The following is a 47,032-nucleotide window of genomic DNA, read 5'->3' as shown; positions in this document are numbered from 1 at the left end:
AATAAAACGTTTCCATTCTGCGGCTTGCATGAGGTGCTCCCATCTGGCTGGTCCACTCGGTTAGACCTCAGCCATACGGTGAGTTCCCCTACTTGTCGAGGACAGAGCCTTTTTTTACCGCCGGTCGCGCCATTGCCCGCGCTTTCCGGCCGGGAGGAATATAATGATAATCATTCTCATTATTATCAGACAACACCATGCGCACCTTCCACCTCGTCCCCACTCCGTTCGCCCTGGCCGCCTTCCTGCTGGCCAGCGCCGCCGCCCATGCCCAGACCACCGCTGCCGCCGACGCGCCAACCATGCCGACCGTGGTCGTGAGCGCCTCGGCCGACGCCTCGGCGGAAGGCTTGTCGAAAGCGTATGCGGGCGGCCAGGTGGCGCGCGGCGGACGCATGGGCATCCTCGGTGCCGTGGACATGATGGCCTCGCCATTCGGCAGCACCAGTTATACGCAGCAATTCATTGCCGACCAGCAAGCGCGCAGCGTGGGCGACCTGCTGCAAAGCGACGCGGCCGTGCGCATGTCGCGCGGCTACGGCAATTTCCAGGAAGTGTATGTGATCCGCGGCTTCGCCCTCGATTCCGACGACGTGGCGTATAACGGCCTGTACGGCGTGCTGCCGCGCCAGTACGTCTCGCCGGAACTGCTCGAGCGCGTGGAAGTGTTCCGCGGCGCGAGCGCCTTCCTGAACGGTGCCGCGCCGGGCGGCAGCGGCATCGGCGGCGCCATCAACCTGATGCCCAAGCGGGCCGGCAACGCGCCCCTGACGGAACTGACGGTGGGCCTGGAATCGGGCGGCCACGCCTACGCGGCCATCGACGTGGCGCGCCGCTTCGGCGAAAACAAGGAGTTCGGCGTGCGCGTGAATGCCGCCAAGCGCCAGGGCGAGACGAGCATCGGGCGCGAAGACCACGACGTGGGCATGTTCTCCGTCGGCCTCGACTATCGCGGCCGCAACGTCCGCCTGTCGGCCGACGCCGGCTACCAGAACTTCGACCTGACGGCGCCGCGCCCGTCCGTCAACATCGGCCGCGTGACCACCCTGCCCGGCGCGCCGGACGCCTCGAAGAATTTCGCCCAGCCCTGGAGCTACTCGAAGGAACACGATGTCTTCGGCACGGCGCGCGCTGAGGTCGACCTGGCCAGGGACGTGGTGGCCTGGGCCGCATTCGGCAGCCGCTCGACGAAGGAATCGAACAGCCTGGCCGAACCGGCCTTGACCTCCGTCAATGGCGACGCCAGCGTGTACCGCTTCGACAATGCGCGCAAACAGGAAATCCGCACGGGCGAACTGGGCCTGCGCGGCAAGGCCCGGACGGGCGCCGTGCAGCATACGCTGGTGGCCAGCTGGTCCGGCCACTGGAACGAGGCGAAGAATGCCTACGCCATCAGCGACTATGCGGGCTTGCCGACGAATATCTACCGTCCCGTGGACGTGGCCATGCCGCCCACCCTGGCGGCGAACTCGGGCGGCGTGATGAGCGATCCCCGCCTCACGCAGCGCACCATCCTCAGCAGCTTTGCCGTGGCCGACACCCTGGCCTTCCTCGACGACAGCGTGCTGCTGACGGTGGGCGCGCGCCACCAGCAGATCAAGGATACGGGCTATGCCTACGGCACGGCCGTGCAGTCCGGCCCCACCTACGACAAGAGGGCCACCACGCCCGTGGCCGGCATCGTCTACAAGGCCAACAAGCAGCTTTCGCTGTACGCCAACTACATCGAGGCGCTGGTGAAAGGCCCCGTGGCCAGCGGCACCTATTTCGACGGCACGACGGACCAGCTGGTGAGCAACCATGGCGAAGTGTTTGCGCCCTATAAATCCAGGCAAAAGGAAATCGGCATCAAGTATGACGGCGGCCGGCTGGGCATGAGCGCGGCCCTGTTCTCCACGGCCAAGCCCCTGCCGGCCATCGTCGGCACGCGCGCCACCCTGTCGGGCGAGCAGCGCAACCAAGGCCTGGAACTGTCCGTCTTTGGCGCGCCCGTGGCGGGCGTGCGCCTGCTGGGCGGCCTGACGTGGCTGGACACGGAGCAGCGCGACACGGACAAGTCGCTCAACAACGGCAAGAACGCCATCGGCGCGCCGAAGATGCAGGCCAGCGTGGGCGGCGAATGGGACGTGCCCGGCGCGCCCGGCCTGAGCCTGAACGCCCGCGCCGTCTACACGGCGACGCAGTACGGGGACCTGGCCAACACCAAGCAGCTGCCCTCGTGGACGCGCCTGGACCTCGGCGCGCGCTACCTGACGCAGCTGGCGGGCCACGACGTGACCTTGCGCGCGCGCATCGACAACGTGGCCGACCGCAGCTACTGGGCTTCCGCCGTGTCTTCCTTCGATGCAGGCAGCCTCGTGCTGGCCGCGCCGCGCACGGTCGTCGTCTCGGGCAGCATCGCCTTCTAAGCGCCCGCCGCAGGCTGCCCTTTCCCGGGCAGCTTTTTTTCGCGTGCGCACCTGTGCCGCAGGGCGCGCCTGGGCGACAATGCCCGCATGAGACTCCCTGCCCTGTTGTTCCTTCTCGCCCTTGCCCCACCGGCAGCTGCCCAGCAGCAAGCCGCCTGCCCCTACGCCGCCTGGAAAAGCGGCTTCAAGGGCGATGCGCGGGCGCAAGCCGCGTGTTTGTTGCGCCCGGTCAAGCTGTATGCGCGCCTGGGCGCCAGCGCTCCCCTGCCTGACTTTCTCGACAGCCACGTGGGCCGGCGCACGGACATCGCCCCGGCCACGCTGCGGGCCTGGCTGGCGCGGCAAGGCATCGCCGAGGCGGACGCGGGCGGCGCCGTCGACGCCCCCCTGTCGCGCGCCACGGGCCGGCTGGCGGCGCCTGCGGCCCGCTATTTCGTCATCCACGACACGAGCTACCCGAATTTCCTGCTAGACCCCATTCCCGCCCACATCAACGACGCCGGCTGGGAATTCAACGACTTCAGCGTGCGCAATCCCGCGCGGGGCGGCGGGCCGAAAGGCCACGTCTACGTCAACCGCCTGGGCGACTCCGTGCAGGTGCGCGACTTCGGCACGCCCGGCTACGCCAGCAAGCTGGAAAAGGACAAGCCCTCGCTGACGGGCCTGTTCCTGCACGTGGAGCTGGTACAGCCGCGCAACTCCGTGCCCGGCGGCGGCAAGGGCAACGACGGCCTGGCGCCCGAGCCGGGTTTTACCTCCGCGCAATATGACCGCCTGGCCCTGCTGTATGTGGCCGCCAGCGTGCGCAAGGGCACGTGGCTGATCCCCGCCTTCCACGCCGTGCTCGACACGGGCTACGCAAATGGCCATGACGACCCGCAGAACTTTTCCCTGAGCGAGTGGTCAGCCTCGCTTTTCCGCCTGCATGCGGCCTTGCGGCAGGCCGATACTGGGCAATAAGGCGTTTCCCTGGCCGCTGATTTGGCGCATACTATTAAAAGCATAGCCATTCCTGTCAGGGAGTTCCGGTGAATATTGCCACTGATCATCACACTGGCCGCCAGACGCACGCGCGCCATCCGCTGCAGCGCGCACAGCGCATCTTTGCCATGCGCGACGCCGTCCTCACTGAATGGGAACAGCGCGTGCGCGCCAGCGTGCGGGGCGCGGACCAGCTGCTGACGCCCATACTCATCAATACCTTGCCAGCCTTTTTCGACAACCTGGTCGAAGCCCTCACGCCGGGCCACCCGCGCGAAAACGCCGCCAGCAACAGCAACGTGCCTGCCGTGCATGGCAATGAGCGGGCGCGCATGACCAATTACGGGCCGGAACAGGTGATCCAGGAATACCAGATCTTCCGCGACTGCTTTGCCGCCGTCGCGCATGAGTCCGGCATTACCCTGCGCAGCAAGGACTGGCAGGTGATCAACGCATCGATCGACTCGGGCATCCGGGAATCGATACGCGAATTCACCAGCATGCACGAAGGCTTCCGGCGCCGCATCGCGGCCGGCCTGTCGCACGATATGCGCAACCCGCTGGCCGTCATCAGCACCAGCGCCCAGTTGCTGCTGCGGCCGGCGGAACCGGAACGGGTGGTGGCGCTCGCGCACAAGATTGCCGAACACAGCAAACGGCTCGACAGCATGATCGAGGAATTGCTCGATAGCCTCAGCTACCACCAGGGCCAGCGGCTGCCGCTGGCCCTGAGCCAGTTCGACGTGCTGCCCCTGGTGCAGGCCGTGGCTGGCCAGGTCAACCTGCAGCGGCCCGACAAATGCCAGGTCAGCGGGCAATCCGTCACCGGCTGGTGGTGCGAGAACTCGCTGCGGCGCGCGCTGGAGAACCTGCTGGGCAATGCCATCAAGTACGGCGACGACGCGCCCGTCAGCGTGCACGTGGAAGCGGTGCACGAACGCCTGATCATCACCGTCCACAATGGCGGCCACGCCATCGCGCCGGAACAGGCCGAACGCATCTTCGACTACCTGCGCCGCGAGAACGACAGCGCCACGCCGGGCTGGGGCATCGGCCTGCCCTTCGTGCAGAGCGTGGCCGAAAGCCACGGCGGCAGCATCGCCGTCGACAGCGCGCCCGAGACGGGCACCAGCTTCATCTTCGACGTGCCCGTCGACTGCCGGCCCTTCGTCCCGCCCGCTGGCGTCCCCAAGAGCGACAGTTAGCGCACCAGATCGGTGCAAAAGACGGTGCGACGCCACAAAAGTGGTCATATTTACACCGGTTCGTGCCTGGCCTGTTGGCACGCTTCCTGCTGAGCTATACCCAGACACGGCTCAAGGGAAATCACAACATGGCAAATTTTTTCAATGAAATGACTGCGGATGAAGTGGGTACGGACAGCAAGGTACGTGAACACTATCGTGAATTCAGCAGCTGGCTGGCACAGCAATCCCCCGAGACCATCGCCCGCAAGCGGGCCGAAGCCGACCTGACGTTCCGCCGCGTCGGCATTACCTTTGCCGTGTATGGCGACGATGCCGGCACTGAACGCCTGATTCCCTTCGACACCATCCCCCGCATCATCCCCGCCGCGGAATGGGCGCAGATGCAGACGGGCCTGGTGCAGCGCGTGCAAGCCTTGAACATGTTCATCCATGATATTTATCATGAGCAAAACATCATCAAGGCGGGCATCATTCCCGCCGAGCAAATCTACAAGAATGCCCAGTACCGCCCGGAAATGCAGGGCATCGCCGTCGCCTCCGACATCTATGCGCACATCGCCGGCGTCGACATCGTGCGCGCGGGCCAGGGCGAATTCTATGTACTGGAAGACAATCTGCGGGTGCCGTCCGGCGTGTCCTATATGCTGGAAGACCGCAAGATGATGATGCGGCTGTTCCCGGAACTGTTCGCCCGCAACCGCATCGCTCCCGTCGACCATTATCCGGACATGCTGCTGGATAACTTGCGCTCCGTCGCGCCCATGGGCGTCGATGACCCCACGGTCGTCGTCATGACGCCGGGCATGTACAACTCCGCCTACTTCGAACACGCCTTCCTGGCCCAGCAGATGGGCGTGGAACTGGTGGAAGGCAAGGATCTGTTCGTCAACGACAACTCCGTGTACATGCGCACCACGCGGGGACCGAAGCGCGTGGACGTCATCTACCGCAGGGTGGACGACGATTTCCTCGACCCGCTGGCCTTCCGCTCGGACTCGTCCCTGGGCGTGCCGGGCCTGCTGTCCGTCTACCGCGCCGGGCGGGTAACGTTGGCGAACGCCATCGGCACGGGCGTGGCCGACGACAAGTCCATTTACCCTTTCGTGCCCGACATGATCAAGTTCTACCTGTCGCAGGAGCCGATCCTCAACAATGTGCCGACGTACCAGTGCCGCAAGGCGGCCGACCTGTCCTACGTGCTGGCGAACTTGCCGAAACTGGTCGTGAAAGAAGTGCACGGCGCGGGCGGCTACGGCATGCTGGTGGGGCCGGCGTCCAGCCTCGCGCAGATCGAGGATTTCCGCCAGCGCCTGCTGGCCAATCCGGGCGGCTACATCGCCCAGCCGACCCTGGCCCTGTCCGCCTGCCCCACGTATGTCGAGGCCGGCATCGCGCCCCGTCACATCGATCTGCGTCCGTTCGTGCTTTCCGGCAAGACGATTTCCATGGTACCGGGCGGCCTGACCCGCGTGGCCCTGGGCGAAGGCTCGCTGGTGGTCAATTCTTCGCAGGGGGGCGGCACCAAGGACACGTGGGTGCTGGAACCCGCATCATCGGAAGAAGGAGAAAAAACATGCTGAGCCGTACCGCCGATCATTTGTTCTGGATGGCCCGCTACACGGAGCGGGCGGAAAACACGGCGCGCATGCTCGACGTCAACATGCAGACGTCCATGCTGCCCCAGTCCGAGCAGGACGCGGAGCAAGGCTGGCGCGCCACCCTGGGTATTTCCGAGCTGCAAAGCGCGTACGACCACCAATATGGCCGCTTCCATACGCGCGACGTGCTCGACTTCATGGTGCGCGACCCGAACAACCCGTCGTCCATCCTCGCCTGCCTGACGGGCGCCCGTGAAAACGCCCGCGCCGTGCGGGGCACCCTGACGACGGAAGTGTGGGAAATCCAGAACGCCACCTGGCTCGACATGCAGAAGCGCCTGAAGAGCAATCTGCTGGAATCGGACCCCAGCGCCTTCTTCGAATGGGTCAAGTACCGCTCGCACCTGTCGCGCGGCGTGACCCTGGGCACCATGCTGAAGGACGAAGCGATTCACTTCATTCGCCTCGGCACCTTCCTGGAGCGGGCCGACAACACGGCGCGCATCCTCGACGTGAAGTTCCACGGCGCGCGCGACACCTCCAAGGACATCACCCAGCGCGACTTTTACTACTGGGCGGCCCTGCTGCGCTCGGTGTCCGGCTTCGAGATCTACCGCAAGGTGTACCGCGACGTGATCACCCCGGAACGGGTGGCGCAATTGCTGATGCTGCGCGGCGATATGCCGCGTTCCCTGCTGGCCTGCATGGATGACGTGGTGGAAAATTTGAAACATATCCGCAACGATGTATCGGCCGATACGGAGCGCTTCGCCGGCAAACTGCATGCCGAGTTAAAATTCGGCCATATCGACGACATCATGAAGGCCGGTTTGCACCATACCTTGACGGAGTTTCTGGAAAACATCTATGAGCTGGGCAACCGCGTCAGCCGCGACTTCCTCGTTCCCCTGGCGGCCTGATGCAGCTCACCATCCGCCACGAAACCCATTACGCCTATAGCGCGCCGCTGGCCTACACGATACAGCAGCTGCACCTGACGCCGCGCATCGAGCCGCAGCAGCGCGCCCTGTCCTGGCACATCAGCACGCCGGGCCAGTGCCACGCCTATACGGATGCCTACGGCAACCTGTCGCACATGCTGACCATCAACGGCAGCCATCAGTCGCTGAGCCTGGTAGCGCATGGCGTGGTGGAAACCATCTACCCGCACAAGGGACGGCTGAACCTGGTCGACACCTTGTCGCCGCTGTTGTTTACCATGCCGACGCCCCTGACGCAGGCGAACCCCGCCATCGTGGAACTGACGGCCGCCAGCCTGCCGGACCGCCGCGTGACGGCGGGCACGGGGCATCTGCTGCGCCTGGCCGAGCACATCGTCGGCAAGGTGGCCTATGAAAGCGGCGCCACCATGGTCACGACCACGGCCGGCGACGCCCTGGCCCTGGGCCGGGGCGTGTGCCAGGACCACGCCCACCTGTTCCTCGCCTGCTGCCACGCCTGGGGCATCCCGGCCCGCTACGTGTCCGGCTACATCGATCCGGGCACGACGGGCCACGCGGCCAGCCACGCCTGGGTCGACGCGTGGACGGAAGACACGGATTTCGCGGGCTGGGTCAGCATCGACGTCACGCATGCGCGGCTGATGACGGATGCGTATTGCCGCCTGGCCATCGGGCGCGACTACGATTCGGCCGCGCCCGTGCGGGGCGTGCGCCAGGGCGGCGGCACGGAAACCCTGCACGTGGACGTGCAGATCGTGCCCGTGTAAACACGCCAGGAACGAGGCTGGCCGGGCCTTGCGGCGCGATGAGCAGGCCCGGCTGGTGTAGAATGCTTCCCCTTTTGACTGAATTTGCTACGATGACTTATTGCATAGGCGTGCGCCTCAACGAAGGCCTGGTCTTCCTGTCCGACTCCCGCACCAACGCCGGCGTGGACCAGGTGGGCACCTTCCGCAAGATGAGCGTATTCGAGAACCCGGGCGACCGCATGCTGGTATTGATGACAGCAGGAAACTTATCGATCTCGCAAGCCATTCGCCAGCTCGTCTCCGAACACGTGGATGCGGACGGGCGCAGCATCTGGAACGTGGCCAGCATGTACGACGCGGCCCGCATCGTGGGCGAAGCCGTGCGCACCGTGCACCAGCGCGAAGCGAAGGCCCTGGCCGAGTGCGGCATCGACTTTAATGTGAGCATCATCCTGGGCGGCCAGATAGGCGCCGAGCGCTGCCGCTTGTTCCAGGTGTATGCGGCCGGCAACTTCATCGAATCGCACGATGAAAACACGTATTTCCAGATCGGCGAAGCGAAATACGGCAAGCCCATCATCGACCGCGTCATCAATCCGTACACGCGCCTGGACGAGGCGGCCAAGTGCGCGCTCATTTCCATGGATTCCACCCTGCGCTCGAACATTTCCGTCGGCTTGCCGCTGGACTTGCTCGTCTACGAGACGGGCAGCCTGGCCGTCACGCGCTTCGTCACCATCGATGAAAAGAACCAGTATTTCCGCATGATCCGCGACACCTGGGGCGAGCAATTGAAACATGTGTTCGAAGGCATCGCCGATCCCGTGTGGAACGCGGCGCCGGAGACCACGACGAACGTGCTGTCATCGACGAATATGCACAGCAAGCCCGTGCGCGTGGCCATCCCCGAGCACGCGAGCCGCGGCGGCCTGACGGTGGCGCCCCTGCAATCCTTGGCGCAGCAGTTCTACGGCGACAAGCAACATTGATCTGCCCCGCACCGCCTGCGCGCGGTGCTGGACAAGTCGCTTTTGGCGTGCTTTTATGGCAATATGGGTTGACAAGCTATCCATATTGAACGGAAAGGCAGGTGGCACATGGACTTGATCACTTCCGCCGTCGTCGCGGCCATCGAACATGGCGCGCCCGGCCATGCGCCCGAGGCCATCGCCGCCCACTACCGGCAGATCAGGACTGCCATCGCCAAGTTCGATGGCGCCGCCGCCATCCTGGCAGCCATCGACGCTCTGGAAACGGACCCCGCGTCCGTGCCGCTGCAGCTGGCCCTGTCGGCGGCCCTGGCCACGGCGAAGGTGCCGGACGACATGGAAACCCTGTTCGCCGCGCAAGGCTTGCTCGATGCGCTGCAGCGGCAGCCTTCACCGTTGCCAGAGGTGGAAACCGCGCCCGCCCCGGCCGACAAGAATGCCATCGTCTCCAATTACGCCGTCGTCAAAGTGTATTTCGCCACGGACCGCCAGCGCGACGTGGGCAAGCCGCCGGCCCAGCGCTTCAGCGGCCAGCGCAGCACGGGCATGAGCAGCGGCAATGGCGGCGACGACGGGCCGCTCAGCTATGGCAGCTGCGACATCAGCATCCCGCGCGACCACCGCATGGGCCAGCTGGAATCGCCATCGCTGTGGCGCCTGGAATTTCGCGAAGATCCGGCCAAGCACGTGGTGCTGCTGGCCGCCGACGTGCAGGACCGCGAGAATTTCTTTGCCGCCTTGAAGACGCAGGTGCGCGCCTCGGCCGGCAAGAGCGCCTTCGTGTTTGTGCACGGCTTCAACGTGAGTTTCGAGGATGCGGCGCGGCGCACGGGGCAGATGGCCTACGACCTGGGCTTCGATGGCGCGCCCGTCTTCTACAGCTGGCCGTCGCAGGGCGACATCGCCGGCTACACCATCGATGAAAACAATATCGAGTGGAGCACGCCCCACATCACGGTCTTCCTGGCCGACTTTCTCGCCAGCACGGACGCGGCGCAAGTGTACCTGGTGGGCCACAGCATGGGCAGCCGCGGGCTGACGCGGGCCGTGGCCGACCTGCTGGCCGCGCAGCCGCTGCTGGCGCAAAAGATCACGGAAATCATCCTGTCCGCGCCCGACATCGACGCGGCCATCTTCAAGCACGATATCGCGCCGAAACTGGCGGGCGGGCGCAATCCCGTCACCTTGTACGCCTCGTCGCAGGACCTGGCCCTGGCCGCCTCGAAGGCCGTGCACGGCTATCCGCGCGCGGGCGACAGCGGCGCCGGCATGCTCATCGTGGCCGGCGTGGAAACCATCGACGCCACCGGGGTGGACACGAGCTTCATGAAGCACTCCTACTTTGCGGAAAAGCGCTCGGCCCTGTCCGACATGTTTTATCTGATACGCAACAATGCGCGCGCCGACCAGCGCTTTCTCGACCCCGTCGACACGCCGGCGGGCCGCTACTGGACGTTCAAACCATGACGCGGGTTCATGCTTCGGAGCACGCATGCTAAGATACGGCCATGAGGGTGCCGAAGGCACGGCGATCACGCCGCCAGCCCGTCCATCCGTAAGCAGGCCATATTATGTTGACATCTTCTTCTACACCGCACGCCGAATCGCTGATCCGCAACACCAACGCCCGCGTTACCAAGACGCGCGTGAAGGTGCTCGACTTTTTGATGGCGCAAAGCCGCTCGCTGACCCACCATGAAATCCAGCAGGCGCTGTCGCAGGACAGCGATATCGATTCCGTCACCCTGTACCGGGTGCTGGAATGGCTGACGGAAAATGAACTGGTGCACCGCATCGCCGGTGCCGACCAGGTGTGGCGCTTCAGCGCGGGCGCCGGCCACCAGGCGCACGAACATGCGCATTTCCAGTGCACCAAGTGCGCCAACGTCACCTGCTTCAACGAAGTCAAGCTGCCCACGCCCGTGGCCCTGCCGGAAGGCTTCAGCGGCGACGAAGTCGATTACCTGATCAAGGGCCTGTGCCCGCGCTGCAAGTAAGTCTCCCTGACATCACCTGAGCAGCAGTGCCAGGTGATGCTCGTCATAGAACAGCTCGCCCACGCGCATGGAGCGCGGCTCCGTGCCGTAGCGGATAAAACCCAGCGATTCATATAGTTGTCGCGCAGAATTGTTTTCCGCGTTCACGCTCAAATGCACTTGCAGGATGGCCGGGTCGCGCTCGGCCTGTTCGATGCAGGCATTGACGAGCCGCCGCGCCACGCCCCTGCCCCGCTGCTGCACGTCGACGAAGACGCCCCACAACACGGCCTTGTGCGACAGCTGGCGCAGCGCTTCGCGGCGCAAGCCCGCAAAGCCCACGAGGCGTTCGCCGTCGAAGGCGCCGAAGGCCCGCTGCTGCGGGCCGCCCGCGATACGCTGGGCGTGCTCCTCCGGCGTGCGGGCCAGCTCATCCTCGCGCGAGGACGAAAACGAGCTGGGCGAATCAAGGATGGCGCGCAGGCGCAGCGCGCAAAAGGCGGCGGCGTCGGCTGGCGTCAGCAGGCGGATGGCGATGTCGGTGGCGGGCATGGCGGGACTCGGGAGTTTTTTTCCATTATACCCACGCCCTTGCCTCAGGCACGCGTGCCGCGCAAGCCGTACAGGGTCCAGCCGTACAGGGCCGCCATCAGCAGCACCATGGCCGCGCCCAGGGCCGCCGTCCAGCTTTCCGGCAAGCGCCACGCCGCATCCAGCTTGCCCGCCGCCATGCAGGCGGCCATGGCCACGCAGAGGGCGACGATGGGCCAGCCCAGGCGGCGCCGGAAGGCGCGCACGAGGTCAATCTTGCCGGTGCGCATGACTTTTGCCGTGACCCAGCCGTCGAAGCTGTCCATCACGCCCATGCCCGCGGCAAATGCCACTGCCGTCACCAGGGCAGGCCCCATGCCGCCCAGCGCCACGGCCGCATAGCCCCAGGCGGACGCCTGCAGGGCCGTGTCGAAGACGAGGGCGAACAGCATGCCGACGAGGACGGCGCCCAGCGGGCCGGACGCGCGGCCCAGCCAGCCCGGCAGCAAATGGCCGCGCACGCTGGCCAGCTGCCCGCCGGCGAGCAGGCTGCGCGCATTCAGCGCGGCGATCAGCAGCAGCAAGGCGACGGGCAGCCATTCCAGCCAGCCGAACACGGCTTCCGACGGTGTAAATTGCCGGGACGCCACGGCCGCGACGGCGACGATGGCCAGCACGCTGAGGCCATGCCCCAGCGCGAACAGCGCGCCCATCCACGGCGCCCAGCGCGGGTGCGCGGGCAGGCTGCGCAGGGTCAGGCCATCGACGGCGGCCAGGTGGTCCGGCTCCAGGCCATGCCGCATGCCAAGGAGAAAGATCAGCGCCAGGGCGGGCAAGCCCGCTTCCACGCTCATGCCGCGACCCCGGCCACCGCCACGGCCATCACGTCGGCCAGCACGCTGGCGGGACTGGCCGCCCCGGCCACGCAGCGGTCCAGCCCCCGGATCAGCATGTCTTGCGGCAAGTCACGGCCGATGAAGATCATGGTGCTGGCGCGCGTTTCGCCCTCGCGCCACGGCGCGCCCAGTTCCGAACCCATCAGCATGTGCACGCCCTGGAAGACGGCGCGGCAGGGGACGCCGGCCACGTGCAATATGCCCTTGTAGCGCATCAGCTGGCTGCCGAACAGCTGCACCACGGCATCGAGGAAGTTTTCCACCTGCAGCAAATCGAGGGCTTGCGCCTGGTGATACACGAACGATTGCACGCCATCGCCATGGCGGTGCCCCAGTTCGCCGAGGAAATCGGGCTCCAGCTCGACGATGGCGTCCAGGTTGAACCCGCGGATATTCAGGATCTCGCGCAGGGGCACGTTGCCAAAACTGAGCTTCTGCATGCGGGCGCGGCCGTTGATGGCGGCCAGGCGCTGGCGCAGCGCCGCCAGTTCGTCCTTGCTGACGAGGTCCGTCTTCGACAGCAGGAGGCGGTCGGCGAAGCCCACCTGCTCCTGCGCTTCCTTGTGCAGGGTCAATTGCTGCTGCGCGTGGCGCGCATCGACCACCGTCAGGATGGCGTCAAGCAGGTAGAACTCGCTGACGGACGGCTCCGCAAAGAAGGTCTGCGCCACGGGACCGGGCGCGGCCAGGCCCGTCGTTTCGATGACCACGTGGTCGAAAGCGATGCTGCCCGCGGCGCGTTTCGCGTGCAACTCGCCCAGGATGCGGATCAGGTCGCCCCGCACGCTGCAGCAGATGCAGCCATTGTTCATTTCCACGATCTGCTCGCCGCTGTCCTGCACCAGCAAGCCATGGTCGATGCTTTCGGCGGCGAATTCATTCTCGATCACGGCGATGCGCAAGCCGTGGTCGCCCTGCAATATGCGCTTGAGCAAGGTGGTCTTCCCGCTGCCGAGAAAACCCGTGATGATGGTGACGGGGATCAGTTCTGTCATATTGCCTTCCTGTCGATGGTTAGTCTTCGAGTTCTTCCATGCGCTGCCACTGGGGAAACGGGTCCGGCAAGCTGCGCCAGGCAGCCATGCCCCGGCGCATTTCCGTGTCGCTCAGCTGGCATTTCCTCAGGTCCGCCTCGATGGCGGCCTGGTCCATGTCCTGGCCGATGAAGACGAGTTCCTGGTAGCGGTCGCCATATGGCTCGCTCCAGCCCGCCCTGACTTCCGCCAGTGACGCCGCATCCGTCGGCCAGCGCTCCTGCGGCACGGACGCCCACCACAGGCCCACAGGTTCGATATTCACCAGCTTGCCCGCGCCGGACAGGCTGGCCACCCATTCGGGACGGCTGGCCAGCCAGAAATACCCCTTGCTGCGCACCACGCCGGGTATCGGCCGGGCGATGTAATCGTGCAGGCGCTGCGCGTGGAACGGCGCCCTGGCCCGGTAGACGAAGCTGGCGATGCCATACGTGTCCGTTTCCGGCGTGTGCACGCCCGCCAGTTCCTGGGCCCAGCCCGGCATGCTGGCCGCCTGCTCCAGGTCGAACAGCTGCGTGCCGAGGATGGTGTCCAGCGGCACGATGGAGTGGTTGGTTTCGAGGATGCGGGCGCCGGGATTCAAGGCCTTGATAATGGCCAGCACGCGCAGGCGCTCGTCGGCCGCCACCATGTCCACCTTGTTGAGGACGATGACATTGGCAAACTCGATCTGTTCCGTCAGCAGGTTGGCCAGTTGGCGGTCGTCGCCCTCGCCCGCCGTCTCGCCGCGCTGCTCCAGGCTGTCCTCGCTGTGAAAGTCGTTGAGCAGGTTGGCGCAGTCGACGACGGTGACCATGCAGTCGATGCGCGCCACGTCATTCAGGCTGTCACCGTGCTCATCCTCAAAGTCGAAGGTGGCGGCCACGGGCATCGGCTCGCCCACGCCCGTCGATTCGATCAGCAGATAGTCGAAGCGGTCTTCCAAGGCCAGGCGCCGCACTTCCTGCAGTAAATCGTCGCGCAAGGTGCAGCAGATGCAGCCGTTGGACATTTCCACGAGTTTTTCTTCCGTGCGCGACAAGGCCGCGCCAGCCGCGGCGGCACCGTCCTTCACCAGCGCCGCGTCGATATTGACTTCGCTCATGTCATTGACGATGACGGCCACGCGCTTGCCTTCGCGGTTGCGCAGTATGTGGTTGAGCAAGGTGGTCTTGCCGGCGCCGAGAAAGCCGGACAGGACGGTGACGGGGAGCTTGCGCGGGATATTGGACGTGGGGGACATGGGGCTTCCTTCGGATGGGGTCGATTGCGTTTTAAATTATAATGCAGCTCACTTGCATTTGTGCGCGATTTTTATGCCACCCTGCTCCGCTGCCAGAAAGACCACCCATGCTCCACCTCGCTTCGCTGACGTATGCCTATGGCCCTGCCCGCCCCGTGCTGGACATCGCCGCCTTCGATGTGCCCGCCGGGCGCCACGCCCTGTTGCTGGGGCCATCCGGCTCCGGTAAATCCACCCTGCTGCATTTGCTGGCGGGCATCCTGGCGCCGCAAGGCGGCCGCCTCGAAGTGGCGGGCACGTCCCTGCCCGGCCTGACGCCGCGCCAGCGCGACAGCTGGCGCGGCCGCGCCGTGGGCTTGCTGCCCCGGCAATTGGCCCTCGTGGCCAACCTGAACGCGCTCACCGTCGCCTGGCGCGCCCTGCGCCACGCGCCGCTGGCGTCGCGCTTGAACCTGCTGCTCGTCGCCGCCGGCATCGCCATGAAGACCGTCACCTCGGCGTAGCGCGTCAACTGGAGGAACGCGCGGGGCGCGATGCCCGGGGCATCGACCTGGTGGTGGGCGCCAAGGGCTCGCCGCTGCAGCTCATCGGCATCGCCATCGACGCTCCGCAGCCGGCACGGGCATTCCTGCGGCAGCACCCCGCCGCCTATCCGCACGCCCAGGCAAGACCCGGGCTGTTCAGCACATTCGGCAATCAAATCAGGGCCTTGCCATACACAGTGATTGTGAATTCTCAACATCAGGCCTGCACCAGGCGCCTGGGCGCCGTGGACGCGGCCTGGCTGGAAGCAGCCGTCGCCGCCTGCCGCTGAGCACGCATCCATGCGCCCTGCACGGCTGTCATCGCCGCGTCATATGGCAGCGTTACAGTCGCGTCCTTTGAATCTTTCCGAGGGCGGTAATGAAAACAAATTGGGTCATGCTGGCAGCGCTGGCAAGTGCGGGTCTCGTCGGTTGCAACGGCAGTTCGAACACGGCGCCAGCCATTCCTGAAGGCACGACGGTGAGCGTGGCGCTGCTGGAAACGACGGACATCCACTCGAATGTCTTGAGCTACAACTATTACGCACTGGCGGAAGACACGAGCCTGGGCCTGGAACGCACGTCCACCCTGATCCAGGCGGCGCGGGCGGAAAATCCGAACAACGTCCTGCTCGACGACGGCGACGTCATCCAGGGCACCCTGCTGGCCGACCTGCAGGCCGTGGCCGCACCCGTCCCCTGCACGGGTACCCTGGCCGTGCACAAGACCATGAACGCGCTGAAATACGACGCGGGCGGCATGGGCAACCACGAATTCAACTATGGCCTCGCTTACCTGAGCCAGATCACCAACACGGATTTCGGCATTCCCGGCGTGACCAAGCCGACGGGCACCTGCGGCGCGCCCGCCTATCCTTCCGTGCTGAGCAATGTCGTCGGCGTGTCCAGCGGCAAGCCCATCTTCCAGCCCTACACCCTGCTGCCCCGCGATTTCGCTGCCACGGCGCCGGACGGCAGCAAGCTGACCGTCAAAATCAATGTGGGCGTGCTGAGCTTTGTGCCGCCGCAAATCCTCGAATGGGACCAGAAAGTGCTGGCCGGCAAGGTCAGCGTGACGGGCGTGCAGGAAGCGGCGAAACAGTACGTGCCGGAACTGCGCAGCAAGGGCGCCGACCTCGTCGTGGCCCTGTCGCATGGCGGCCTGGATACGAGCCCCTACAGCCCGAAGATGGAAAATGGCAGCTACCACCTGACCAGCACGGGCATCGACGCGCTGATGATCGGCCATTCGCACTTGATCTTCCCGAAAGGCAAGGAAACGGGCGCGGCCGCGCTGGATGCCTCGTTCGCTGCCTTCCCCGCCAGCGCGAAGATCGATGCGGAAAACGGTTTCGTCAACGGCGTGCCTACCGTCATGGCGCAAAGCTGGGGCCGCCGTCTGGGCATCATCAAGCTGACCATGGTGTACCAGGGCGGCAAATGGGTGGTGCAGCCGGCCAAGACGACGGTGGAATCGCGCGGCTTCAAGTACACGGATGGCACGACCCTCGTGAAAGCCGACCCGGCCATCGCGCCGCTCGTCGCCACCGAACACGCGGCCACCATCGCCTATGCCAAGCAGCCGCTGGGCATCAGCACGGATTTCGAGATGTCCGCCTATTTCGCCCTGGTGGGCGACGTCAGCGCCATCCAGCTCGTCAACCAGGCGCAGCTGGACTACGTGAAGAACTTCATCGCCACCAGCACGGACGCTACCTTGTCGAGCTACAAGAACATCCCCGTCATCTCGTGCAGCGCGCCATTCAAGGCGGGCCGCAACGGGCCCTCGGATTTCACGGACGTGGCGGCAGGCGCCTCGCCGGCCGCGCCAATCGGCTTGCAGGTGCGCAATCCGGGCGATCTGTATTTATATAGCAACAACAACCTGCAAGCCGTGAAGATCAAGGGATCGGACTTGAAGGCGTGGCTGGAAACGTCGGCCAGGCAATTCAACCAGATCGATCCGGCCAGCAGCGCCGAGCAGGACCTGGTGCCGTCGTATGGCACGATCTACAACTATGACGTGTTCTACGCGGAAAACAATGCGCTGACGTACCAGATCGACGTGACGAAAAAACCGGGCAGCCGCATCGTCAACCTCACGTACAAGGGCGCGCCCGTGGCCGATGGCGACGATTTCATCGTGGCGACGAACGACTACCGCGCCGGCGGCGGCGGCGCCGTGCCCGGCATCGACGGCAGCAAGACCATCATCAAGTCGCCCGATGCGAACCAGGCCGTGGTCAGCAATTACCTGGCATCGTTGGCCAGCAAGGGCGGCAAGGTGACCCTGGCGGCCAACGGCAGTTCGCGCAGCTGGAGCTTCGTCAAGACAGCCACGGCCGGTCCCGTGATCCTGCGCTCGGCGCCGGGCCACCTGGCGCTGGCGCAAGGCAGCGGCATCGCCAACGTGGCGGCCGAAGGCGGCCTCGACGCCAGCGGCTTTGCCAAGTACCGCATCGACCTGAGCAAATAAGGCCCATGGGCCGGAACTGCGAGTGTTCCGGCCCGTCCTGAGGAAAGCTGATCCCAATGAAACACGCACTCTCCCTCCCCGCCGTCGTGCTGGCCACGGTCCTGGCCGCCTGCCAGTCCTCGCCGCCGCCCACGGCGGCCGAGATCGAAGCCGTCGCCATGCTGGCGCGCCAGGCGGGCGACCACCAGGCCGAACGCAAGGTACGCAGCTGGGCCGGCAAGGACATGCCCGTGGCCGAGCGCGAACTGGCGCTGATTTACCAGGCCCGTCCCGAACGCCGCGCCGATGCGGTGAAATTATTTGAACAGGCCGCCCGCGCGGGCGATACGGAAGCCGCGTTCGAGCTGGGCCAGATGCTGCGCGCGGCCACGCCTGAGCAGGCCTGGCCATGGTACCGGCAGGCCGCGCAGCAGGGCCATGCGAAGGCGGCCCTGATGCTGGGCCTGCTGGCGGCGAATGGCGAAGGCGTGCCGAAGGACCAGAATGAAGCCGCGCGCTGGCTGGACAAGTCCAGCGAGCTGGGCAATGCCCATGCCATGTTCCTGCTGTACAACGCCTACCGCGAAGGCCGCGGCGTGCCGCGCGACCCGGCCAGGGGCCGCGAACTGCTGGAAGAAGCGGCCCACCACGAGTATCCGCCCGCCATCCAGGAACTGGCCATGACGCTGCAAGCCGACGACGCCCTGCGCGCCGGCCACCTGATGAAGGAAGCGACGGAACACCGGCACAATAACTGGAACAGGTTTTAAGCCAGATCAAGACTGCTCCATATTGCTAAGTGGAATGCTTGTCGCAGGCATAAGCTTGCCTGGCAGGGACATGTGTTCGTGCGCAATCTCATCGCGAGGCAAGCATGGCAGATCACCGGATGGGCCCCATGAAAAAGAGCGACTTGCAATTCAGCTATGCCGACGGCCCGACGGCGGGCGACGACCCGGCCCGCCGCGCCATCCCCGACAGTGTCCTGCTGAACCGCCACGAGTGGTATGAAGTGCTGTACAGCTGCAACAGCTGGTCGGGCGGCAGCCTGGCCACGGCATTGAAGTGCGAACGGCTGATCCAGCGCCACTTGCCCGCCGACATACGGGGCCACGGCGCCGTGCTGACCTGGCTGCGGGCCAACTGGTCCAACTACCGCTGACGCGCCGGAAAATCCCGCCGCCCTTTGCGCCGGGTCAATCGTGTTGGGCTAGACGTTGCCGAGAGGCTATGATGAACAAGCCGCCTCCCCTGACGCGGCGGGGCTGTTGCCGGCCTCGAAATGGATTACACTGAATTTGCTTTTTAGAAATTTGTTACTCTGGACCAGCCTCGGTGAGCACGTCGTACACGCTCAGCCCAGCCAGTGTTTGGGCAGGCCCTGGCTCGTCCGTCGACCTCCCTATAAAGAAAGAGTCCAATGAAAAAGCTGACCACCGCCTTTGGCGCGCCTGTAGTCGACAACCAGAACATCCAGACGGCCGGCCCCCGTGGCCCTGCCCTGCTGCAAGATGTGTGGTTCCTGGAAAAGCTGGCCCACTTCGACCGCGAAGTCATCCCCGAGCGCCGCATGCATGCCAAGGGGTCCGGCGCGCATGGCACGTTTACCGTCACGCACGACATCACGCGCTACACGCGGGCGAAGATTTTTGGCGCCGTGGGCAAGCAAACCCCCATGTTCGCGCGCTTTTCCACGGTGGCCGGCGAACGGGGCGCGGCCGATGCGGAACGCGACATCCGCGGCTTCGCCCTGAAGTTTTATACGGAAGAAGGCAACTGGGATCTGGTCGGCAACAACACGCCCGTCTTCTTCATGCGCGACCCCTTGAAATTTCCCGACCTGAACCACGCCATCAAGCGCGACCCGCGCACGGGCTTGCGCAGCGCCAACAGCAACTGGGACTTCTGGACCTCGCTGCCCGAGGCGCTGCACCAGGTGACGGTGGTGATGAGCGACCGGGGCTTGCCGCGCAGCTTCCGCCACATGCATGGCTTCGGCAGCCATACCTTCAGCTTCCTGAACGCGCAAAATGAACGTTTTTGGGTCAAGTTCACCTTCAAGACCCAGCAAGGCATCGAGAACCTGACGGATGCGGAAGCGGAGGCACTGGTGGGCAAGGACCGCGAAAGCTCGCACCGCGACCTGTACGAAAGCATCGAAAACAAGGATTTCCCCCGCTGGACCCTGTACGTACAGATCATGCCGGAGAAAGAGGCAGGTACCTACCACATCAACCCCTTCGACCTGTCGAAGGTGTGGCCGCACGGCGACTACCCGCTGATCGAGGTGGGCGTGCTGGAGCTGAACCGCAATGCGGACAACCATTTCGCGGAAGTGGAGCAAGCCGCCTTCAACCCGGCCAACGTGGTGCCCGGCATCAGCTTTTCGCCGGACAAGATGCTGCAGGGCCGGCTGTTTTCGTATGGCGACGCGCAGCGCTACCGCCTGGGCGTCAACCACAGCCACATCCCCGTCAATGCGCCGAAGTGCCCGTTCCACAGCTACCACCGCGACGGCCAGATGCGCGTGGATGGCAACCAGGGAGGAACCCTGGGCTATGAGCCGAACAGCGAGCAGGAATGGGCGGAGCAGCCCGACTTCCGCGAACCGCCGTTGAGCCTCGAAGGCGCGGCCGACCACTGGAACCACAGGGTCGACGAGGATTACTATTCGCAGCCGCGCGCCCTGTTCCAGCTGATGACGCCGGCACAGCAGCAAGCCTTGTTCGACAACACGGCGCGCGCCATCTCGGGCGCCTCGCAGCAGGTCAAGCAGCGCCACATCGGCAACTGCACCCTGTGCGACCCGGCCTATGGCGCGGGCGTGGCCGAGGCGATCGGCCGCCTGAGCAAATAAGCAGGCAAATCGGCAGGAAAGAGTACGAAAGAGTACGAGCACGCAGGCGAGCAAGCTGGAAGGCATGGCCAGGCCGGGATGGCTGGCCATGCAGGCCCGCGGGCGCGCCTGTCCACCTGCCGCGCGCGGCAAGCCCCGCCTTCACGCCGCGCCGCCACCTGTCGTGCCGGCGTCCTGATGACCTGATGGCCCCGCCGTCAGGCCGGCTTGCCTACCAGCGCTGGATATCGATCTGGCCCGTGATGCTCGTTTCGACCGGATATCCCTCCACCTGCCGGGGCACGCGCCGCTTGACGGACGGGTCGCGCAGGTACACGACAAGCGCTTCCCTGCCGATGGCGGTCTGTCCCAGGCTGACGCCTTCGACGCCGTCGATGGCCATCAGCGCCCGCTCGTTGCGCCGCCTTGCCGCTTCCAGGCGGCCCGAGGGCGCGGCAGGGGCAAACGGTCCCTGGCCCGGGAGCGCGTCCGGCACATACGGCATGGCGGCGTCCTCGAAGACAGCGTATGGCGATTGTGTGAATTTACTGTTTGACATGACACACCCTCCTGATGCACTCCATCATACACCCGGCCATCCGGCGTTGCAGCACCCTACGCCGGCCCCTGCCCCGCGCGGCTGCGGCCCCCCGCAGTAGCATCATCGTGCAAGGGAGCGCGCCCTGCAAGGCCGTTTGCGCCGTCCCGTCCGTCAGGTGTACAGGTTGATGTCGAGCGCCACCACCACGCGGCGCATCTGGTTGGCGAAGGTGATGTTGTTGCCGCCGGCAAACAGCAGGCCGACGGGATTGCGCTGCTGGTTCCAGGTCCAGATGGACGAGCCGGAGTCGCCGCCGGCGCTGAAGGGACCGCTGACGCCCGTGATGGCGATCTGGTCCTGGAACAGCGCGATCCTGCCGCCGCCGTAATTGACGTTGATGGTGGCGCCCAGGCCCGTGATGCGGCCCTGCGTCAATTGCGTGGTACGCCCGGATTTGCCGACCAGCATGCCCAGCGCGGGCGCCACGAGCGCATTGCTGATGCGGAAATACGCGGGCACGCCGCCGCTCAGGTAGACCAGCTCGGGCCGCACGCGGTCGGGCCAGGCCCAGCCGGTGGCGCAATCGACGAAATTGACGCCGCCGCTGAAATTGATGGGCACGAAGCGTTCCAGCACGGCCACCTGGTCCTGCGGGCAGCGGCCGCCGTCGATGGGGCCGGGCTGCACGATGCAGTCGTTGAACACGCCGCCATTCGAATTGGCCAGGACGTGGTTATTGCTCAGGATCATCAAACGGGTCGTGCGCGGCGGCGTGCGGCCCACGGCCAGGCAGCCGATGGTGCCCGCCGTGATGCGGAAGTGGCCCACGGACACCCCGCCCGGCGCCGGACGCAGCCGGAAACGGTGGGGCTGCGCATCGATCACGCCCGTGACGACGATATTCACGGGCACATTGTCGCTGGCCACGGCGCGCACCCCCATGGCACCCACGATGGCGGCCTTGGCGCGGTCGACGGAGGTGGGTTCGGCCACGTACAGGGTCAGGGCCGGCATGCCCGGCTCGCCCGAGGAACTGTCGCTGGCGCCCTCGCCCAGGCCGATGGACACGCCCTGGATATTGCCCGCATCGCTGAAGGCGTCGGCGGCGCGCACCCCCGCCGCCTGGGAAATGGCCTGGCGCATGCCATCCTCGATGCTGCGCTTGATTTCCAACAACTCCATGCTGACGCCGCTCAAGGCATCGGGCACTTCCGAAACGGAGGCGCTCTCGATCATGCCGTCGCCGTCGCCCGGCGCGGCAAACTGCTGGAAGGCCTCTTCGTCGTCCGCAGCCTGGCCCCTGCCGGCATTGCCGGGCGGGGCGCTGAAACCATTGTCGATCATCATGTTCTCCTCGTGGGTCGTTCGGAATGTCCAGTGTGGGCCGACGGCGGCGCCCGGTATTGATCTGGATTGAACCGCGCAGGCGCGGGCCGCGCCGCCCGCGCATGGGTGAAACACGGCGCGAATAGTTCCGTTTTCAAGCTTGAGCAAGATCAGGCGTGCGTACAGTGACGGCGCCGTATACTTGATCGACAGGCAGGGGGCGACCCGTCCCACGGCGTGCAGGGCATGCCATGGGACGCAACGGCGGCGAAGAGGACACGATGACGAGTCTCGGTAAGCACGATGGTGCGGCAGGCAGCGGCGCGCAGGACGGCGCGCCTGATGGCGAGGGGCAGCGCGCCCGCTTCGTGCACGGCATGGCCAGCTACGCGGCGCAACACCGCCTCAGCCCCTGGCGCGGCAGCTTTGCCGATTTCCTCGAACACATCGTGCCGGCCGGCGCGGCCCTGCAGGCGCGCAGCGCCCACCAGTATTTGTGGGACATGATGCGCTGGAATGGCCAGACGGACGACAGCGGCCGCTTCCGCTGCCGCCTGTTCGACGACGAGCTGTTCGGCATCGACGAAGCGATCGACCGCGTGGCCGCGTATTTCAAGGCGGCGGCTGCCGGTTCCGAAGTGGGACGGCGCATGCTGCTGTTGCTGGGGCCGCCGTCTGGCGGCAAGTCGACCATGGTCATCCTGCTCAAGCGGGGCCTGGAAGAATACAGCCACAGCGCCGAGGGCGCGCTGTACGGCATCGGCGGCTGCCCCGTGCACGAATCGCCGCTGCACCTGGTGCCGCACGGCATGCGCGCGGACTTTCGCGCCAGCTACGGCGTCGAACTGCAGGGCGAACTGTGTCCCCATTGCCGGGCGCGGCTGGAGGAGCACTACGGGGGCGACTTCCTGCGCATGCCCGTGGAACAGCTGTACCTGTCGGAAGCGGGACGCTGCGGCATCGGCACGTATGCGCCGCACGATCCCACCACGGCCGACCTGGCCGACCTGGTCGGTTCCGTCGACCTGTCGAAGGTGGCGCAGTACGGCGACGAGGGCGACCCGCGCGCCTGGTCGTGGTCGGGCGCCGTGTATGCCGCCAGCCGCGGCATGCTGGAAATGATCGAAATCCTCAAGGTCAAGCGGGAATTCCTCTACCTGCTGCTGACCCTGACGCAGGAAAGGAATGTCAAGGTGTCGCGCTTTCCCCTGATTTACCTCGACGAAACCATCGTTGCCCACACGAACCTAGCGGAATTTCGCAAATTCTTGCAAGAAAGCGAAAACGAGGCGCTGCTCGACCGCATGGTCATCGTGCAAGTGCCGTACACGCTCAACTACCGCGAGGAAGCGCGCATCTACCGCAAGCTGATCCGCTCGGCCGCGCCCGCCTTCCGCGACGTGCACCTGGACCCGCACGTGCTGCATGCGGCGGCCGTGTTCGCCATCCTGAGCCGCCTGTCCGAAGGCGAGGAAAAGGAAGCGGAACTGGTCAAGAAGCTGCGTATCTATGCCGACGAGGACGTCGAGGACCTGCCCCATGCCGAGGTCAGGCGCATCCGCGAGCGCGACAAGGCGCCCGACGAAGGCCTGTCGGGCGTCTCGCCCCGCTTCGTCATCAATGCCCTGTCGCACGCCATCATCGCCGCCCGGCGCAACAGCCTGTCCACGATGGACGTGCTGCTGGCCCTGAAGGATGGCATCGACAGCGATGCCCGCATCGAACCGCGTCGCAAGCGCAAGTGGATCGATTACCTCGTCCTGACGCGCAAGGATTTTTATAACCGCTGGGTCAAGGCCGACGTGCACAAGGCCCTGTTCGTCTCGTTCGAGCAGGAGGCGCAGGACCTGCTCAACAAATACCTCGATGAAGTCGAAGCCATGCTGGACAACCGCCAGATCCGCGACCCCATCACCAGCGAGGAGCGCCGTCCCGACGAACGCTTCCTGCGAGCCGTCGAGGAAAAAATCCACATCAGCGACTCGGGCAAGCAGTCCTTCCGCCAGGAAGTCGTGCGCAAGGCCATGGGCGCCTTCAAGCGGGGCGAAGCGTTTGGCCTGGGCAGCCACGCGCCATTGAACGATGCCGTACAGCAATATCTGTTCGAGCAGCGGCGCGACGTGCTGCGCCTGGTCAGTTCGGCCAAGCGTCCCGATGACGACGTGCGGGCCAAGATCTCCGCCGTCGAGCGGCGCCTCGTCGAGGAATACGGCTACGACGCCCACAGCGCGCGCGAGGCGCTGAACTACGTCACCACCTTGCTGGCACAGGAATAGCCATGCCCGCCACCGTCACGCCAGGCGAAGGACACGGCGCCGACCATGGGGCGCCGGCCCTGCCCACCCAGCCTGCCGATGCCGGGCCGGACAGCCGGGCGGCCACGGCGGGACAGCTGGCGCAGCCGTGGTACGCGCTGTTTTCGCGCGGCGCGCGCGACTGGCTGCGCCACAACCAGAAGGTGCGCGAAGCCGTGCAGGCGCACCTGCCCGAGCTGATCGCCGGCCCCGACCTGATCGGCGGACCGCAGCAGCGCACGGTGCAAGTGCCCATGCGCCTGCTCGAACACGCGCATTTCCGCCTGGCCCCGGCGCGCAACGGCATCGGCGCGGGCCAGGGCGACGGCCAGCCCGGCGATATCCTGCGCGCGGCGCGCCCTGCCCCCACGGGCGAAGGCGAAGCGCAGGGCGAAGGGGGCAATGGCGAAGGCGAAGTGCGCCTGCTGCTCGAATTTGCCGTGGACGACATCCTCGACTGGCTGTGGGAGGAACTCAAGCTGCCGCATTTGAAGCCGCGCCACCTGAGCGCGCTCGACGACGTGCAGCTGCTGCGCTCGGGCATCGACCGCCATGGTGCCCGCTCGCGCCTGGACCGGCGCCGCACCGTCAAGGAAGCCATCAAGCGGCGCGCGCTGCAGGCGCAGGCCGTCCCCTTCACCAACGACGACTTGCGCTACCGGCAAGTCTTGCTGCGGCCCCGTCCCAGCACGAATGCCGTCGTTTTCTTCGTGCTGGACGTGTCGGCCAGCATGGCGCAGGCGGAACGCAAGCTGGCCAAGTCCTTCTTCTTCTTTGCCTTGCAGGGCTTGCGCCGCAGCTATGCCAGGGTGGAAACCCGTTTCATTGCCCACACGACGCGGGCCTGGGAGTTTTCCGAAGCCGAATTCTTCCAGGTCAACGGCATGGGGGGTACCATGGCTTCCGGCGCCTTCCGCCTGAGCCGTGAACTGTTGCAGGAAGGCTATGCGCCGGGCCGCTACAACGCCTACCTGTTCTACGCTTCCGATGGCGAGAACTTCAGCGAAGACCGCGCCGCCGCCAGCCAGGCCCTGGCCGAACTGGCCGGGCTGCTCAACTACATGGGCTATGTGGAAACGGTGCCGGGCGTGGCGCGCAGCCTGGAAACGGAAATGCACCGCCTGTGCGCGGAACAGGAACGGCACGGCTTACCCTTGCACAGCAGCATCCTGGCCAAGCCGGATGACGTGTGGGCGGCCATCCGCACCTTCTTCCAGCATGAAGCGGCGGGCACGGAGGAAGCCGCATGAGCGCACGACGCCACACGCAGGCGCAGACAGGGGCCGCAGAGGCCGCGGATGCCGCCGTCCTGGCCGGCTACGCGGCGCGCATCGAAGCGCTGGCGCTGGCGCAGGGCCTGGAATTTCCCCGCGTCGACTTCGAGCTGGTGCCCGACAGCTTCATGGCCGAGATCGCCATCTATGGCTTGCCCGTGCGCATGCGCCACTGGTCGTTCGGCGTGCGCTACATCCACCAGCTCGTGCACCAGAAGATGGGCAATTCGCATATCTTCGAAGTCATGTTTCCTGGCGACCCCTGCCACGCCTACATGGCGGAACACAATTCCGTGGCGGAAAACACCCTCGTCACGGCCCATGTGCTGGGTCACGCCGACTTTGCCAGCCGCAATGCCCTGTTCCAGCGCTTCGGCGCCATGGCAGGCACGCACATCCTGGAACAGAGCGCGGCGCGGGCACAGCGCATCGAGGCGGCGCTGCAGCGCCATGGCCAGGACAAGGTGGAAGCCGTGCTCGACGCGGCGCTGGCCCTGGAGCAGCACGTGGACATCCATGCCGCCCTGCACCGCCCCGCCTACCCGGCCCCGGCCACGGGCGGCGAAGCGACGGACGCGACAGGGCCAATCCCCCCTTTCGCGCAGCGCTACCAGCGCCTGCCGGGCGAATCGGCCGTGCTGGCGGCGCGGGCGCGCCTGGCGCAACGGCCGCTGCTGCCGCCCCGGCCCGAATACGACTTGCTGTGGTTCATCGCCCGCTACGGGCCCGAACTGGCGGACTGGGAACGCGACATCTTCCTCGCCGTGCGCGAAGAGTCGTTTTACTTCTATCCCGTGTTCGCCTGCCAGATCATGAACGAAGGCTGGGCGTCGTATTGGCATGCGCGGCTGCTGCGCGAGGCGGATTTCCTGCCGCCAGCACTCTACCTGTCCGCCATCAAGTCGCATTCGGACGTGGTGCGTCCTTACGCGGGCGAGCACCAGCTGGCGCTCGCCATCAACCCGTATCACCTGGGCTTTTGCATGTGGGAACACATCATCGAACGGGAAGGCCTGGCACGGGCGCGCCAGATCTGCCGCGACGATGACGATTTCAGTTTTATCCGCAACTATCTCGATGCCGGGCTGGCCGACCGCCTGGGCCTGTTCGTGCATGAAAGCCGGCGCGATGGCGAGACGCGCCTGGCCAGCCGCGACGTGGCGGCCATCCGCGAAGCCATCCTGGCGCCGAAATACAATTATGGCGCGCCCTGCGTTGCCGCCACCTTGCTCAACGACGACGGCAGCCTGGTGCTGCGCCACGACCACCAGCGCGATGGGCGCGGCCTGGACCTGGAGCAGGCGGAACAGGTGCTGGCCTATATCGCCCGCGTCTGGCGCCGTCCCGTCACCCTGCACACGGCCGATTTCCGCGGCACGCCGCGCACCATCGGCAGCAAGAACGAAGGCAAGAGCGAGGGCGTGCCGGAACCGCCTGCGCCAACTTCGCCCCCCGTGCAGCGCTGATCCAACCCTGCCGCCATGGGCATGCCTGCTTGCGCGCAGCGTTGCATCGCCCCACGGCGCAGACGGCCGCGCAAGGAGGTGCACGGGCCCACGCAGGGATGCCTGCACGGCAACATGCTTGCATGGAGATGTACTTCCTTCGTACATCTTGCATCCTTGCATCTTGCATCCTTGCATCTTGCATCTTGCATCTTGCATCTTGCATCTTGCATTTTCTATCTTGCATTTTCTATCTTGCATCTTGGCTCTTGCATCTTGGATCTTCCATCCTGCATCTTGCATCTTGCATCTTGCATCTTCCATCTTGCATGGCAGCCTGCTCGGGCAAGGGGGAGACGGGCAAGGCCGGGCGCCGACAAGGCCGGGCGGGAGCAGGTTCAGCAAGGTCGCTGGCGGCGCAGCGCCTGTGCGGCCGGCTGCTGGCGGGCATGGCGCCACCGGCAGGCAGCAGGCTAGCCCTGCGGCTAGCCACGTCGCCGCGGCTAGCCTGGCCTCCTCGCGCCCGGGCGTATGCGCTCAGGGGCGGGACGCCTGCGCCACGTACCAGGAGACGGTCTGGCGCAGGCCCTGCGTCACGTCGTGCGTGGGTGCATAGCCCAGCAGGCGGGCCGCCTTGGCGATGTCAGCCTGGGAATGGCGCACGTCGCCGGCGCGGAAGTCGCCATATTCGGGCGCCAGCGGCACGTGGCCCGGACTGGCGGCCAGCAGCATCTGCTGCATGCTGTCGTGCAGCTGCGTCAGGCTCGTGCGGGCATTCACGGCCACGTTGTAGACCTGGTTGACGGCGGCCGGGTCGGCGCACGTGGCGGCCAGGATATTCGCCTGCACGGCATTGTGGACAAAGCAGAAGTCGCGGCTGGTGGCGCCGTCGCCGTGGATGCGCACGGGCTGCCGCTCCAGCATGGCGGCGATCCAGCGGGGGATCACGGCCGCGTAGGCGCCCAGCGGGTCCTGGCGGGGGCCGAAGACATTGAAGTAGCGCAGGCCGACCGTCTGCGTGGCGTAGCAGCGGGCGTACACCTGCGCGTACAGTTCGTTGACATATTTACTCAGGGCATACGGCGACAGGGGCGCGCCGATGTGCTGTTCCACTTTCGGCAAGGCCGGATGGTCGCCATACGTGGCGCTCGATGCCGCATACACGAAGCGCCGCACGCCCGCGTCGCGCGCGGCGGCCAGCATGTTGAGAAAGCCGCTGACATTGACGGCATGGCACAGCAGCGGGTCGGCCAGCGAACGGGGCACGGAACCGAGCGCGGCCTGGTGCAGCACGTAGTCGACAGGACCGCCCGCATCGCCCTCGACTCCGCCCGCCCGGCCAGCGCCGTCCGCTCGGTCCATTCCACCCGCATCTTCGGCGTGGTCGGCGCCGGCACCGCGGGCCAGGCCATCGCCCCCGCCGCCACTGGCCCGGCTGGCATCGCCTGCCTCGCCAGCCGTGGCCGTGCCGTCGACGGCGCCATCCCTGTCCGTGCGCCGGCGCATGCCGGCATCGCCCTCGACACCGGCAGCGCTGCCTGCCTGTTGCGCAGCAGCCTGGCTGGCACGGCCGTCATGGCTTGCCGGCATGGCACTGCCCGCCCCGCCGCCATGGCCAGCCTCGCTGCCGTGGCTTGCGCTGTCCTGGCCGCCTGTTTCATCGCCGCTGCCGCCCCCCTCGCCCGCGCCTGCCTTGCGGCCACGGCTGTCGTGCGCACCGCGGCTGGCGCCGGCGCCGCCGGTCCCTGTCCCGTCGGCATGGCTGGCGCCATCGCCGGCATGGCCGCCGGTGCGGGGGCCGCCAGCCTGTCCGTCGCTGGCATTGGGCTCGCCACGGCCGGCCGGCGCGGCGGCGGCGGTATCGACAGGGCCGGGGCCGCCGCCGCAGGCGCGCGCGCAGGCTTGCGGGTCGCGGATGTCGCCCTCGATGAAGGTGAAGCGCCGCCACGCGTCTTCGCCCACGCTGGCGCGCACCTGGTCCAGATTATGGCGGTGGCCCGTCATGAAATTGTCCAGCCCGCGCACTTCCTGGCCCAGCTTCAGCAGGGTTTCCAGCAGGTGCGAACCGATGAAGCCAGCCACGCCCGTCACCAGCCAGCGCCGCGGCGCCTGCTGCAGCTGCGCGCAGGCGCGGCCATACGCACTCTGCGCAACAGGCGATCCAGGCGATCCTGGCAAGCCAGCCAGACTGCCAGCCTGAACACAGCCCGCAGCGGCCTTGCCGTCGCCGGCCGCCATCACAGCCGCCACACGTGCAGGCCGCCGTCCTGCAGGGGACGGGGGTCGAAGTGCGACTTGATGTCGATGAAGCAGCCGTTTTCCAGCACCTTGGCCTGGAAGTCGCCCAGGGGACGGGCCAGCAGGGCCTGGTGCGAGACGGCGCTGATGATGGCTTCGGCCCGCGGCAGCTGCTCCCAGCTCTCCAGCGACAGCCCGTATTCCTCCAGCGCCTCGCGCCCGTCCGCGACGGGGTCGTGCACATGCACCTGCACGCCGTATGATTGCAGCTCGTGGATCATGTCGACCACTTTCGAGTTGCGCAGGTCCGGGCAATTTTCCTTGAAGGTCAGGCCCAGCACGTTCACGTGCGCGCCCTTCAGCTTGAAACCGGCGCGCACCATTTCCTTGATGGTCTTTTCCGCCACGAACTTGGCCATGCCGTCGTTGATGCGGCGCCCGGCCAGGATCACGTGCGGGTGGTAGCCCAGCATTTCCGCCTTGTGCGTCAGATAATACGGGTCGACGCCGATGCAGTGGCCGCCCACCAGGCCGGGCCGGAACGGTAAAAAATTCCATTTCGTGCCCGCCGCCCGCAGCACTTCCAGGGTGTCGATGCCGATGCGGTCGAAGATGATGGCCAGCTCGTTCATCAGGGCGATGTTCAGGTCGCGCTGCGTGTTCTCGATGACCTTGGCCGCTTCCGCCACCTTGATGCTCGAGGCCCTGTGCACGCCCGCCTCGACCACGCCTTCGTACAGGGCCGCCACCCGCTCCAGGGTGGCGTCGTCGTCGCCCGAGACCACCTTGCGGATGCTGTGCAGGGTGTGGTCCCGGTCGCCGGGATTGATGCGTTCGGGCGAAAAACCCACGTGAAAGTCGTGCTTCCAGCGCAGGCCCGAGTGCTGCTCGAGGAGGGGAATGCAGATTTCCTCGGTGGCGCCCGGATACACGGTCGATTCGTAGATGACGATGGCGCCGCGCCGCATGTGGCGCCCGACGGCGGCGCTGGCGCCGGCCAGGGCGGAGAAATCGGGATTGTGCGCGCTGTCGACGGGCGTGGGCACGGCCACGACGATGAAGTCGGCCTGCTCCAGCTCGGCGGGATCGCAGCCCACGCTCAGCCACTGCGCCGCCAGCAGCTGTTCATGGCTGACCTCGCCCGTGGGATCGACGTGGCGGCGGTAGCTTTCCACCTTGCGGGCCGACAGGTCGAAGCCGATGGTGCGCCGGCGCGCGCCGAAGGCGACGGCCAGCTGCAAGCCCACGTACCCGAGTCCCACCACCGCCACCACGCCGTCCTTGCTGACCACATTGCTGTCCATGATATGCGCTCCGTAGGGTTGCGGCCTGACTGTCGCCGTCCGGGAAATTCTACGGTCGCAAAAAGGGCCATTCTTGAGCGGGAACAAGAAACACGGCGCGGACGGCGGACGGCACGCCGCCATCGGGCCGCCTGTTGAGCGCCATCAAGGAGGCCGGCGGCCATCTTTTTAAGCTAGGCCATGCCCATTTCCCGTGCGCGCCGCAACCGGAGACTTCCATGGCCCGACCCCTTGCCCATCCCTTCCCCGCCGCCCTGCTGTGCTGCGCCCTGCTGCTGCCCGTGCTGACGGCCTGCCACGGCACGCAGAACAGCGAAACCCTGCTGGCGGACGCCCAGATGTACCGCCAGAAGGGCGAGGCGCGGGCCGCCATCATCCAGCTGAAGAATCTGCTGCAAAAGGAACCCGACAACGCCGCCGCGCGGCTGCTGCTGGGCAGCGTCTACATCGACACGGGCGAAGCGCTGTCGGCCGAGAAGGAGTTGCGCAAGGCCAAATCGCTGGGGCTGTCGCAGCAGCAGGTGATGCCCCTGCTGGGCAAGTCCTGGCTGATGCTGGGCCAGTTCGACAAGGTGCTGGCCGAGGTCGCCGACGATGCGGCCCAGCCGGCGGCCGTGCAAGCCCTGCGCGGCGAAGCCCTGCTGGCCCTGGGCCGCAAGGACGAGGCGCGCAGCCTGTACGCGCGCATGCTGGAAGGCCATCCCGGCCAGGTGGAAGCGTTGCTGGGCCTGGCGCGCATCGCCGCGCTGGAGCAGCAGGTGGCGGCCGCCGAACTGCTGCTGGCGCAGGCGCTGAAGGCGGCGCCGGCCAGCCTCGACGCCTTGCGCCTGCAGGGCGACCTGCAGCGCCTGCAAGGCAAGGACGCGGCGGCGCGCCAGACCTACCTGCAGATCCTCAAGCTCAAGCCGGAGCACACCCAGGCGCACATCGAACTGGCCAACCTCGACATCGCGCAAAACCGCTATGCGGACGCGGCCGCCCAGCTGGCGTCGGCGCGCAGGACGGCCCCCAACAGCCTGGGCGTGCTGCAGGCGCAGGCCCTGCTCGATTTCCGCCAGGGCAAGAACAAGGCGGCCCTGCAATCGCTGCAGCTGGTGCTCAAGGCGGCGCCCGAGCACATGCCGTCCATCCTGCTGGCGGGCGCCGTGCAGCTGGCGCTCGGCTCGCCGCAGTTGGCGGAAGGCTATTTGCAGCGCTTTCTGGCCGTGTATCCCCAGCACCTGTATGCCGTCAAGATGATGGCTTCCATCGAGCTGATGCGCGGCAAGAGCGACGCCGCCATCGAGCGGCTGCTGCCCGTGCTGAACGCCTATCCCGACGACGTGGAACTGCTGTCGCTGGCGGGCGAAGCGCAGCTGCGGGCGCGCCGCTACGACAAGGCCGCGGCCTACTTTGAAAAGGCCAGCACCCTGGCGCCGGACACGGCCAAGCTGCACGCGGCGCTGGGCGTGAGCCGCCTGGGCATGGGCGAAAACAGCCGCGCCGTGAGCGAGCTGGAGCGGGCCAGCGTCCTCGACAGGAACACGCCGCAGGCCGGCACCATGCTGGTGATGACCTTGCTGCGCGACAAGCAGTACGACAAGGCCTTGGCCAGCGTCAAGCAGATGGAACAGCAGCAGAAAGGCACGAATCCCCTGTTGCTGAACCTGAAAGGCGGCGTCTACCTGGCCTTGCGCGACTTGCCGGCCGCGCGCGCCAGCTTCGAGCAGGCGCTGGCCATGGACCCCGTCTACCTGCCCGCCCTGAGCAACCTGGCGCAGATCGACCTGGCCGAGAAAAAGCCGGAACAGGCCAGGCAGCGCTTCGAGCGGGCGCTGGCAAAGGCGCCGAAGAATGCCGACCTGTGCACCGCGCTGGCCAAGCTGGCCGTGTCGCAGGGCAAGCCGGACGAGGCGCGGCGCTGGCTGGAGCGGGCCCAGCGCGACAATCCGGACGCCGTCGGGCCGGCGCTGCTGCTGAGCAATTTCTACCTGGCGACGGGCGCGGCGGACAAGGCCCTGCAACTGGCGCGCGCCCTGCAGATGGGCCATCCGGGCGACGCCGGCGCGCTGGCCCTGCGCGCGCAGGTGGAATACGGCGCCGGCCAGGCCCAGGCCGCACTCGACAGCTACAACCAGCTGGCCAGCATGCAGAACGGCTCGGCGCCCCTGCAGATGCGCATCGCCGGCCTGCACGTGGCGCTGGGCGACCATGGCGCCGCACTGCAGGCCGCCAGGCGGGCGCAGGCGCTCGACCCCGCGCTGCTCGAGGCGAGGATCATGGAAGTGGCCATGCTGCTGGCCCTGAACCGCCAGCGCGACGCCCTGGCCGTGGCCCGCCAGGTGCAGGAGCAGCAACCGCGGCTGGCGGCCGGCTACAAGCTCGAAGGCGACGTGCTGATGGAACAGAAGCAGCCGCAGCAAGCCGTCAAGCTGTATGAACGGGCCTTGCAGATCAGCAAGATCGGCCCCCTGCAAGTGCAGCTGTACCGCGCCCTGCAGGCGGCCGGACAGGCACCGGAAGCGGACGCGCGCATGGCGGCCTGGCTGAAGGAACATCCCGAGGACGTGCCCACGCGGATTTACCTGGCCGGCACCAGGCTGGCGGCCGGGCAGTACCGCGCCGCCATCGAGCACTACCAGCACATCGTCGCCAAGGAGCCCGGCAACGTGGCGGCCCTGAACGACCTGGCCTGGGCCTACCAGCAAGAGAAGGATGCGCGCGCGCAGGCGACGGCGGAACAGGCGCTCAGGCTGGCGCCCGCCAACCCCGTCGTGCTCGACACCCTGGGCTGGATCGTGCTGCAGCAGGGCGACGTCAAACGGGGCACGGCCCTGCTGCGCCAGGCGGCCGGCCTGGCGCCGACAGCGCCGGATATCCAGTACCACCTGGGCGTGGCCCTGCTCAAGTCGGGCGACAGGGGCGGCGCGCGCAAGCAACTGGAACAGCTGCTTGCCGCCAACAAGGCGTTCCCGCAGCGTGCCGAGGCGCAAGCCTTGCTGAGCAAGCTCTAGGCCATGCGGGCGCACGCGGCCTTGCCCAGCCTGGCGGCGCGGCCGCTGGCCCTCGTGGCGGGTGCGGCCTGCGTGCTGGCCCTGCGCAACTATCCCCTGGGCCATGGCTGGCCCTGCCTATTGTTCGCCGCCCTGCTGCCCGCCTATTTCCTGCTGCTGTGCTGGCGCCCCGCCAGCTGGCTGTTCTGCCTGCCTGCCCTGCTGCCCGTGCTGGACTTGGCGCCGTGGACGGGCTGGTTCTTCCTCGAGGAAATCGACGTGCTGCTGCTGCTGACGGTGGCCTGCGGCTACTGGCGCCTGGGCGACCCTGCGCAGCGGGCGGCGGCGCGGCTGGCGCCCGCTGCCTGGCTGTGCCTGCTGCTGTGCAGCCTGGCCTGGCTGGCGGCCCTGCTGCGCGGCCTGCTGCCGCTGGCGCCCGTGGACCTGAATGCCTGGGATAATTATCTGAGCCCGTATAACAGCTTGCGCCTGGGCAAAGCCTGGGCCTGGAGCCTGCTGCTGCTGCCCATGCTGCTGCGCGACGCGAGCGCGCGCGCCCTGTGCCGCTATGCGCTGCCGGGCATGCTGGCGGGCCTGGCCATGGTGGCCCTGTTCGCCCTGTGGGAGCGGGCCGTGTTTCCCGGCCTGCTGAACATGTCCAGCGACTACCGCATCACGGCGCCGTTTTCCGCCATGCACACGGGCGGTGCCGCCCTCGACGGCTACCTGGCCCTGAGCCTGCCGTTTGCCGCCCTGTGGCTGGCGCGTGCCCGCAGCCGCTGGCAGGGCGCGCTGGCCTTGCTGCTGCTGGGCCTGGCCCTGCATGGGGCCCTGGCCACGTTTTCGCGGGGCCTGTACGCGGCCATGCTGACCGGCGTGCTGCTGTTCCTGTGGCAGGCGCTGGCGGCGGGACGGCGCGCGTCACCGTCGCGGCACGGCCCGCCGCCCTGGCGGGCAATGCTGCTGGGCCTGCTGCTGGCGGGCGCAGGTGCCGCCCTGCTCCTGTCTCTGTTCCACCTGGCCGGCTACCGGGGCCTGGCGGCGGCCGTCGTGCTGCTGGGCGCCAGCTTCGTGCTGGCGGCGCGGCCGCTGCCGTGGCGCCTGGCGCCGGCCAGCGTGCTGTGCGCCCTGTGCCTGCAAGCCGTGCTGGCCAGCTGGTGGCCCGATCCGGCCGGCCATGCGGCGGCGGGCTGGCTGAAGGGACCGTATTTCCTCTTCCTGCTGGCTTGCGTGCTGCTGGCCGGCGCCCTGTGGCCATCGGGCGCCGGCGCCGCGCCACGCCCGGCGCGGCTGGCCCTGGCCATGCTGGCGTGGACCTTGCTGGCCTGCAATCTGTGCTGGATAGGCTGGCACTGGGCGGGTAGCCGGGCCCTGGCGCCTGCCGGCCTCGTCGTGCTGCTGGCCCTGCTAATGCTGGGCAACGGGCGCCTGCGCCCGCCCCTGTGGCGGCTGGACCGGGCCAGCGTGGGCATCGCGGGCGCGGCCGGCATGCTTTTGCTGCTGGCCATCCCCGTCTCGGCCAGCTATTACGCCAGCGAACGCTTCGCCACCACGGCGTTCGACATGCACGGCCGGCTGCGCCACTGGCAGCAGGTGCTGGCCATGCAGCCGCCCGGCTGGGCCAGCCGCCTGTTCGGCATGGGCCTGGGCAGCTTTCCCGCCACGTATTACTGGCACAATCCCCTGCGCGAGGTGCCGGCCAGCATCAGCTACGCCGACGAAGCGGGAAACCGCTACGTGCGCCTGGCCAGCCCCGGCTACAGCGCGGGCTATGGCGAGCTGCTGCGCCTGCTGCAGCGCCTGCCCGTGCAGCCGGACACGCGCTACACGCTGGAGCTGGACGCGCGCCGCCGCGGCGCCATGCCCGCGCTGCAGGTGCGCCTGTGCCAGCGGCAACTGCTGTATGCGCAAAACTGCGTGGACATTCCCCTGCGCCTGCCCGCACCGCCGCCGGGCACGCCGCCGGCGGCGTGGCAGCACGGCGAAGCCGCCTTCGACAGTGCCTGGCTGGGCGCCGGCCCCTGGCTGCTGCGCCCACCCGTGCAGCTGGAGCTGGCGGCCAGCGGCACGGCGACCTCGTCGGTGATCGACATCGATAACCTCAGCCTGCGCGCGCCCGGCGGCGAGGAATTGATCGCCAACGGCCAGTTTTCGCAGGCAAACAATTACTGGTTTTTCAGCAGCGACCACCACCACCTGCCGTGGCACGTGAAAAACCTGGCGCTGCACCTGCTGGTGGAAACGGGCTGGTGCGGCGCGCTGGCCATGCTGGGCCTGTTCAGCCTGGCCAGCCTGCGCCTGCTGCGCCAGGCGGGACAGGCCGGCCCGGTCCGGCACGGCGCCCTGGCCTGCGCCGCCGCGCTGGCCGGCTTTCTCGTCGTCGGCCTGTTCGACAGCCTGCTCGACGTGCCGCGCATCGCCCTGCTGTGCCAGCTGACGCTGCTGTGCGCGCTGCTGCAGGACGTGGCACCCGCCGCCTCCCCACCCGCCGAAAGGGCATCCCCATGACCGCCATCCCATCCACCGTCCTGTTCTGCCTGGGCCTGCTGCTAGCCGGCGCCCCCTGCCGCGCCGACGATGCGCTGGCGCAAGTCGTCGCCCGCGTCAAGCCATCCATCGTCGGCGTGGGCAGCCTGCAAAAGACGCGCACGCCGCCGCTGCAGTTCATCGGCACGGGATTCGCGGCGGGCGACGGCCTGAGCGTGCTGACCTGCGCCCATGTCATCCAGAAACTGCTGGACGCCAACCCGGACGAAGTCATCGGCATCCTCATGGGCCAAGGCCAGGCGGCGCAATTTCGTCCCGCCAAGGTGCTGGCCGTCGACATGGAGCACGACCTGGCCCTGCTGCGCCTGGCGGGAACGCCGCTGCCCGCCCTGGCGCTGGGCGATGCGGGCGGCGTGCGCGAAGGGCAAGCCATGGCTTTCACGGGCTTTCCCCTGGGCGTGCTGCTGGGCCTGCACCACGTGACGCACCGCGCCACCGTGTCTTCGCTGGCGCCCGTGGTCATGCCCAGCGAAAATGCGCAGCGGCTCGACACGCGGCGCCTGGCGCAGCTGCAAAAATCGCCCTACACCGTGTTCCAGCTGGACGCGACGGCGTATCCGGGCAGCAGCGGCAGCCCCCTGTACGATCCTGCCACGGGCGTCGTCTACGGCATCGTCAACATGGTCTACGTCAAGGGCTTGAAAGAGACGGCCATCAGCGCGCCCAGCGGCATCACGTATGCCATTCCCGGCAGCTACATGCAGGAACTCTTGCTGAAAAATAAATGAGGCATCAGTCGCGCCCCTGCCGCAGGCGGTCGGTAATGCCAGGCTCATCCCATGTTGGAAAAAAAAAGGGGTAAAACGACCGTTCACCCCCATGCTGTTCCATCAGGCCGCCGTACTTGCGGATCTGGGCGCCCATGTAGTCGAGGTCCAGCCGCAGCAGCACGGCCGGCGCCCCCACGCGCGTACACTCGCGCTCGCCGCCGAAGTCCTTGAAACCGAGCATGCGCTTGTAAAACACCACGTGGCGCGGATTGACTTCGATCACGTAGTCAGTAAAGCCGTGGATATTATGGGCATAGATATAAGAAATATGAATCAGCGCCGCGAACACCCGCTTGCTCACGCCCTTGTCGATGGCCAGGCGCGACGGTTCGCACAGGCGCCGTCCCTGCTCGCGCAGGTCGTCGAGCTTGTCGCGGAAGTTTTCATCGGCGGGCAAGCCCGTCTCGTCGTTGTCCAGGCACAGGGTCATGGTGCCGACGGTGGTGCCCGCCGTTTCCGCGAACAGGGTGATCTTGTTGAGCGCATGCGCGATGCCGGGATCAACGGCATAGCCGCGCCAGCCGTACATCTTGCGGATCAGCAAACTGGCCGCCTCGCGCCGTCCGCGCGAATTGGCCATGCGGATATGGAAGCGCTGCAGGTCGAGCTCGTGCTCCATGGCCGGATCGATCTGCCCTTCGCCCACCACCAGGTCGTTGAATGTGCCCGGCGTGTCGAAGGAAATAATGGGTTCATCTTCAAAGCTCATCTTGTCCTCACGTTCATCGGCCGCCGTCGAAACGGACTGAAGCCAATGCCTTGTGACAAGCAAAAAACTGGAGAAGTTCCCGTTATCGCTTAAAAAAACAAAAGAAATTTACGTTTTCATAGCAAAATAGCACGCTGAAATTTGCCCGCAAGTACAAAATGACAAATATAAGTGCTGTTTTGACAGCCTGCCATCGCGCCTAGAAAAAGCTTTCCGGGATCAGCAGGACATCGCCGGGCCGCATCATGACGTTGGCGGAAATATCGCCATCCTTCAGCAGGTCGTCGAGCCGCACGCGCAGCTGCTGCTGCGTGCCTTCGCGCACGCGGATGATGCTGGCCTTGTTGCCGGCGGCAAAATCGGTGACGCCGCCCACGGCGATGAGCACATCCATCAGAGACATGCCCAGGCGGTATGGCAAGGCCTGCGGCTTGGCCGCCTCGCCGATGACGCGGATCTGCTCGCCATACGGTCCCGAGAAATTCGTCACGATCACCGTCACCACGGGCTGCTGGATGAACTTGCCCAGGGCTTGCTCGATGTCGCGCGCCAGCTGCGTCGACGTCTTACCGCTGGCGGCCAGGTCTTCCACCAGCGGCGTGGTGATCTTGCCATCGGGCCGCACGGCCACCGTCAGCGACACTTCCGGGTTGCGCCAGACGATGATGTTGACGGAATCGCCCGGCCCGATCAGGTAGTCGTGCATGGGCGCGCTGTCGTCGGCGGGCGCCAGCGGATAGCGCGTGCGGCAGGCACCCAGCAGGCCGGCGGCGCCCGCCAGGACCAGCGTGTTGCGTAGGAAGACACGGCGAAACGGGTTCATGCGGAGCCTCTTCGGGTCGATGGCGCGTGCGGCCGCGCAGAAGCAGCCTGGGCCGCGAACTTCCTATGATTATTAAAACGCGGCAAGGGAACCTTGAGGCGTATCAAGAAGCAATCATCTTGGGAAATCTTGCTCAGCAGTCGCCCTATACTTTGCTTACTTAACAGGCAATATCCGCACCGCAAGGACGGGCGTCCCCGCCCGTCCGGCACCGTTACCTGAAGGAAGCGCCATGGAGGAATTGCTGCAGCAACTGCTTTCCAGCCTGAAAGGCATCTGGAAATACCGCTGGCATGCGCTGCTGGTGGCCTGGCTGGTGGCCATCGGCGGTTTCATCAAGGTCAGCAGCCTGCCCGACGAATACCAGACGCGCGCGCGCGTGTTCGTCGATACGCAAACCATCCTCAAGCCCCTGATGGCCGGCATGACCAGCGTGCCCAACGCGGAGCAGCAGGTGGCCATCATGAGCCGTACCCTGCTCAGCCGCCCCAACGTGGAGCGCGTCATGCGCATGGTCGACCTGGACCTCGACACGCGCACCGTGCGCGAGCACGAGGCCCGGCTCGACGAGCTGATGAACAACATCAAGATCACCGGCACGAATGCCTACGACATCTACACCATCAGCTACAGCGGCGGCGACCCGAAACTCGTGCGCGACGTCGTGCAGAGCCTGCTGACCATCTTCGTCGAAGGCAGTTTCCAGGGCAAGAAGGGCGATTCGCAAAAGGCGGTGCAATTCATCGACGAGCAGATCAAGAATTACGAGGACAAGCTGAGCGCGGCGGAAAACCTCGTCAAGGAATTCAAGATCCGCAACAACCTGCTGCTGCCGCGCCAGGGCATCGACTATGGCAGCCAGCTGCTGATGTCGTCCGATAGCCTGAACAATGCCAAGCTGGAACTGCTGGAGGCGGAACAGGCGCGCAAGGCCATCCAGAGCCAGATCGAGGGCGACGAGCCCGTGCTGGACCTGGAACCGAACGCGGCAGCCATCACCAATCCGGAACTGGACGAACGCATCGCCTCGCTCAACAAGAACCTCGACAGCCTGCGCATGCAATTCACGGAGCTGCATCCCGACATCATCGCCTCGAAGCGCCTGATCGCCCAGCTGGAAGAGCGCAAGATCGAGGAAAGCAAGCTCAAGGCCGCGTCCGGCGACCCGGGCAAGAACTACAGCCCCATGCTGCAGCAGCTGAAGGTGGCCCTGACGGAGGCGGACGCCAAGGTGGCCGCCATCCGCGCCCGCGTGCAGGAATACGGCGCGCGCAACGAGCGCCTGCTGGCACAGAGCAATGCCGTGCCCGAGGTGGAGTCGCAGCTGGCCCAGCTGAACCGCGACTACATCATCAACAAGGAAAACTATGAAAAGCTGATCGGCCGGCGCGAGGCGGCCAAGCTGTCGGGCGAACTCAGTTCCACCACCGACATGATGGCCTTCAAGATCATCGATCCGCCCACGGTGCAGTACAAGCCCGTCGGCCCGAACCGCCTGATGCTGTTCAGTGCTGCGCTGGGCGCGGCCCTGGTGGCGGGCATCGCCACGGCCCTGCTGATCAGCCAGGTGCGCCCCACCTTCCTCAGCCCGGCCGAGCTGCGCGACGCGACGGGCTTGAACGTGCTGGGCACGGTATCGATGAACTGGACGGCGCAGCAGCAGGTGCGCCGGCGCCGCGCCCGCTACGCCTTCGGCGCCTGCCTGGGCAGCCTGTTCCTGCTGTACGGCGGCATCATGACGGCCGTGCAGCTCAAATTCTAGACCACGCCACGGGAGCGACGATGAGCAGCAAGGACGGCGACAACGGCAGGCAGGAGCCTGTCATCCTGGGCGTGGCCGAGGCCAGCGTGCCCTACGGCACGGACGCCCCATCCGCGGCGGCGCAGCTGTCGCCCCGATACCGGCCCCTGAACCTGGCCCGGCTGCAGGAACAGGGCATGCTCACGCACGACGGCGGGCGCAGTTCCGTGGCCGAGGATTTCCGCATCATCAAGCGCCCCCTGCTGCGCCTGGCGCGGGCCGGCGGCGCCGAGGCCATCCGCCACGGCAACCTCGTCGTCGTCACCAGCGCCATGCCCGGCGAGGGCAAGACCTACTGCGCCGTCAACCTGGCCATGAGCATCGCCATGGAAATGGATATCACGGTGCTGCTGGTCGACGCCGACGTGGCGCGCCCGTCCGTGCTGAAAGTGCTGGGCCTGGCGCCGGAACCGGGCCTGATGGACGTGCTGCTCGACCCGCAGCTGGCCATGGCCGACGTGATCCTGAAAACCAACGTGGCCAACCTGAGCATCCTGCCCGCCGGGCGCAGCAACAAGCATGCGACGGAACTGCTGGCCAGCCGCGCCATGAACCGCCTGCTGGCCGAGATCGCCAGCCGCTACGCCGACCGCATCGTCGTCTTCGACTCGCCGCCCCTGCTCATCACCAGCGAAGCGCACGCGCTGGTGGGACAGATGGGGCAAGTGGTGATGGTGGTGGAAGCGGAAACGACGACCCAGCACGCCGTCAAGGAGGCGTTGCGGCAGATCGAATCGTGCGAACACATCCACCTGATCTACAACAAGACCAAATCGTTCCCCGGCAACGATTATTATGGCTACGGCAATTACGACTAGGGGCCGCGCGCCGCTGTCCCTGCCGCCGCTGACGCTCCTGCCGCTCCTGCCCCTGCTGCTGCCCCTGCCGGCCCTGGCCGTCGACTGGCTGGTGCAGCCGTCACTGCGCCTGCGCGAAACCTATACCGACAACGCCCTGCGCGCGCCGGGCGGCCAGGCGCAGTCCGACTTCATCACGGAAATCGCCCCCGCCATCGCCCTCATCGGCAACGGCCCCCGCCTGCGCGTGCACCTCGACTACAGCTGGCACAAATTCCTCTACGCGCACCGGCCCGGCACGGACCAGCATCAGCTGAACGCCTCGGCCGACGCCGAACTGGCGAAGGACTGGCTGTTCGTCGACGGCACCGCCAGCATCAGCCGCAGCAGCATCTCGCCGTTCGGCCCGCAGGTCATCGACGAGCTGCCGGGCACGACGAACGAAAGCACCGTGCGCGCCGTCAGCATCAGCCCCTACCTGCGCCACCGCTTCCGCGGCCTGGCCACGGCCGAGCTGCGCTACACGCGCAGTGCCGTCACCAGCGGCGGCGGCCTGCTGTCCATGCACAGCGACGAGGTGGCGTTGCGGCTCGCCGGCGAGCCGCACGGCGGCGGCTGGAGCTGGAACGCCAGCCACGACGCGCGCCGCACGCGCGACAGCAAGGTGGCGCCGCAGCGCATGGAGCGCAGCAGCGCGGGCCTGCGCTACCCGTTCAGCAGCAAGTGGGCGGCCACGGCCAGCGTGGGCACAGAAAAGGAAGGCTACGACACGACATCGGACAAGGCGCCGCAGGGCCGCTTCTGGTCGCTGGGCGGCACGTGGACGCCGTCGCCGCGCACCAGCGTGGCATTCAGCACCGGCAGGCGCTTCTTTGGCCGCACCTACAGCCTGGACGCCCGCTTCCTGCAGCGCCAGACCAACTGGCAGCTCAGCTACGGCGAAGACATCACCACCATGCCCGCGCAATTTCTGCGCCTGGGCAACAGCGACGCGGCCAGCCTGCTCGACCAGCTGTGGCGCGGCCTCTTCCCCAACGACCTGGAACGACGCCTGCGCATCGACGCCTTCCTGCGCTACGCCGGCGGCCTGGGGCCGGAGCTGGGGGCCATCAATTACTTCAGCCACCGCTATTTCCTGCAAAAGCAGCTGAGCCTGACCGTCGCCCGCGCGACGGCGAAGAGCACGCTGCTGGCCGGCATCACGGCCGTCGACCGCACGGCGCAGACGAGCAGCGGCATCGACAGCGTGCTACTGCCCGGCGTGGACCTGGGCAGCGAAGACCGCACGCGCCAGGTCGGCACCAACCTGGGCTGGACCTGGCAAGCCTCGTCGCGCAGCAGCGTGAGCCTGAATGCGGGCGTGGCCACCGTGCGCTCGCTGAGCGTGCCCCGGCGCGACAGCAACGCCACCGTCTCGGCCGGCTACAGCCGCACCCTGCAGCGCAAGATGACGGCCAGCATCGACGTGCGCCACACGCGGCATACCAGCAGCCGCGGCGGCGATTACCGCGAAAACAGCGTCAGCGCCACGCTCGCCATGCGCTTCTGAGGAGCCGCCATGCCAGACCACGCCACCCCGCCCGCCCCCGTGCGCAACGCGCTCACCATCGACGTCGAGGATTATTTCCAGGTATCCGCCTTCGCGCCGCACATCGCGCGCGCCGACTGGCCCCGCCTGGAATGCCGCGTCGAGGCGAATATCGAGCGCATCCTCGCCCTGCTGGCGCGCCGCCGCATCCACGCCACCTTCTTTACCCTGGGCTGGATCGCCGAACGCTATCCCGCCATGCTGCTGCGCGTGGCCCGGGCCGGGCACGAAGTGGCCAGCCACGGCTATGCCCACCTGCGCGCCAGCGCACAGTCCCCGGCCCAGTTCGCCGACGACGTGCGGCGCAGCAAGGCCATCCTGGAACAGCTGACGGGGCAGGCCGTGCTGGGCTACCGGGCGCCCAGCTTTTCCATCGGCGCGGCCAACCTGTGGGCCTTCGACGTGCTGCTGGAAGCGGGCTACCGCTACAGTTCCAGCATCTACCCGATCCGCCACGACCATTACGGCATGCCGGAATCGCCCCGCTTCGCCTGGCGCCCGCGGGGACCGCAGGGCTTGCTGGAACTGCCCGTCAGTACGCTGCGCCTGCGCGGACGCAACCTGCCGGCCGGCGGCGGCGGCTACTTTCGCCTGCTGCCATATGCACTGTCGCGCTGGCTTTTGCGGCGCATCAATTCGCGCGACGGCCAAGCTGGCATATTCTATTTTCATCCCTGGGAACTCGATCCCGGCCAGCCACGCCCGTCCGGCCTGAGCGCCAGGACGCGCTTTCGCCACTACCTGAACCTGGGCCGTATGGAAGCGCGGCTGGCGCGCCTGACGGACGACTTTGCCTGGGACCGCATGGACCGCATTTTTCTGGAAAACACATGATGCACGAGGCCAGCCTGCCACCCGACCGCCCCGCGCCGCCACCCGCCGCGCAGGCCGGCGCCATCACGGTGCGCTCCCTGCCGCCGCAGGCCCAGGCGCATGCGCGCTGGGATGCCTTCGTCCACGCCAGCCCGGACGCCACCTTCTTCCACCGCGCCGGCTGGCAAACCGTCATGGAACAGGGCTTCGGCCACGACAGCCATTTCCTGTATGCCGAGCAGGATGGCCGCATCGCCGCCGTGCTGCCGCTGGCGCACCTGCGCAGCCGCCTGTTCGGCTCCGCCCTCGTCTCGCTGCCGTTCTGCGTGTACGGCGGCATCGCCGGCGCCAGCGCGCCAGCGCGCCAGGCGCTGGACGCCGCCGCGCAGGCGCTGGCGCGGCGCCTCGGCGTGGGCCACCTGGAATACCGCTGGCGCGAGACCCGGCAAGGGAGGCCGGACGACGCCCAGGCGGGATGGCTGCACCAGCCCCGCTACGCCACCTTCCGCCGCGTCCTGCACGCGGATGCCGAACAAAACCTGCTGGCCATCCCCCGCAAGCAGCGCGCCGTCGTGCGCAAGGGCATGGCCAACGGCTTGCACAGCGCCATCGACTACGACCTGCAGCGCTTCTATCCCCTCTACGCGGCCAGCGTGCACCGGCTGGGCACGCCCGTCTTCGCGCGCCGCCATTTCGCCCTGCTGCGCAGCGTGTTCGGCGACGCCTGCGACATCCTCACCGTGTACGCGGGCCAGGAGGCGCAGGCCAGCGTGCTGAGTTTCTATTTCCGCGACGAAGTGCTGCCCTACTACGGCGCCGGCAGCGTGCTGGCGCGCGGCTCGGGCGCCAACGACTTCATGTACTGGGAAGTGATGCGCCGCGCAGCCGCGCGCGGCTGCCGCCTGTTCGATTTCGGCCGCAGCAAGCTGGGCACGGGCGCCTACGACTTCAAGAAGAACTGGGGCTTCGCGCCGCAGCCCCTGCCCTACGCCTGCCGGCTCGTGCGCGCCACGGCCTTGCCGGACGTCAATCCCCTGAATCCGAAGTATGCGCTGTTCATCCGCGCCTGGCGCCGCCTGCCGCTGCCGCTGGCCAACCTGCTGGGGCCGCACATCGTGCGGCAGCTGGGCTGAATGACGGGACACCCCATGCGCGAACTCCTGTACCTGGTGCACCGCCTGCCGTATCCGCCCAACAAGGGCGACAAGATCCGCTCTTGGCACATGCTGCAATACCTGGGCCGGCATTTCCGCGTCCACCTGGGCTGCTTCATCGACGACGAGGACGACTGGCAGCACGCGAAGGCTGTGGCCGCCCTGTGCGCCAGCACGCGCTTCATCGGCCTGCGGCGCGGCGCGGCCCGCTGGCGCGCGGCGCGGGCCCTGCTGGCGCGCCAATCCATGAGCGTGCAGTACTACCGCGATGCGCGCCTGCTGCAATGGGTCGATGGCGTGCTGTCGGGCGGCAAGGTACGCCACGCGCTGGCCTATTCCGGGCCCATGGCGCAATATCTCGACGGCAGCGCGGGACGCCACCTGCACCGCGTCATCGATTTCGTCGACGTCGATTCCGACAAGTGGCGCCAGTACGGCGACAGCAAGCCCTGGCCCCTGTCGCAGCTGTACCGCCGCGAAGCGCAGTTGCTGCTGCAGTACGAACGCCACATCGCCCAGCAATTCACGGCCGCCAGCTTCGTCTCGCCGGCCGAGGCGGCCCTGTTCCGCCAATGCGCCCCCATGGCGCGCCGCAAGACGGGGCATTTCTGCAACGGCGTCGATGCCGCCTACTTCGCGCCCCTGCCGCCGCCCGGCGCGGACGCGGCGGCGCCCGGCCCGTACGCAGCCGGCGCGCAGGTGCTCGTGTTTACGGGCGCCATGGATTACTGGCCGAACATCGACGCCGTGCAATGGTTCGTGCGCCGCGTCTGGCCCGCCCTGCGGCGCGAGTTTCCCCAGCTGCAGTTCCATATCGTCGGCAGCCGCCCGGCGCCCGCCGTGACGGCACTGGCCCGGGTGGCCGGCGTGACGGTGACGGGCCGGGTGCCCGACATCCGCCCCTACCTGGCCGGCGCGGCCCTGGCCGTGGCGCCCCTGCGCATCGCCCGCGGGGTGCAGAACAAGGTGCTGGAGGCGATGGCCATGGGCAAGATCGTGCTGGCCTCGCCGCAGGCGCTGGAAGGCATCGCCGCCCAGCCCGGGCTGGAACTGCTGCTGGCGCGCAACGACACGGAATTCATCCACCATGCCGCGCGCGTGCTGCGCAGGCACGGCGACGGCGCTGCCGCCACGGGCGCGGCCATCGGCGCGGCGGCGCGCCAGCTGGTGCTGCAGGACCATGACTGGGAAAAGAACCTGCGCGGCCTGGGCGCCATGCTGGGCTTGCCGCCGGACGGCAGCGGCGCGGCCGGCAGCGCGGCCAGGCCCGTGCCGGCACGGGAACCGTCCCCATGAACGTGCGACTCGACAGCATCGGCCGCCTGGCCACGCCCCCCGCCGCGACGGGCGACGCCAGCCAGGGGCTGGCCGCCCTGCTGCTGGTGCTGGCCGCCGTCGTGCTGCTGTACCACGCCACGTTCTGGTCGATGGTGGAGCTATGGTCGCGCTCGCAGACCTTCGCCCACGGCTTCCTGATCGTGCCCATCAGCGCCTGGCTGGCCTGGCGCCGCCGCGCCCAGCTGGCCGCGCTGGCGCCGCGGCCGTCGCCGTGCGGCATGCTGCTGCTGGCCCTGCTGGGCCTGGCCTGGCTGCTGGCCGACGCCGCCAACGTGCAGGTGGTCGAGCAATATGCGGCCACGGCCATGCTGCCCGCCTGCGTGCTGGCCATCCTCGGCTGGACGGCCGTGCGCCTACTGGCCTTTCCGCTGGCCTACCTGTTCCTGGCCGTGCCGTTTGGCGAAGTCTTCCTGGAACCGCTGATCGACTTCACGGCCGCCTTCACGGTGACGGCGCTGCAATGGACGGGCGTGCCCGTCTTTCGCGATGGCAACAATTTTTCACTTCCCAGCGGCAACTGGTCGGTGGTGGAGGCGTGCAGCGGCCTGCGCTACCTGATCGCCGCCCTGGCCCTGGGCGCCCTGTTCGCGCACCTGCGCTTCCACAGCACGCGCCGGCGCCTGGCCATCCTGGCCGCCGCCCTGCTCGTGCCCATCGTCGCCAACGGCGTGCGCGCCTACCTGATCGTCATGCTGGGCCACCTGAGCAACATGCGCCTGGCCGTGGGCGTCGACCACCTGGTCTACGGCTGGCTGTTCTTCGGCGTCGTGGCGCTGCTGCTGTTCTGGCTGGCCGCGCGCTGGCGCGAAACGCCGGCCCGGCGCCCGTCGCCGCCCCCGCCTGCCTGCCCGGCGCAGGCGCGCCGGCCCGCCCTCGTGCGCGCCAGCCTGGCCTGCCTGCTGCTGGCCGCCCTGTGGCCGGCGCTGTCG

37 protein-coding genes and 2 pseudogenes are annotated in these 47,032 nt (G+C 67.2%); 28 read left to right on the top strand and 11 right to left on the bottom strand.

Annotation, left to right across the window (positions count from 1 at the left end):
* Positions 1-197: 197 nt before the first annotated feature.
* The 9 genes from AC07VL_RS26590 (at position 198) to AC07VL_RS26550 (ending at position 10,892) form a co-directional block, all read left to right on the top strand.
* Positions 198-2,408, top strand: a complete 2,211-nt coding sequence (locus tag AC07VL_RS26590) for a TonB-dependent receptor (RefSeq protein WP_494808516.1) — start codon at positions 198-200, stop codon at positions 2,406-2,408.
* Positions 2,409-2,495: 87 nt separating this feature from the next.
* Positions 2,496-3,368 carry a hypothetical protein gene (locus AC07VL_RS26585; RefSeq protein WP_494808515.1) on the top strand — a complete coding sequence of 291 codons (873 nt, stop codon included), beginning with the start codon at positions 2,496-2,498 and terminating at the stop codon, positions 3,366-3,368.
* 68 nt (positions 3,369-3,436) lie between these two features.
* Positions 3,437-4,594 carry a sensor histidine kinase gene (locus tag AC07VL_RS26580; protein ID WP_494808514.1) on the top strand — a complete coding sequence of 386 codons (1,158 nt, stop codon included), beginning with the start codon at positions 3,437-3,439 and terminating at the stop codon, positions 4,592-4,594.
* A 128-nt stretch (positions 4,595-4,722) separates the two neighbouring features.
* A complete protein-coding gene (locus tag AC07VL_RS26575; RefSeq protein WP_494808513.1) occupies positions 4,723-6,177 on the top strand; it encodes a circularly permuted type 2 ATP-grasp protein in 1,455 nt (484 codons plus the stop codon).
* Entirely contained in the window at positions 6,171-7,115 is a 945-nt protein-coding gene (locus tag AC07VL_RS26570; RefSeq protein ID WP_494808512.1) for an alpha-E domain-containing protein, read from the top strand. The genes AC07VL_RS26575 and AC07VL_RS26570 overlap by 7 nt, the downstream gene beginning before the upstream one ends.
* Entirely contained in the window at positions 7,115-7,924 is an 810-nt protein-coding gene (locus AC07VL_RS26565; RefSeq protein ID WP_494808511.1) for a transglutaminase family protein, read from the top strand. Before AC07VL_RS26570 ends, AC07VL_RS26565 begins: the two co-directional genes overlap by 1 nt.
* A 92-nt stretch (positions 7,925-8,016) precedes the next feature.
* On the top strand, positions 8,017-8,895 hold the full coding sequence (locus tag AC07VL_RS26560) for a proteasome-type protease (protein ID WP_494808510.1): 879 nt from the start codon (positions 8,017-8,019) through the stop codon (positions 8,893-8,895).
* 108 nt (positions 8,896-9,003) lie between these two features.
* Positions 9,004-10,362 (top strand): alpha/beta hydrolase, encoded by a 1,359-nt coding sequence (locus AC07VL_RS26555; RefSeq protein ID WP_494808509.1) that lies wholly within the window; start codon positions 9,004-9,006, stop codon positions 10,360-10,362.
* A 104-nt stretch (positions 10,363-10,466) separates the two neighbouring features.
* A complete protein-coding gene (locus AC07VL_RS26550; RefSeq protein ID WP_290600617.1) occupies positions 10,467-10,892 on the top strand; it encodes a Fur family transcriptional regulator in 426 nt (141 codons plus the stop codon).
* Between the two features lie 12 nt (positions 10,893-10,904).
* Here AC07VL_RS26550 and AC07VL_RS26545 read toward each other — a convergent pair whose 3' ends face one another.
* From AC07VL_RS26545 to zigA, 4 genes are read right to left on the bottom strand one after another with little or no spacing between them, the layout of a single operon-like run.
* Entirely contained in the window at positions 10,905-11,423 is a 519-nt protein-coding gene (locus tag AC07VL_RS26545) for a GNAT family N-acetyltransferase (protein ID WP_494808508.1), read from the bottom strand.
* Between the two features lie 44 nt (positions 11,424-11,467).
* Positions 11,468-12,256, bottom strand: a complete 789-nt coding sequence (locus AC07VL_RS26540; RefSeq protein ID WP_494808507.1) for a HoxN/HupN/NixA family nickel/cobalt transporter — start codon at positions 12,254-12,256, stop codon at positions 11,468-11,470.
* Complete coding sequence (locus tag AC07VL_RS26535) at positions 12,253-13,293, bottom strand: CobW family GTP-binding protein (RefSeq protein ID WP_494808506.1); 1,041 nt, start codon at positions 13,291-13,293, stop codon at positions 12,253-12,255. Before AC07VL_RS26535 ends, AC07VL_RS26540 begins: the two co-directional genes overlap by 4 nt.
* A gap of 19 nt (positions 13,294-13,312) precedes the next feature.
* A complete protein-coding gene (zigA, locus tag AC07VL_RS26530) occupies positions 13,313-14,554 on the bottom strand; it encodes a zinc metallochaperone GTPase ZigA (protein WP_494808505.1) in 1,242 nt (413 codons plus the stop codon).
* A gap of 107 nt (positions 14,555-14,661) precedes the next feature.
* On the opposite strand from zigA, the gene AC07VL_RS26525 reads away from it, so the two are divergent.
* The 6 genes from AC07VL_RS26525 to AC07VL_RS26500 all read left to right on the top strand — a co-directional run bounded on the left by AC07VL_RS26525 (position 14,662) and on the right by AC07VL_RS26500 (position 20,390).
* Positions 14,662-15,057: an ATP-binding cassette domain-containing protein gene (locus tag AC07VL_RS26525; protein ID WP_494808504.1), complete on the top strand. Its 396-nt coding sequence runs from the start codon at positions 14,662-14,664 to the stop codon at positions 15,055-15,057.
* Between the two features lie 53 nt (positions 15,058-15,110).
* The gene (locus AC07VL_RS26520) at positions 15,111-15,368 is read left to right on the top strand and encodes a thioredoxin domain-containing protein (RefSeq protein ID WP_494808503.1); all 258 of its coding nucleotides are present in this window, start codon (positions 15,111-15,113) and stop codon (positions 15,366-15,368) included.
* A gap of 89 nt (positions 15,369-15,457) precedes the next feature.
* Positions 15,458-17,554, top strand: a complete 2,097-nt coding sequence (locus AC07VL_RS26515; protein ID WP_494808502.1) for a bifunctional 2',3'-cyclic-nucleotide 2'-phosphodiesterase/3'-nucleotidase — start codon at positions 15,458-15,460, stop codon at positions 17,552-17,554.
* A 56-nt stretch (positions 17,555-17,610) separates the two neighbouring features.
* Positions 17,611-18,303 carry a tetratricopeptide repeat protein gene (locus tag AC07VL_RS26510; RefSeq protein WP_494808501.1) on the top strand — a complete coding sequence of 231 codons (693 nt, stop codon included), beginning with the start codon at positions 17,611-17,613 and terminating at the stop codon, positions 18,301-18,303.
* Positions 18,304-18,431: 128 nt separating this feature from the next.
* The gene (locus AC07VL_RS26505; protein WP_494808500.1) at positions 18,432-18,695 is read left to right on the top strand and encodes a hypothetical protein; all 264 of its coding nucleotides are present in this window, start codon (positions 18,432-18,434) and stop codon (positions 18,693-18,695) included.
* A gap of 258 nt (positions 18,696-18,953) precedes the next feature.
* Positions 18,954-20,390: a catalase gene (locus AC07VL_RS26500; protein ID WP_494808499.1), complete on the top strand. Its 1,437-nt coding sequence runs from the start codon at positions 18,954-18,956 to the stop codon at positions 20,388-20,390.
* 211 nt (positions 20,391-20,601) lie between these two features.
* Here the strand turns inward: AC07VL_RS26500 and AC07VL_RS26495 are convergent, their stop codons facing one another.
* Together AC07VL_RS26495 and AC07VL_RS26490 are read right to left on the bottom strand one after the other, a co-directional pair.
* A complete protein-coding gene (locus AC07VL_RS26495; RefSeq protein ID WP_494808498.1) occupies positions 20,602-20,928 on the bottom strand; it encodes a hypothetical protein in 327 nt (108 codons plus the stop codon).
* Positions 20,929-21,081: 153 nt separating this feature from the next.
* Positions 21,082-22,257 (bottom strand): chymotrypsin family serine protease, encoded by a 1,176-nt coding sequence (locus AC07VL_RS26490; RefSeq protein ID WP_494808497.1) that lies wholly within the window; start codon positions 22,255-22,257, stop codon positions 21,082-21,084.
* A gap of 230 nt (positions 22,258-22,487) precedes the next feature.
* Here AC07VL_RS26490 and AC07VL_RS26485 point away from each other — a divergent pair, with 230 nt between their 5' ends.
* From AC07VL_RS26485 to AC07VL_RS26475, 3 genes are read left to right on the top strand one after another with little or no spacing between them, the layout of a single operon-like run.
* Positions 22,488-24,512, top strand: a complete 2,025-nt coding sequence (locus AC07VL_RS26485; protein WP_494808496.1) for a serine protein kinase — start codon at positions 22,488-22,490, stop codon at positions 24,510-24,512.
* A 2-nt stretch (positions 24,513-24,514) separates the two neighbouring features.
* A complete protein-coding gene (locus AC07VL_RS26480; RefSeq protein WP_494808495.1) occupies positions 24,515-25,780 on the top strand; it encodes a DUF444 family protein in 1,266 nt (421 codons plus the stop codon).
* Positions 25,777-27,270, top strand: coding sequence for a SpoVR family protein (locus AC07VL_RS26475; RefSeq protein ID WP_494808494.1), 1,494 nt, complete (start codon positions 25,777-25,779; stop codon positions 27,268-27,270). The genes AC07VL_RS26480 and AC07VL_RS26475 overlap by 4 nt, the downstream gene beginning before the upstream one ends.
* Before the next feature lie 516 nt (positions 27,271-27,786).
* Here the strand turns inward: AC07VL_RS26475 and AC07VL_RS26470 are convergent.
* From AC07VL_RS26470 to AC07VL_RS26460, 3 genes and pseudogenes are all read right to left on the bottom strand, one after another.
* Positions 27,787-28,551 (bottom strand): annotated as a pseudogene (locus AC07VL_RS26470) (NAD-dependent epimerase/dehydratase family protein); the annotation flags it as partial.
* Between the two features lie 576 nt (positions 28,552-29,127).
* A pseudogene (locus AC07VL_RS26465) lies at positions 29,128-29,487 on the bottom strand (GDP-mannose 4,6-dehydratase); the annotation flags it as partial.
* Positions 29,487-30,791: a nucleotide sugar dehydrogenase gene (locus tag AC07VL_RS26460; protein WP_494808493.1), complete on the bottom strand. Its 1,305-nt coding sequence runs from the start codon at positions 30,789-30,791 to the stop codon at positions 29,487-29,489. The gene AC07VL_RS26460 and the pseudogene AC07VL_RS26465, both read right to left, overlap by 1 nt.
* 218 nt (positions 30,792-31,009) lie before the next feature.
* Between AC07VL_RS26460 and prsT the strand changes: the two genes are divergently transcribed.
* The 3 genes from prsT to AC07VL_RS26445 are packed head-to-tail and all read left to right on the top strand — an operon-like array spanning position 31,010 to position 37,038.
* Positions 31,010-33,784: an XrtA/PEP-CTERM system TPR-repeat protein PrsT gene (gene prsT / locus AC07VL_RS26455; RefSeq protein WP_494808492.1), complete on the top strand. Its 2,775-nt coding sequence runs from the start codon at positions 31,010-31,012 to the stop codon at positions 33,782-33,784.
* Positions 33,785-33,787: 3 nt separating this feature from the next.
* Positions 33,788-36,271: a hypothetical protein gene (locus AC07VL_RS26450; protein WP_494808491.1), complete on the top strand. Its 2,484-nt coding sequence runs from the start codon at positions 33,788-33,790 to the stop codon at positions 36,269-36,271.
* Complete coding sequence (locus AC07VL_RS26445) at positions 36,268-37,038, top strand: S1 family peptidase (RefSeq protein WP_494808490.1); 771 nt, start codon at positions 36,268-36,270, stop codon at positions 37,036-37,038. The genes AC07VL_RS26450 and AC07VL_RS26445 overlap by 4 nt, the downstream gene beginning before the upstream one ends.
* Positions 37,039-37,042: 4 nt before the next feature.
* Here the strand turns inward: AC07VL_RS26445 and AC07VL_RS26440 are convergent, their stop codons facing one another.
* Both AC07VL_RS26440 and AC07VL_RS26435 read right to left on the bottom strand, forming a co-directional pair.
* Positions 37,043-37,789 (bottom strand): N-acyl amino acid synthase FeeM domain-containing protein, encoded by a 747-nt coding sequence (locus AC07VL_RS26440; protein WP_494808489.1) that lies wholly within the window; start codon positions 37,787-37,789, stop codon positions 37,043-37,045.
* A 199-nt stretch (positions 37,790-37,988) separates the two neighbouring features.
* Positions 37,989-38,612, bottom strand: a complete 624-nt coding sequence (locus AC07VL_RS26435; protein WP_290608050.1) for an XrtA/PEP-CTERM system exopolysaccharide export protein — start codon at positions 38,610-38,612, stop codon at positions 37,989-37,991.
* A 232-nt stretch (positions 38,613-38,844) separates the two neighbouring features.
* Here AC07VL_RS26435 and AC07VL_RS26430 point away from each other — a divergent pair, with 232 nt between their 5' ends.
* The 7 genes from AC07VL_RS26430 to xrtA form a co-directional block, all read left to right on the top strand.
* On the top strand, positions 38,845-40,374 hold the full coding sequence (locus AC07VL_RS26430; RefSeq protein ID WP_494808488.1) for an XrtA system polysaccharide chain length determinant: 1,530 nt from the start codon (positions 38,845-38,847) through the stop codon (positions 40,372-40,374).
* A 20-nt stretch (positions 40,375-40,394) separates the two neighbouring features.
* Entirely contained in the window at positions 40,395-41,231 is an 837-nt protein-coding gene (locus tag AC07VL_RS26425) for an XrtA-associated tyrosine autokinase (RefSeq protein ID WP_494808487.1), read from the top strand.
* Positions 41,209-42,759 carry a TIGR03016 family PEP-CTERM system-associated outer membrane protein gene (locus AC07VL_RS26420; protein ID WP_494808486.1) on the top strand — a complete coding sequence of 517 codons (1,551 nt, stop codon included), beginning with the start codon at positions 41,209-41,211 and terminating at the stop codon, positions 42,757-42,759. Before AC07VL_RS26425 ends, AC07VL_RS26420 begins: the two co-directional genes overlap by 23 nt.
* 9 nt (positions 42,760-42,768) lie before the next feature.
* Positions 42,769-43,632 carry an XrtA system polysaccharide deacetylase gene (locus AC07VL_RS26415; protein ID WP_494808485.1) on the top strand — a complete coding sequence of 288 codons (864 nt, stop codon included), beginning with the start codon at positions 42,769-42,771 and terminating at the stop codon, positions 43,630-43,632.
* Positions 43,632-44,744: a FemAB family XrtA/PEP-CTERM system-associated protein gene (locus AC07VL_RS26410; RefSeq protein WP_494808517.1), complete on the top strand. Its 1,113-nt coding sequence runs from the start codon at positions 43,632-43,634 to the stop codon at positions 44,742-44,744. The genes AC07VL_RS26415 and AC07VL_RS26410 overlap by 1 nt, the downstream gene beginning before the upstream one ends.
* Positions 44,745-44,759: 15 nt before the next feature.
* The gene (locus AC07VL_RS26405; RefSeq protein ID WP_494808484.1) at positions 44,760-46,061 is read left to right on the top strand and encodes a TIGR03087 family PEP-CTERM/XrtA system glycosyltransferase; all 1,302 of its coding nucleotides are present in this window, start codon (positions 44,760-44,762) and stop codon (positions 46,059-46,061) included.
* A partial coding sequence (gene xrtA, locus AC07VL_RS26400) for an exosortase A (RefSeq protein WP_494808483.1) occupies positions 46,058-47,032 on the top strand: 975 nt, incomplete at its 3' end. The genes AC07VL_RS26405 and xrtA, both read left to right, overlap by 4 nt.

The sequence above is a fragment of the Janthinobacterium sp. GW821-FHT03C08 genome (assembly GCF_059420905.1).
Note: the sequence above shows the minus strand (reverse complement) of the source record. Positions and strands in the feature narration are given on the sequence as shown.

What these genes read in the sequence shown, in the direction of transcription:
- AC07VL_RS26590 (WP_494808516.1), top strand. Translation starts at nt 198, where the DNA reads ATGCGCACCTTCCACCTCGTCCCCACTCCGTTCGCCCTGGCCGCCTTC.
- AC07VL_RS26585 (WP_494808515.1), top strand. Translation starts at nt 2,496, where the DNA reads ATGAGACTCCCTGCCCTGTTGTTCCTTCTCGCCCTTGCCCCACCGGCA.
- AC07VL_RS26575 (WP_494808513.1), top strand. Translation starts at nt 4,723, where the DNA reads ATGGCAAATTTTTTCAATGAAATGACTGCGGATGAAGTGGGTACGGAC.
- AC07VL_RS26570 (WP_494808512.1), top strand. Translation starts at nt 6,171, where the DNA reads ATGCTGAGCCGTACCGCCGATCATTTGTTCTGGATGGCCCGCTACACG.
- AC07VL_RS26565 (WP_494808511.1), top strand. Translation starts at nt 7,115, where the DNA reads ATGCAGCTCACCATCCGCCACGAAACCCATTACGCCTATAGCGCGCCG.
- AC07VL_RS26560 (WP_494808510.1), top strand. Translation starts at nt 8,017, where the DNA reads ATGACTTATTGCATAGGCGTGCGCCTCAACGAAGGCCTGGTCTTCCTG.
- AC07VL_RS26555 (WP_494808509.1), top strand. Translation starts at nt 9,004, where the DNA reads ATGGACTTGATCACTTCCGCCGTCGTCGCGGCCATCGAACATGGCGCG.
- AC07VL_RS26550 (WP_290600617.1), top strand. Translation starts at nt 10,467, where the DNA reads ATGTTGACATCTTCTTCTACACCGCACGCCGAATCGCTGATCCGCAAC.
- AC07VL_RS26545 (WP_494808508.1), bottom strand. Translation starts at nt 11,423, where the DNA reads ATGCCCGCCACCGACATCGCCATCCGCCTGCTGACGCCAGCCGACGCC.
- AC07VL_RS26540 (WP_494808507.1), bottom strand. Translation starts at nt 12,256, where the DNA reads ATGAGCGTGGAAGCGGGCTTGCCCGCCCTGGCGCTGATCTTTCTCCTT.
- AC07VL_RS26535 (WP_494808506.1), bottom strand. Translation starts at nt 13,293, where the DNA reads ATGACAGAACTGATCCCCGTCACCATCATCACGGGTTTTCTCGGCAGC.
- zigA (WP_494808505.1), bottom strand. Translation starts at nt 14,554, where the DNA reads ATGTCCCCCACGTCCAATATCCCGCGCAAGCTCCCCGTCACCGTCCTG.
- AC07VL_RS26525 (WP_494808504.1), top strand. Translation starts at nt 14,662, where the DNA reads ATGCTCCACCTCGCTTCGCTGACGTATGCCTATGGCCCTGCCCGCCCC.
- AC07VL_RS26515 (WP_494808502.1), top strand. Translation starts at nt 15,458, where the DNA reads ATGAAAACAAATTGGGTCATGCTGGCAGCGCTGGCAAGTGCGGGTCTC.
- AC07VL_RS26510 (WP_494808501.1), top strand. Translation starts at nt 17,611, where the DNA reads ATGAAACACGCACTCTCCCTCCCCGCCGTCGTGCTGGCCACGGTCCTG.
- AC07VL_RS26505 (WP_494808500.1), top strand. Translation starts at nt 18,432, where the DNA reads ATGAAAAAGAGCGACTTGCAATTCAGCTATGCCGACGGCCCGACGGCG.
- AC07VL_RS26500 (WP_494808499.1), top strand. Translation starts at nt 18,954, where the DNA reads ATGAAAAAGCTGACCACCGCCTTTGGCGCGCCTGTAGTCGACAACCAG.
- AC07VL_RS26495 (WP_494808498.1), bottom strand. Translation starts at nt 20,928, where the DNA reads ATGTCAAACAGTAAATTCACACAATCGCCATACGCTGTCTTCGAGGAC.
- AC07VL_RS26490 (WP_494808497.1), bottom strand. Translation starts at nt 22,257, where the DNA reads ATGATGATCGACAATGGTTTCAGCGCCCCGCCCGGCAATGCCGGCAGG.
- AC07VL_RS26485 (WP_494808496.1), top strand. Translation starts at nt 22,488, where the DNA reads ATGGGACGCAACGGCGGCGAAGAGGACACGATGACGAGTCTCGGTAAG.
- AC07VL_RS26480 (WP_494808495.1), top strand. Translation starts at nt 24,515, where the DNA reads ATGCCCGCCACCGTCACGCCAGGCGAAGGACACGGCGCCGACCATGGG.
- AC07VL_RS26475 (WP_494808494.1), top strand. Translation starts at nt 25,777, where the DNA reads ATGAGCGCACGACGCCACACGCAGGCGCAGACAGGGGCCGCAGAGGCC.
- AC07VL_RS26460 (WP_494808493.1), bottom strand. Translation starts at nt 30,791, where the DNA reads ATGGACAGCAATGTGGTCAGCAAGGACGGCGTGGTGGCGGTGGTGGGA.
- prsT (WP_494808492.1), top strand. Translation starts at nt 31,010, where the DNA reads ATGGCCCGACCCCTTGCCCATCCCTTCCCCGCCGCCCTGCTGTGCTGC.
- AC07VL_RS26450 (WP_494808491.1), top strand. Translation starts at nt 33,788, where the DNA reads ATGCGGGCGCACGCGGCCTTGCCCAGCCTGGCGGCGCGGCCGCTGGCC.
- AC07VL_RS26445 (WP_494808490.1), top strand. Translation starts at nt 36,268, where the DNA reads ATGACCGCCATCCCATCCACCGTCCTGTTCTGCCTGGGCCTGCTGCTA.
- AC07VL_RS26440 (WP_494808489.1), bottom strand. Translation starts at nt 37,789, where the DNA reads ATGAGCTTTGAAGATGAACCCATTATTTCCTTCGACACGCCGGGCACA.
- AC07VL_RS26435 (WP_290608050.1), bottom strand. Translation starts at nt 38,612, where the DNA reads ATGAACCCGTTTCGCCGTGTCTTCCTACGCAACACGCTGGTCCTGGCG.
- AC07VL_RS26430 (WP_494808488.1), top strand. Translation starts at nt 38,845, where the DNA reads ATGGAGGAATTGCTGCAGCAACTGCTTTCCAGCCTGAAAGGCATCTGG.
- AC07VL_RS26425 (WP_494808487.1), top strand. Translation starts at nt 40,395, where the DNA reads ATGAGCAGCAAGGACGGCGACAACGGCAGGCAGGAGCCTGTCATCCTG.
- AC07VL_RS26420 (WP_494808486.1), top strand. Translation starts at nt 41,209, where the DNA reads ATGGCTACGGCAATTACGACTAGGGGCCGCGCGCCGCTGTCCCTGCCG.
- AC07VL_RS26415 (WP_494808485.1), top strand. Translation starts at nt 42,769, where the DNA reads ATGCCAGACCACGCCACCCCGCCCGCCCCCGTGCGCAACGCGCTCACC.
- AC07VL_RS26410 (WP_494808517.1), top strand. Translation starts at nt 43,632, where the DNA reads ATGCACGAGGCCAGCCTGCCACCCGACCGCCCCGCGCCGCCACCCGCC.
- AC07VL_RS26405 (WP_494808484.1), top strand. Translation starts at nt 44,760, where the DNA reads ATGCGCGAACTCCTGTACCTGGTGCACCGCCTGCCGTATCCGCCCAAC.